Origin of the sequence: Pseudomonas viridiflava (assembly GCF_001642795.1) — a bacterium.
In the GTDB taxonomy this organism is placed as follows: Bacteria; Pseudomonadota; Gammaproteobacteria; order Pseudomonadales; family Pseudomonadaceae; genus Aquipseudomonas; species Aquipseudomonas viridiflava.
Window position 1 is genome coordinate 440,251 of record NZ_LKEH01000025.1, and the last position, 55,826, is coordinate 496,076.

Sequence of the window (55,826 nt, forward strand, 5' to 3'; positions counted from 1 at the left end):
AAACGCTGGAGTTTGGGCACACATCTGCGCCACATTCGAGAGCGGACGCAGAGCGTCCTGGGAGGCGTTCCCACGCGGAGCGTAGGAACGATCAGCGTGATCTCAAGCACGCCGATCATGCCCATGCTTGTGCTCAGCGTTATACCCGAGTCTTGCAGCGACCACGGACTGTGGGAGGCGGCTTGCCGGCGATGCTTTTTCTGAAGCGACCTAGTCAGTGACTGAACTGACGCCATCGCCGGCAAGCCGCCTCCCACGGGGTATGCATTCAGTCAGTCACTTTCNACCGTTTTGCGCGTCTTCCGGACTTTTGTATAACGATGAGCGCGGAGCATGGGGATGATCGTGTGCTTAAGGTCTACGATCGTTCCTACGCCCTGCGTGGGAATGCCTCTCAGGACGCTCCGCGTCCGCTCTCGATCAGTGTCGAGAGATCACTCACGCCGACTCAATACTCCGACAAGTCCGCCAGCGGATGCCGTCCTTCCCAGACCTTCTCGAAGTGCGCCTCGATCACCGCAGGCGGTACTTTGCTGACATCCGGCCAGTGCCAGTGCGGCGCGTGGTCCTTGTCGATCAGTCTGGCGCGCACGCCTTCGCTGAATTCCGGATGACGACAGCAATTGAGGCTCATGGCGTATTCCATCTGAAACACCTGCGCCAATGACAGGTGACGCGCACGCTTGATCTGTTCCCAGACCAGATGCGCAGTGACCGGGCAACCCTCCACCAGATTCTTCGCACCTTTGGCCAGCAACGCGTCATCCTGCTGCTGCAAATGGCTGATGGCCTGCCAGGCACAGACCAGATTGCCCACGTCCAGCAGCGCATCAATCTGTGCCCGGCGCGGCAGCCACTGCGCTTCGGGCAACTGGCTGTTGGCCTCGTGTTGCAGCGCCTTCAGCAGGCTGTTCAGCTGCACATCGGTCTGTTCCTGCCAGTTGAGTTGCAGCAGACCTTCGATCAGATCCGGCTGCTGTTCATCGAGCAGGCAGCGATCCGCCAGATCGAGATCCAGCGCGTCACGCCCGTTGATGTGCGAACCGGTCAGCCCCAGAAACAACCCCAGTTTTCCCGGCAAGCGGGACAGGAACCAGCTTGCGCCAACATCGGGGTAAAGCCCGATGCTGATCTCAGGCATGGCCAGTCGACTGCTCTGAGTAACGATTCGAATATTCGCGCCCTGTAGCAGACCCATGCCGCCGCCCAGCACGTAGCCGTGCGCCCAGCAGATCAACGGCTTGGGGTACGTATGCAGGCTGTAATCCAGACGGTATTCAGCGCCAAAGAAGTGCGCTGCCAAAGGTGGTACGGTGCCGGGATTATTGAGGCAGGTTTCGACCAGCGTGCGCACATCGCCCCCGGCACAAAAGGCTTTCGCGCCATTGCCGCGCAGCAGTACACAAACAATCTGCGGATTGCCCGCCCAGGCGTCGAGCTGATCCTGAAGCGCCAGAATCATCGGCAGCGACAGTGCGTTCAGCGACTTCTCGGCGTCCAGCGTAGCGACTCCGATACGTGCGCCGCCCTGGGCGTGAAGTTCTTCGAATTGCAGGTTCATCGTGACCCTCTCTAAAAAGACGCCGACCTCATTGTTGGTCTTCGTGCAGCGTCATTAAGTTGCAGGGGGAAATTTGCAGTGTAGGAAACCGACGGAATCGATGGGGGACATTTGACATTGGCAGTCAGCTTTCCTAGTGTCCGCGCAATGTTTTTACCGGATGTGACCATGACTAGCGACGACCGCATCAAGCTTGAACCCAGCTGGAAAGAAGCGCTGCGTGACGAGTTCGAAAAACCCTACATGCAACAGTTGCGCGAGTTTCTGCGTCAGGAGCACGCCGCAAACAAGGAAATCTATCCGCCGGGGCCGCTGATCTTCAACGCGCTGAACTCCACGCCACTGGATAACGTGAAAGTCGTGATCCTCGGTCAGGACCCTTACCACGGCCCCAATCAGGCCCACGGCTTGTGCTTCTCGGTGCAGCCCGGCGTGCCGACACCGCCTTCGCTGGTCAATATTTATAAAGAATTGAAACGCGACCTGAACATTGATATCCCCAACCATGGCTGCCTGCAAAGCTGGGCGGATCAGGGCGTGCTGCTGCTTAATACCACCCTCACTGTAGAGCGGGCGAATGCGGCCTCCCACGCAGGCAAGGGTTGGCAGCATTTCACGGACAGGATCATTCAGGTGGTCAGCGAGCATCAGCCTCATCTGGTGTTTCTGCTGTGGGGCGCTCACGCGCAGAGCAAGCAGAAGCTGGTCGACGCGACCAAACATCTGGTGCTGACCTCGGTCCACCCGTCACCGCTGTCAGCCTACAAAGGCTTTCTCGGCAACGGACATTTCGGACGGGCCAACAAGTATCTGAAGCAGAACGGCCTCACGCCGATTGACTGGCGCTTGCCGAATATCTGAGGCGTCAGTCAGTGAGTCGTCTGTTCCAGCGCCGGAACAGCGGCTCGGCCAGAAACAGCACGAACAACAGACGCATCACCTGCATCGCCGTGACCAGCGGCACGGACAATTGCAGCACCTCGGCGGTCAGGCTCATCTCGGCAATGCCGCCCGGCATCATGCCCAGTGTCAACGAACGCAGATCCAGATGCGTCAGCGCACTGAGGCCGAAGGCGGCGAGGGCGGCGATCAGCATGGTCAGCGCCGTTCCCAACAGCGTGCGCCCCAGAAACGACGGTGCACGACGAAAGAACGCCCGATTGAAGTGACAACCCAGCCCGCTGCCAATCAGCAGCTGGCCCAGTTGGCTGGCACCATTGGGCAGGCCGATTTTCAGATCCCAGACCACGCTGACCACTGCGCTCAAAAGCAGCGGACCGAACAGCCACGGATTCGGCTGCTTGAGGTGTTGCCAGAGCCAGGCCAGCAGCGCGCCGAACGGTAGAAGAAACGCCAGCCAGCGCCAGTCGACACTGGTGGCGTGCAGAACGGGCGCACCCTCGCCCAGCAAGTACTTGAAGATGGCCGGGACGCACAGCACCACCGCCAGCACGCGCAGGCTCTGTGCGGCGGCGACGCTGCTCAGGGTCGCGCCATTGCGTGCGCCGAGGTTGACCATTTCACCCGAACCGCCCGGCATGCTGGAGAAGAAAGCAGTAGGCCGGTCCTCGCCGGTGCGCAGCATCAGCCACACACCGACCAGACAGGACAGGCTGGTGATCAGCGCACCAAAGAAAATCAACCCGAAGTGCGCCAGCACCTGTTCGATCACTACTGGAGTGAAGTGCAGGCCGATACCGATGCCGATGACCAGTTGGCCGCATTTGCGGCCGCCGGGAATCTGGGTGATCTGCCAGGGTGTCAGGCAGCGCACCAGGATGATCGCCAGCAACGAGCCGACCATCCAGGGTAGAGGCCAGCCGACCTGGCTGGCGAGGTAGCCGCCCAGCAGGCCGACCAGCGGGGTCGGCCACCAGTTACGCAGTGACGAATCAGACATTGGTCATCGCGGCACGCTGACTGGCGCGCCTGCGCCAGATACGGATCAGCGGGAACAGCAGCATGAACACCGTCAGTACCCAGACGCCGAGGGTGATCGGGCTGGCCCAAAGAATCCCCAGTTCGCCGTTGGAAATCGACAGCGCACGACGCAGGTTCTGCTCCATCAGGCCGCCCAGAATGAACCCGAGCAGGATCGGCGACAGCGGGAAATCCAGCTTGCGCAGGATGTAACCGAAGATGCCGATGCCGACCATCAGAAACAGGTCGAAGGTGGTGGCGTGTACGGCGTAGACACCGATCCCGGTGATGATCGCGATGACCGGTACCAGCGCCCAGTTCGGTACGGACAGAACGCGGGTGAAAATGCGGATCATCGGGATGTTCAGGATCACCAGCATGACGTTGGCGATGAACAGCGACGCAATCAGACCCCAGACCAGATCCGGTTGCTGTTGGAACAGCATCGGGCCGGGCGTGATGTTGTACAGCGAAAGCGCACCGATCATCACCGCCGTGGTGCCCGACCCCGGAACGCCCAGCGTCAACATCGGCACCAGCGCACCGCAGGCGGTTGCGCCGATGGCGGTTTCCGGCGCAGCCAGGCCGCGCATGTCACCTTTGCCGAAATTGCCCGTAGGTCCGGCAATACGCTTTTCAGTCATGTAGGCAACCGCGCTGGCCAGCGTTGCACCCGCGCCCGGCAATACGCCCAGAATGAACCCCATGAAGCCGCAACGAATATTCACCATGAATACGGCCGCCGCTTCCTTGAGATTGAACATCATGCGCCCGGTAGCCTTGACCGCTTCCTGGCCACGGTGGGTTTTTTCCAGCAGCAACAGGATCTCGCTGATGGAAAACAGGCCCAGCACCAGCACGACGAACTGGATGCCGTCAGCCAGGTGGATGTTGTCGCCGGTAAACCGATACACGCCGCTGTTGGCGTCGATCCCGATGGCAGACAGGAACAGGCCGATCAGCGCTGCGATGAAGGTCTTGAGCGGTTTGTCTCCGGCCATTCCGCCCAGACAGACGATGGCGAACACCATCAGCACGAAGTACTCCGCGGGGCCAAAGGCAATCGCCCATTTGGCCAGCAGTGGCGCGAAAAGCACCATGCCGCAGGTGGCAATAAAGGCGCCGATGAACGAGCTCCAGGCCGACAGCGACAGTGCGACGCCCGCCATGCCATTACGGGCCATCGGGTAACCGTCCAGAGTGGTCATCACGGTGGACGCTTCGCCCGGAATGTTCAGCAGGATCGAACTGATACGGCCGCCGTATTCACAGCCCAGATACACGGCCGCCAGCAGAATCAAGGCCGATTCAGGCGGCAGGCCCAGCGCGAAGGCGATGGGAATCAGCAACGCCACGCCGTTGATCGGACCCAGCCCCGGCAGCAGGCCGACAATGGTGCCGATCAACGTGCCCGATAACGCGGTAATAAGGTTGTAAGGCGTCAGGGCAACGCCGAAGCCCTGGCCCAGATAGCTGAAAGTATCCATCTTTAATTCTCCAGAACGCTGAGCAGGCCCAAAGGCAGGGGAACGTCCATGGCTTTATCGAACAGCAGGTAAAGGCCGACGCTCATCAGAATCACTACCACTATGCTCGGCACCCAGCGACCGCCATACAGGCGCGCCATCGGTATGCCGATCAGGATGCTGCTGAGAATGAAACCCAGCGGTTCGAACAGACCGGCGAACACCAGCAGCAGGGCGATGCAGATGCCGATCTTGACCAGCGTCTCACGGTCCAGCGGCGGTTCGTCTTCGCTGTGCACGATGGGCGTCGGACGAATCAGCATGTACAGCAGGGCGGCGCCCATCAGGCCGAGCATCAGCAGGGGAAAGGCCCGAGGGCCGACCGGTTCATAGGAAAAGGGCGCCTGGTACGGCCAGGCCATGAGGGCCAGTCCGATGCAGACCAGCAGCAGGACACCTGCAAAAACGCGTTGTATGACCATGAAAAGCTCCTGAGTCGCGCCCGTCAGACAGGCGCAACCGAACGTCAGTCAATTGGGTGCAATTACTGAATCAGGCCGAATTCCTTGGCCATCAGCTTGTAGTCGGCCACCTGTTTCTTCACGTAGGTGTCCAGCTCCTGGCCGGTCATGGCGAACGGGAACAGCTCGCGCTGGTCACGCAGTTTGGCGAAGTCTTCCGAGGCCAGCACCTTGTCGAACGAGGCTTTCCACCAGTTGTAATCTTCGTCGCTCACCTTTGGCCCGAGGTAGAAGCCACGCACCACCGGCCAGACGATGTCGTAACCCTGTTCCTTGGCGGTCGGGATGTCTTTCATTTCCGGCTCGTCGATACGCTTGTCGGCAAACACCGCCAGCAGGCGCATGTTGCCGCTGAGGATGTGCGGCATGGAGTCGGAGATGTCGGTACTGCCGACCTGAATGTGACCGCCGAGCAAGGCGGTGGCGATTTCGCCGCCACCTTCGAGCGCCACATAGCGCAGCTCGCGCGGATTGATACCGGCCGCCTTGGCGATCAGTGCGGTTTGCATCCAGTCCTGGCTGCCGACAGTGCCGCCGGAACCGATGACGACTTTGCTCGGGTCGGCCTTGAGTGCCTTGACCAGATCGTCGAGGTTTTTGTAAGGCGAATCGCTCTTCACCGCGATGGCGCCGTAGCTGGTGCCGACTGCCGCCAGCCAGCGCACGGCGTTCTCGTCGAAGCGCCCGAACTTGCCCTGCGCCAGATTGAGCAGCGAGCCGCTGGACCAGGCCACCAGTGTTCCGGCATCGGCCGGACGTTGAGCGACCACCGCGTTGTAGGCCACCGCGCCGACACCGCCGGGCATGTAGGTCACGCGCATCGGGGTGCTGAGGATTTTTTCATTGATCAGCGCGCTCTGGACCAGTTTGCAGGTCAGGTCGAAGCCACCGCCCGGCGAGGCCGGTGCGATGCATTCAGGACGCTTGGGCTCGGCAAGCAGTTGGGTGGCAACCAGCATGCAACTGGCGGTCATGGCTAGCTGACGCAAGGAAAATTTCATGTTCAGTCTCCTGAGATGTTTTTGTTTTTGGATGTGGAAAGCTGTTCAGTGCGTTCGATTGCCGGATACTTCCCGTAACGGCAGATTTGGACGGGCAGATTCAGGGCTGCAGATAACTGCATCGAAGTGCTGGATAAACACTGGAAGAGCGCCGGGTGTCAGCGTAGTGCCGTGACAGGGCGAGCATGAAGCGGGCCGACCGGGAGCGGCCGAAAGTTGAATGTGGTGCATTGACTGTCGAGCCGGGGAAGGCGTTGACATGATGTGACTCCATTTACCGTTTTATTGTTTTTATTTTCAGACGCATCCGGGCGCCTTGTTCACGTACCCTTTGGCGGGTCGTATCGCGATGCTAAATCACGAACCTTTCAGTTACCTTTCATTGCGTCGCCAAATGCCTTCGAGTTGTTTCTGTGCTTCACAGGGTGTGAAGCGCCTGTAAACTCCGCAACCACCCTTCCCAATAACAACACCCATAACAGGAGACGGCGATGCGTGTTCTTCTCGTTGAAGATCATCTGCAACTGGCTGAGAGTGTCGCGCAGGCTCTCAAGAGCGCGGGTTTGACCGTCGATGTCCTGCACGATGGCGTGGCGGCCGACCTGGCCCTGACCAGTGAGGAATACGCCGTCGCGATTCTCGACGTGGGTCTGCCGCGTATGGATGGCTTCGAAGTGCTGGCCCGTCTGCGGGCGCGCAGCAAGAATCTGCCGGTGTTGATGTTGACCGCGCGCAGTGACGTGAAAGATCGGGTGCATGGCCTCAATCTGGGCGCGGATGACTACCTCGCCAAGCCTTTTGAGCTGTCCGAACTGGAAGCCAGGGTCAAGGCACTGCTGCGGCGTAGCGTGCTGGGTGGTGAGCGTCAGCAGCGGTGCGGCGTGCTGGCCTACGACCTGGACACGCGTCGCTTCACGCTGGGCGACGAGCTCCTGACCCTGACCTCTCGCGAGCAGGCGGTGCTTGAAGCCCTGATCGCGAGGCCCGGCCGGGTGATGAGCAAGGAACAGCTTGCTGCTCAGGTGTTCGGTCTCGACGAAGAAGCCAGTCCCGACGCCATCGAAATCTACGTGCATCGCCTGCGTAAGAAACTCGACGGGCATTCGGTGGCCATCGTGACGTTCCGTGGCCTGGGTTACCTGTTGGAAAGCCGCGATGATTAACGACAGTCTGCGCTGGCGACTGCTGTGGAATCTGGCGTTGCTGTTGGTCGTTCTGATGCTGGCCAGCGGCATGAGCGCCTACTGGAACGGACGCGAAGTGGCCGACACGGCCTACGACCGCACGTTGCTGGCGTCGGCGCGCACCATCGCCGCCGGTCTGACCCAGCGCGACGGAACGCTGAGTGCCGACATTCCCTATGTGGCACTGGATACCTTCGCCTACGACAGCGAGGGTCGTATCTACTATCAGGTCAACGACATCAACCAGAAGCTGATTTCCGGTTACGAAAACCTGCCGTCACCGCCGCCGGGAACGTTGCGAACCGATGATTATCCAGCACTCGCCAAGTTCTATAACGGGATGTATCAGGGCCAGGATGTCCGCGTGGTCAGTCTGCTCAAGCCGGTGACCGATCCGGGCATGAACGGCACGGCGGAAATCCGCGTGGCTGAAACTCAGGAGGCGCGCAAGGGCATGGCTCGCAGTCTGATGGCCGATACCTTGCTGCGGCTGGGCATGCTGGGCGGCGGTGCGTTGTTGCTGGTGTGGTTCACCGTCAGTGCTGCGCTGCGTCCACTGGAGCGCCTGCGCACGGCGGTCGAGGAACGCCAGCCTGACGATTTGCGCTCGCTGCCCATGGTTGAGGTGCAGCATGAACTTCGACCGCTGGTCGGCGCGTTGAACCACTTCACCGAGCGTTTGCGCCTGCAGTTCGAACGTCAGGCGCAATTCATCGCCGATGCCGCCCACGAATTGCGTACGCCATTGGCTGCGCTCAAGGCGCGTGTGGAACTGGGATTGCGTGAGCGTGACCCGCAGCAATGGCGCGCGACGCTGGAGTCTGCTGCGCTGGGCACTGATCGCCTGACCCATCTGGCCAATCAGTTGTTGTCGCTGGCGCGTATCGAAAACGGCGCCCGTGCGATTGCCGAAGGCGGCGCGCAGCAACTTGACCTCAGCCAGCTGGCGCGCGAGCTGGGCATGGCCATGGCGCCGCTGGCGCATTCGCACGGCGTCGCGCTGGCGCTGGAAGCTGACGAGCCTGTCTGGCTGCGTGGCGAGCCGACCCTGCTCAACGAATTGCTGAGCAACCTGATCGACAATGCGCTGGCCCATACACCGTCGGGCGGCAACGTTGTCCTGAGGGTCTATGCGCCGGGCATTCTGGAGGTCGAAGATGATGGTCCGGGGATTCCGCACGCGGAACGCGAGCGGGTGTTCGAACGATTCTATCGTCGCAGCCAGCAAGGCAGCGGCGCCGGACTGGGACTGGCCATCGTCGGGGAAATCTGCCGCGCCCATCTGGCCCGCATTTCCTTACATGACGGGGCCGAGCGCGGTCTGAAAGTCAGGGTCAGCTTCAACGCGACTCAGGCTCAGTAGAGCATGTCCTTGGCGTCGTCCATTTCCGCGCCGAGCATGTCGTTGGCTCGGTTCAGGCGCAGTTGGCTGTAGGCGGGCAGGTCTGGGATCTCGATCAGGCTGAAAGGATGGTCGGTGTTCTTGTGAATGTGTACCGTCGCGACCTGTACCAGATCGATGTAGTCCGGGCTTTTCGAAACGCGGGTAAAGTCCTGGAACTTGCCGGGCACCGAAGCCAGCGGCTCGGGAAAGTCCCACGAGCGCAGCAGGCGTTCGCCGATGACCGGGTGAATATTGTCGATCACATGATTGAGACTGACCGGATCGGCCAGCAGATCGAAATGGTCTTCGGCGTAGGTCAGGATCGGCAGAATCCCTATCAGGTGAATCAGCCCGGCCAGCGTGGCCTGATCCGGCTTAAGACTGGTGTACTGATGACACAGGTAATAGCTGATCCCGGCCACCTGCAGGCTCTGCTTCCAGATGTCGCGCATCTTCTGCTCGATGACTTCCGACTTGGCGTGGAACATCTGCTCCACGACCAGGCCGATGGCCAGGTTACAGGTGTAGTTGACGCCGAGGCGGCGAATCGCCGTGTTCACGTCGCTGACCTCGAAATTGGGTCGCAGCAACGGGCTGTTCGCCACCTTGATCAGGCGAGCGGACAGGGCGGTATCGCTGCCGATGACCTTGCTCAGCGCGGCGATGCTGATTTCGGTGTCTTCGGCGGCAAGGCGAATCTTCAGTGCTACTTCCGGCAGGGTAGGGAGAAACAAGGCATCTCTGTCGATGGCCTTGATCAAGTTTCTCTGCACCTCGTCAGCCATCTTGCTCATGTTGCGTCTCGCAGCCTTTAGGGGTGTCCAGAGTGTTCCGGGCGCCCTGTGGGCGCCGGAATGCCGGGTGCTGTACTGACCATGGAAAAGCGGGAGCGTTCGCTCGCGCTATCGCTGCGTTTCGAGCTTGCTGTCCAGCGTGTAGGGCAGCTCACACAATCGCAGGGAAGGACCGTCTGTGGCGCCGAGGTGCACGTCGCCACTTTCTGCGGCATCGGCCTGAAGCACTGCCAGCAACTCGATCCCCTGCTCTGACCGCGCGGCGATCACAACGTTGCCTGACGAGCTGGTGTGCACCGATGAAAACAGCGCGGCACCGGGGGCAGGCATCTCGTCGCCCTGCATCGACAGTCGATAAAGCCTGCGCTTGAGCTTGCCCAGGTACTGCATGCGCGCCACGATTTCCTGTCCGGTGTAGCAGCCCTTCTTGAAGCTGACGCCACCCACTGCCTGCAGGTTGATCATCTGCGGGATGAACTCTTCGCGGGTCTCGATGAACACCTGACCGATACCGGCCTGGATCTGACCCAGCAGCCAGTCATTGAGCGAGCCTGCGTCGAGCTGCGAAGCAAGTCGCGACTGAATGCTGTCGGCCTGTTCGGCACGCACCCAGAGCTCGGCTCGTGCGGGCGACACACGAATCGCGATCAGATCGTTGGCGCGGGATACCGAATCGGTTTCCTGCGCGAGATCGAGGCCCAGGCTGACCAGTGCGCCGTCGCCATCCTGAAGGCCGAAGCGTACCCAGGCTGCGCTTTCGTCAGTCAGTTTGGACTTCGAAAACACGGCATATTTGCGCAGGTCCAGCAGTTGCGGCTCGATCAGTTCACGGGCCATCGCCAGCAGGCAGCCGTCACCTTCGAACACCACGCGGAAACTGGACTGCATCCGGCCTTTCTGGGTGCAGCGCGCACCGAGGCTCGAGCGGTCTTCGCTCAGATAATTGAAGTTGCAGGTCAATTGTCCCTGCAGAAACTTGCTGGCATCCACGCCGCGAACGGCAAGAACGCCCTCATGGGATAGCGTGCAGAAGAAAGCTGAGTGGGCCATGGTCATCGCAAATGGGAAAAAGTCTGGGGCACATCATAGTGCCCAGTCGTGAATCTGAATACGGGTACATGAAAACTGCTGCGACCATTGCGCGATTCGCGCTGCCGCCTCACGGCTGTATACTCGCCGCCTACTTTGAGGAGCGCTCCATGGTCGAAGACGTTGAACTCAACCGCCTTTACTGGCACAGCCGCCGCGGCATGCTCGAACTGGACGTGCTGCTGGTGCCGTTTGTCCGTGAGGTCTATCCGCATTTGAATGACGTGGACCGCGATCTGTATCGCCGCCTGCTGACCTGCGAGGATCAGGACATGTTCGGCTGGTTCATGCAGCGTGCCGAGTCCGAAGATCCTGAATTGCAGCGCATGGTTCGCATGATTCTGGACCGTGTTCAGCCCAAATGATCGCTTCGAGTGTCACTGGCAGGCGTCGCGCCTGCTGCTGACGGCTTATGGTCTTGTTCAGGTGCTGGCATTGTCTGCGCTATGCTGGCTGGACGTTCCGGCCCAGATGGCGTTGGTCGGCGCTGCGTTGTGTATCGCTCACGCGGCCTGGGTCTTGCCGGGGTCGATACTGCTGAAACGCCCGGGCTCGTTCACCGGATTGCAGCGTGATTCACAGGGGTGGCGTGTCTGGAGCGAGCAGGGCGGCTGGCAGCCTGTGCAGTTGTGCAAGGACAGTCTTGCATTACCGCTGGTCGTGATTCTGCGCTTTCGTCTGGTGAATGGCGGGCGGCCCGGGCGGCAAGTCCACAGCTGCTGCATTCCCTTTGATGCGCAGACGCCGGATCTTCACCGGCGCTTGCGCGTACGGCTGAAGTTCAGCCGACGTAGGTGGGCGGTATCAGAATAGTGTCCAGTGCTTCAGGCAGCAGGTCCGGATAATCCAGCGTGTAATGCAGCCCGCGGCTTTCCTTGCGCTCCATGGCCGAGCGGATCATCAGCTCAGCTACTTGCGCCAGGTTGCGCAACTCGATCAGGTCACGGCTGACCTTGTAGTTACTGTAAAACTCGTCGATCTCATCCAGTAACAGTCGCACACGGTGCTGGGCGCGTTGCAGTCGCTTGTTGGTGCGCACGATGCCGACGTAGTCCCACATGAATCTGCGTAATTCATCCCAGTTGTGCGCAATGATCACGTCTTCGTCCGAATCGGTCACCTGACTGGCGTCCCACGCCGGAAGATCGGCTGGCATCTGAATGTCGCCCAGTTGTTTCTCGATGTCCTGCGCCGCAGAGCGTGCATAGACAAAGCATTCCAGCAACGAATTGCTGGCCATCCGGTTGGCGCCGTGCAGGCCGGTGAAACTGGTTTCGCCAATCGCATAAAGCCCCGGCACGTCTGTGTGTCCCCGGCTGTCGACCATCACGCCGCCGCAGGTGTAGTGCGCTGCAGGGACGACCGGGATCGGCTGACGGGTGATGTCGATTGAAAACTCCAGGCAGCGCTCGTACACCGTCGGAAAGTGCGTCTTGATGAACGCCTCGGGTTTATGGCTGATGTCCAGATAGACGCAGTCGATACCCAGGCGCTTCATCTCGTGGTCAATGGCGCGGGCCACAATATCGCGGGGCGCCAGTTCTGCCCGTTCGTCGAAACGTGGCATGAAACGCTCGCCGTTCGGCAGTTTCAGATAAGCGCCTTCGCCACGCAGTGCTTCAGTGATCAAAAAGCTTTTGGCTTGCGGGTGATACAGGCAGGTTGGATGGAATTGGTTGAACTCCAGATTCGCGACCCGACAGCCGGCACGCCAGGCCATTGCGATGCCATCACCGCACGCACCGTCAGGGTTGCTGGTGTAGAGATAGACTTTCGCCGCGCCACCGGACGCGAGGATCGTGAAGCGTGCGCCATAAGTGTCGACCTCGCCGCTTTTACGGTTCAGCACGTAGGCGCCCAGGCAGCGCTGGCCTTCCAGACCCAGTCGGCGTTCGGTGATCAGGTCGATGGCGGCGCGCTGTTCGAGCAGCTCGATGTTGGGGCGTTTGCTGGCCTGTTCGAGCAATGTTCGGAAAATCGCAGCGCCGGTGGCATCGGCTGCGTGGATGATTCGGCGATGGCTGTGGCCGCCTTCTCGCGTCAGGTGAAACTGGAAGCCGCTTTCCTCAGTGTCCGCATGGTCGCCACGGGTAAACGGCACGCCCTGGTCGATCAGCCACTGTATGGCTTCGCGGCTGTGTTCGACCGTGAAGCGCACGGCCTCTTCGTCGCAAAGACCGCCGCCAGCGTTGAGCGTGTCTTCGACGTGCGACTGCACTGTATCGGTGTCGTCAAGCACGGCCGCGACACCGCCCTGGGCCCAGAAAGTGGAGCCGTTGGACAGGTCGCCCTTGCTCAGAACCGCGATGCGCAGATGGGCTGGAAGCGTCAGTGCAAGGCTCAAGCCTGCCGCTCCGCTGCCGATGATCAGTACGTCGTGCTGAAAATGTTGGCTCATCTGTGAATTCTGCTCTCGGCGGCCACTAGTATAAGTAAAGGGGGATCGGCACAATAGCCGCGCCTCATGGCAATGTGAAACCACGGCGGGTGACGATTGTGCTCCAGTCCCCCGCGTGTTGCACTCCGTTTTGCGCTGCTTCAATCCTTGAAATACATTCAATGATCAAGAGCAGCGAGGCAGTTTGCGTTCACACCTGTCTTTGTGTCGATGGAACTTTTCACCGGGATCCAGGCTCAATAGCAGGTTGCCTATAAAGGAACAGCGTCGGCATGTGCAGGTTTAGATAAGTGATCATCGACTGTGCATCTGACGACAAGACTATTCACGCAGCCGATCCGGTCGAGCTGCGTTTTTCTTGCAGGCTTTATGATTACCTGCAGGAAACTTGCTTGAAGGGGGAGAACTTTTGCGAAAAGCCCGAGTCTATGTTTGCGAGCCTGAACAATATCAGTTGCAACGCTCCTTTAAGCTCAATGAGGAGTGTTCATGCTAACCCAGGAAGAGGATCAGCAGCTTGTCGAGCGCGTACAGCGCGGTGACACGCGGGCATTTGATCTGTTGGTGCTGAAGTATCAGCACAAGATTCTAGGGTTGATCGTGCGTTTCGTGCACGACACCCATGAGGCTCAGGATGTTGCGCAGGAAGCTTTTATCAAGGCTTACCGCGCACTCGGAAATTTCCGCGGTGACAGTGCGTTTTACACGTGGCTGTACCGCATCGCCATCAACACGGCGAAAAACTATCTGGTGTCGCGAGGTCGGCGACCGCCTGATAGCGATGTAAGGTCTGAGGACGCGGAGTTCTACGATGGCGATCATGGCCTCAAGGACATCGAGTCGCCGGAGCGTGCATTGTTGAGGGATGAGATCGAGGGCACTGTCCATCGGACCATCCAGCTTCTCCCGGAGGATTTGCGTACTGCACTAACTTTACGTGAATTCGATGGTCTGAGTTACGAAGACATTGCGAGCGTCATGCAATGTCCTGTTGGTACCGTGCGCTCTCGCATCTTTCGCGCTCGGGAAGCCATCGATAAAGCCCTGCAGCCGTTGTTGCAGGAATCCTGAGACAGCGGCGATAGCCCAAGAGAGGAACCCGCCATGAGTCGTGAAGCCCTGCAGGAATCGCTGTCCGCAGTGATGGATAATGAAGCGGACGAATTGGAATTGCGTCGGGTATTGAATGCCATTGACGATGCAGATACACGTGCCACATGGTCGCGTTATCAGATTGCCCGTGCAGCGATGCACAAGGAACTGTTGATGCCTCATCTGGATATCTCGGCGGCTGTGTCCGCTGCGATTGCCGATGAAGTCAGCCCCCTGAAAGCAGCCCGCGGTCCGTGGCGCTCGCTGGGTCGTCTGGCCGTGGCCGCTTCGGTAACCGTCGCTGTTCTGGCTGGTGTTCGCCTGTACAACCAGGACGAAATCACCGGTACGCAGCTGGCACAGCAGACCCAGCAGCCTGCCAACCTGACCGTTCCACAGGTCAAGGGCCCGGCGGTACTGGCGGGTTATACCGAGAGCGCCGAACAGGCACCAGGCCCGATGGCCAACGGTGTGTTGCAAGGTCAGGCCGGTGAAGGCGACAAGCGTCTGCCAGGCTACCTGCGCCAGCACGCTCAGGAAGCTGCACTGAAGGGTACTGAAAGCGCGCTGCCTTACGCTCGTGCCGCCAGCCTGGAAAACCGTTAAGGAGGAACATGCGAGTCGTCCCTCTACTGCCGTTGTTGCTTGGTGGATGGCTTGCCCTCCCAGTGCATGCCGATGACGCCCAAGACATGCTCAAGCGTCTTGGGCAGGTTGATCAGCAGCAAAGCTATCAAGGTACTTTTGTTTACGAGCGCAACGGTAGTTTCTCTACCCACCGGATCTGGCACCGCGTAGCGGACGGCAAGGTCAGTGAGCGCTTGTTGCAGCTTGATGGCTCTGCTCTTGAAGTGTCACGTATTGACGGGCTTACCCAGTGCGTCAGTGGCACTCTGGAAGCAGGCGTCACCAGCGCCGGCTCCTCCTCTCGAAATTTCGACGTCAAGAAACTCTCCGACTGGTACGACATGAAAGTCGTCGGCAAGTCGCGAGTGGCTGGGCGTGCGACTACTATTGTGGCAGTGACGCCGAAGGATCAGCATCGTTACGGTATGGAGTTGCATATCGATAACGAGACGGGCCTTGCGTTGAAGTCGCTGTTGTTGAGCGACAAAGGGCAGCTGCTCGAGCGTTTCCAGTTCACCGACCTGGAAACCGCCACCGCACCGACTGATCAGATGCTTCAGGTCAGTGCCGATTGCAAGCCGGTAGTGGCTGCGAAGGCCAAGTCCAAGGCGCAGGTCACTCCGGTCGCCTGGCGTTCGGACTGGTTGCCGCCTGGCTTTGAGCTCAGCAGCAGTGGCGTGCGCAAGGAGCACGATTCGCATTCGCCAGTGACCAGCCTGATGTATGGCGATGGTCTGGCACGGTTTTCGGTGTTTATCGAGCCCGTGAGCGGTAATGCATCGTCCGACATTCGTACTCAGCTGGGTCCTACCGTTGCAGTATCCCGACGCCTGACCACGCCTCAGGGCGACACCATGGTCACCGTAGTCGGAGAGATACCGTTGGGCACTGCAGAGCGCATTGCGCTGTCCATTCGTGGTACCGAAACCCAAGCGAAAAAGTAGTTCGAAACTGTGGCGAGCGCCCAAGATGTAAATTATTTCATCTTGGGTCCAACGAACTGCCAGACTGCAGTCAACCTGGCCCTGTGCTGAGACGCTGAAATGTTTGGTGAGGTTTGCAGGTTGCAAAACATCTCGTTTTTTTCTATAGGTCACAGCCTCGCAGCTCTGGCCTTTGTCGTTTGTGGGCCTTAAAAAAGCGTCAGGGGAGGGCACCGCACGGTGCCGGGTCTCTGAGTCAGCTGACCTTGTACTGCTTAACTTTGCTCGTTGTGAATGGGAGCCGTATGTCGATACCACGCATGAAATCTTATCTATCCCTCATTGCCGCCGTGCTGATGCTCGGGCAGGTCGCTGCCGTACAGGCCGAGAACCTGCCGGACTTCACCGGGCTGGTGGAGCAGGCATCGCCGGCGGTGGTGAACATCAGTACCCGGCAGAAGCTGCCTGACCGGGCCATCGCCAATCAGCAAGTGCCAGACCTCGAAGGTCTGCCACCGATGCTGCGCGAGTTTCTCGAGCGCAGCATGCCGCCGGGAACCCGTCCGCCAGGCAAGGGTGATCGCCAGCGCGAGGCCCAGTCGCTGGGCTCGGGCTTCATCATCTCGCCCGATGGCTATGTGCTGACCAACAATCACGTGATCGACGGCGCCGACGAAATTCTCGTGCGCCTCTCCGACCGCAGCGAGCTGAAAGCCAAGCTGGTCGGTACCGATCCGCGCACTGACGTGGCTGTTCTGAAAATCGAAGGTAAGGACCTGCCAACTGCCAAGCTGGGTAACTCCAACAAGCTCAAGGTCGGTGAGTGGGTACTGGCGATCGGTTCGCCGTTCGGCTTCGACCATTCGGTGACCAAGGGTATTGTCAGCGCCAAGGGCCGCAGCCTGCCGAATGACACCTACGTGCCGTTCATCCAGACGGACGTGGCGATCAACCCTGGCAACTCCGGTGGTCCGCTGTTCAACATGGCCGGTGAAGTCGTGGGTATCAACTCGCAGATTTTCACCCGCTCGGGCGGCTTCATGGGCCTGTCGTTCGCGATTCCGATCGACGTCGCCATGGACGTAGCCAATCAGCTGAAGGCCAGCGGCAAGGTCAGCCGCGGCTGGCTGGGCGTCGTGATTCAGGAAGTGAACAAGGATCTGGCTGAGTCCTTCGGCTTGGACAAGCCTGCCGGTGCACTGGTTGCGCAGGTGCTTGAAGACGGTCCGGCTGCCAAGGGCGGTCTGCAGGTGGGTGACGTGATTCTGAGCGCCAACGGCCAGCCGATCATCATGTCGGCCGACCTGCCGCACCTGATCGGCAACCTCAAGGACGGCAGCAAGGCCGAGCTTGAAGTGATTCGCGACGGCAAGCGTCAGAATGTCACGGTCACCGTCGGCGCACTGCCGGACGAAGGCCAGGAGATGGGCGGCGTACCGGGTGCCGGTGCCGAGCGCAGCAGCAATCGTCTGGGTGTTTCGGTGATCGAACTGACCGCCGAGCAGAAGAAAAGCCTGGACCTGAAAGGCGGCGTGGCGATCAAGGAAGTGACCGGTGGTCCGGCTTCGCTGATCGGTCTGCAGGCCGGTGATGTGATCACCCACCTGAACAATCAGGCGATCACCTCGGCCAAGCAGTTCACCGACGTGGCGAAAAGCCTGCCGAAGGATCGATCGGTCTCGATGCGTGTTCTGCGTCAGGGCCGCGCGACGTTCATTACGTTCAAACTGGACGAATAACAGTCAGGTCTGATGAGGAAGGGCGGCCACGGTCGCCCTTTTTCATGTCTGGGATCAGGCCTGAAACCGATCGGTCTACCTGCAAGCGTGACGCCTCGGGCATCCATCAGGTACAATTCCCGGCTATTTTTCGGCGGGCAATCTGCCTGCAACCTTTTTGAGTGTTGATCCGTGAGTGATTTGAGTCATATCCGCAATTTCTCCATCATCGCCCACATTGACCATGGCAAGTCGACGCTGGCCGACCGCTTCATTCAAATGTGCGGTGGCCTGTCCGAGCGCGAAATGGAAGCGCAGGTGCTCGACTCCATGGATCTTGAGCGCGAGCGCGGGATCACCATCAAGGCCCACAGCGTAACCCTGTACTACAAGGCCAAAGACGGTATTACCTACCAGCTGAACTTCATTGACACGCCCGGTCACGTGGACTTCACCTATGAGGTCAGCCGTTCGCTGGCGGCCTGTGAAGGCGCTTTGCTGGTCGTCGATGCGGGTCAGGGCGTCGAGGCACAGTCGGTTGCCAACTGCTACACCGCTATCGAGCAGGGCCTCGAGGTCATGCCGGTACTGAACAAGATGGACTTGCCGCAGGCCGATCCGGACCGCGTCAAGGAAGAAATCGAGAAGATCATCGGCATCGATGCCACCGACGCCGTGGCCTGCAGTGCCAAGAGCGGCATGGGCGTTGATGAAGTGCTCGAGCGCCTGGTCACGACCATTCCGGCACCGACCGGCAATATCGAAGACCCGCTGCAAGCGTTGATCATCGACTCCTGGTTCGACAACTACCTGGGCGTCGTGTCCCTGGTGCGTGTACGCCATGGCCGGGTCAGGAAAGGCGACAAGATTCTCGTCAAGTCCACCGGCAAGATGCACCTGGTCGACAGCGTCGGAGTATTCAACCCCAAGCACACCGCAACGGTCGATCTGAAAGCGGGCGAAGTGGGCTTCATCATCGCCGGCATCAAGGATATTCATGGTGCGCCGGTCGGTGACACCCTGACACTCAGCACCACGCCCGATGTGGACGTATTGCCGGGCTTCAAACGTATCCAGCCGCAGGTGTACGCCGGTCTGTTCCCGGTCAGCTCCGATGATTTCGAAGACTTCCGCGAAGCGTTGCAGAAACTGACGCTCAACGATTCTTCGCTGCAATACCTGCCGGAAAGCTCGGACGCGCTGGGCTTCGGCTTCCGCTGCGGCTTCCTGGGCATGCTCCACATGGAGATCATCCAGGAACGTCTGGAACGCGAATACAACCTGGACCTGATCACCACGGCGCCAACCGTTATCTTCGAGCTGCTGCTTAAGACCGGTGAAACGATTTACGTCGACAACCCGTCCAAATTACCAGACCTTTCAGCCATCGAAGACATGCGCGAACCTATCGTTCGGGCAAATATTCTTGTGCCTCAGGAGCACCTGGGCAACGTCATCACGCTGTGTATCGAAAAACGTGGCGTGCAGCACGACATGCTGTTCCTCGGAACGCAGGTTCAGGTCAGCTACGATCTGCCGATGAACGAAGTGGTTCTGGACTTCTTCGATCGTTTGAAGTCAGTCAGCCGCGGTTATGCTTCGCTGGATTATCATTTCGACCGTTATCAGTCGGCCAATCTGGTCAAGCTCGATGTACTGATCAACGGCGAGAAGGTCGATGCCCTGGCGCTGATCGTTCACCGTGACAACGCGCACTACAAAGGGCGCGCGTTGACCGAGAAGATGAAAGAACTGATCCCGCGGCAGATGTTCGACGTGGCAATTCAGGCCGCCATTGGCGGTCAGATCGTGGCCCGGACAACCGTCAAGGCGCTCAGAAAGAACGTACTGGCCAAGTGTTATGGCGGCGACGTGAGCCGTAAACGCAAATTGCTCGAGAAGCAGAAGGCCGGTAAGAAACGCATGAAGCAGGTCGGCAACGTGGAGATTCCACAGGAAGCTTTCCTTGCAGTGCTCAGGTTGGAATAGTCAGGTCCTATGTCACTAAATTTCCCGCTGTTGTTGGTCATCGCTGTCTTCGTCTGTGGCGTGCTTGCACTGATTGACCTGGTGTTCCTGGCGCCTCGTCGCCGGGTGGCCATCGCCAATTATCAGGGCAGCGTCGCAGAACCTGACATTGCTGTCGTCGAGCGACTGGACAAGGAACCCTTGCTGGTTGAATACGGCAAGTCGTTCTTCCCGGTCCTGTTCATCGTCCTGGTCCTGCGCTCGTTTCTAGTCGAACCCTTCCAGATTCCGTCGGGCTCCATGAAGCCGACACTGGACGTGGGTGATTTCATTCTGGTCAACAAGTTCTCCTACGGCATTCGTTTGCCCGTGCTGGACCAGAAGGTGATTCAGATCGGTGATCCGCAGCGTGGCGATGTGATGGTCTTTCGCTATCCGAGCGACCCGAGCGTCAACTACATCAAGCGTGTCATCGGCTTGCCGGGCGACCGCATTCGTTACACCAGTGACAAGCGTTTGTTCGTGAACGGCGAACTGGTTGCCAAGAAACTGATCGGCACCGAGCCCGGAACACTGGGCAGTGCCGAACTGTACGAAGAGCAACTGGGCACCGTCGAGCACCAGATCCGTCAGGAGATGAGCCGCTACCGTGCGCCGCCTGACACCGAGTGGACCGTGCCTGCCGCGCATTACTTCATGATGGGCGACAACCGGGACAACTCCAACGACAGCCGTTACTGGGATGACCCCAACATTCCCAAGGACGAGCTGGGCATGGTTCCGGACAAGAACATCGTCGGCAAGGCGTTTGCTGTCTGGATGAGCTGGCCCGAGCCGAAACTGAGTCACTTCCCCAATTTTTCACGGGTAGGTCTGATCAAATAATCCATGCGGCGCTGCCTGAGCAGCGCCGTATGTCATTTGGGAACGTTTTGGCCTGCCGCTGGCAGCGCACCCAGGAGGGTCAACAGTGAACATGACGTTCCCTGCTTCTCAAAAAGGTATGTCGTGGGTCGGATGGTTGCTGGCGCTGGCGCTCGTCGCATTTGCGGTGAGCACGGCGATGAAGATCGTTCCCCATTATCTCGACTACATGTCGATGACGAAAATCATCGAAGCGGTCGAGACCAACAAAGGCCTGGATATCACCACGGTCAGCGAATTTTACAGTTATGTCGAAAAGAGCATGCAGCTCAACAGCATCCGGGATATAGATTTGAACAAGGCTTTAAAAGTAACGGTGGAGAACAATACGTTCAACGCCCATTTGAACTATGAACAGCGTGAGCCATTGATCCAGAACATCGACGTGGTCATCAAGTTCGACAAGCAACTGAGCGTGGGCAGACCGTGAGCGTATCCTTGAGCCGCCTTGAGCGTCAGCTCGGCTACACCTTCAAGGATCAGGAACTGATGGTCCTGGCCCTGACCCACCGCAGTTTTGCCGGTCGCAACAACGAGCGTCTGGAATTCCTCGGTGACGCCATTCTCAACTTCGTGGCCGGTGAGGCGCTGTTCGAGCGTTTTCCGCAGGCCCGCGAAGGTCAGCTGTCGCGTCTGCGTGCACGGCTGGTGAAAGGCGAGACGCTGGCGTTGCTGGCACGCGGTTTTGATCTGGGTGAGTACCTGCGTCTGGGATCCGGTGAATTGAAGAGCGGCGGATTCCGTCGTGAATCGATTCTGGCCGATGCTCTCGAAGCGCTGATCGGTGCTATCTATCTCGATGCAGGCATGGACGCTGCGCGTGAGCGCGTACTGGCGTGGTTGACGACCGAGTTCGACAGCCTGACGCTGGTAGACACCAACAAGGACCCGAAAACCCGTCTGCAGGAATTTCTGCAGTCACGGGCCTGTGATCTGCCACGTTACGAAGTGGTGGACATCCAGGGTGAGCCGCATTGCCGGACGTTCTTCGTCGAATGCGAAATCACCTTATTGAATGAAAAGAGTCGAGGTCAGGGTGTAAGCCGCCGGATTGCCGAACAGGTAGCCGCAGCTGCAGCACTCATTGCCCTTGGCGTGGAGAACGGTCATGACTGATACAACTGCAACACGCTGTGGCTATGTTGCCATCGTCGGCCGCCCTAACGTAGGCAAGTCCACGCTGCTCAATCATATTCTGGGTCAGAAGCTGGCGATCACTTCGCGCAAGCCGCAGACCACCCGTCACAACATGCTGGGCATCAAGACCGAGGGCGCCGTGCAGGCGATCTACGTCGATACCCCGGGCATGCACAAGAACGGCGAGAAAGCACTGAACCGCTACATGAACAAGACCGCTTCGGCTGCGTTGAAAGACGTCGATGTGGTGATCTTCGTTGTCGACCGTACGCGCTGGACCGACGAAGACCAGATGGTGCTGGAGCGTGTTCAATACGTTCAGGGTCCGGTCATTCTGGCGATCAACAAGACCGACCGCATCGAAGACAAGAGCGATCTGATGCCGCATCTGGAATGGCTGCAAGGCCAGTTGCCGAATGCGTCCATTGTGCCTATCTCTGCGCAGCACGGTCACAACCTTGAAGCACTGGAAGGCCTGATTGCCTCCCACCTGCCGGAAAATGATCACTTCTTCCCGGAAGACCAGATCACCGACCGCAGCAGCCGCTTCCTGGCCGCTGAACTGGTTCGCGAGAAGATCATGCGCCAGCTGGGTGCCGAGCTTCCGTACCAGATCACCGTCGAGATCGAAGAGTTCAAGCAGCAGGGTCGCACCCTGCACATCCATGCGCTGATCCTCGTCGAACGCGACGGTCAGAAGAAGATCATCATTGGCGACAAGGGCGAGCGTATCAAGCGCATCGGCAGCGATGCCCGTCGCGACATGGAGCTACTGTTCGACTCCAAGGTGATGCTCAACCTCTGGGTCAAGGTCAAGGGTGGCTGGTCCGACGACGAGCGCGCACTGCGCTCGCTGGGCTACGGCGACCTCTAGGTTGTCTTTTCACCCGGCCACCGGCCGGGTGAACATTTTCCTTTTCGAGCCCGCCCGATGAGCACGCCAACCGGCCAACCTGCTTTTGTGCTGCACAGCCGTGCGTACCGTGAAAACAGCGCGTTGGTCGATTTCCTCACGCCTCAGGGCCGCTTGCGTGCCGTACTGCGCAGCGCCAAGGGCAAGGCCGGTTCGCTGGCACGCCCCTTCGTGCCGCTTGAAGTCGAGTTTCGCGGGCGCGGCGAGCTGAAGAACGTGGGTCGTATGGAAAGCGCCGGTGTCGCGACCTGGATGACGGGCGAGGCGCTGTTCAGTGGCATGTACCTCAATGAATTGCTGATTCGTCTGCTGCCTGCCGAAGATCCGCATCCTGCCGTGTTCGAACATTATGCCGCCACGCTGATCGCCCTTGCCGAGGGACGGTCGCTCGAGCCCTTGCTTCGCTCATTCGAATGGCGTCTGCTGGACGATCTCGGCTACGGTTTTGCGCTGGATACCGATATCAACGGTGAACCTCTGGCCGCAGACGGCATGTACCGCCTGCAGGTCGACGCCGGGCTGGAACGGGTCTGGCTGTTGCAGCCCGGTCTGTTTCAAGGCGTCGAGCTGCTGGCCATGGCCGAAGCCGACTGGAGCGCGCCGGGTGCGTTGTCTGCCGCCAAGCGTCTGATGCGTCAGGCACTGGCCGTTCACCTGGGCGGTCGTCCATTAGTCAGCCGTGAACTGTTTCGCAAGCCGTAATCAGGCTTTATGCTCTGCGGCCTGCTTCGATCAACTTTCAGGAGACCTCCCGTGACTCAAAGCACCCGCATCCTTCTCGGCGTGAACATCGATCACGTGGCTACTTTGCGCCAGGCACGCGGCACCCGTTACCCGGATCCGGTCAAGGCCGCGCTGGACGCGGAAGAGGCGGGTGCCGATGGCATCACGGTTCACCTGCGCGAAGACCGTCGCCACATCCAGGAGCGCGACGTGCTGCTGCTCAAGGACGTGTTGCAGACTCGCATGAACTTTGAAATGGGCGTGACCGAAGAGATGCTCGCGTTTGCCGAGCGCATTCGTCCGGCGCATGTGTGTCTGGTGCCGGAAACGCGTCAGGAATTGACCACCGAGGGTGGTCTGGACGTGGCGGGTCAGGAAGCGCGCATCAAGGCAGCGGTCGAGCGGCTGTCGAAGATCGGCTGTGAAGTATCGTTGTTCATTGATGCTGACGAGCGCCAGATTGCGGCTTCAGCGCGTGTCGGTGCGCCCGCCATCGAGCTGCACACCGGTCGCTACGCCGACGCGCAAACTCCTGCCGAAGTAGCGGAAGAGCTGCAACGGGTCGCTGATGGCGTGACCTTTGGTCTGGCTCAGGGTTTGATCGTCAACGCCGGTCACGGCCTGCACTATCACAACGTCGAACCGATTGCCGCGATCAAGGGCATCAACGAACTGAACATCGGCCATGCACTGGTAGCGCATGCGCTGTTCGTGGGCTTCAAGGCGGCGGTGGCCGAAATGAAAGCACTGATCGTCGCGGCTGCGCGATAGGCAGCGCCAATCTCCATGCGTGCTGAGGGAGGCCCCACCAGGTCTTCGATGTAGCGCTGTCGCGCAGCAAGCCGCCTCTTATCAAACAACACGTAATCTGCTGAATGGAAACGTTTTTTTGTGGGAGGCGGCTTGCCNNNTGTGGCGCCACCCACAAGGGTATTTCTTCAGCAGCCGCAGGTTACAGATGTCTGATCCGGCGCTGAAGCCTAAGGCTTGCGCCCCACGATCACGGCCCGCATCGGCGCGGGCAGACCTTCGACGGTTCTGGTCGGGTCGTTCGGGTCGAGGAAATCGCCCAGCGACTGAAAACGCATCCATTCAGTGCTGCGTTGTTCCTCGACCGTTGTATGGCTCACGTCGACGCAGCGAACGTCGGTAAAGCCTGCGCGGCGCATCCACAGTTCCAGTGCGGGCACGGAGGGCAGGAACCAGACGTTGCGCATCTGTGCGTAGCGATCCTCGGGCACCAGCACCTGATGCACGTCGCCCGGTATCACCAGCGTCTCCATGACCAGTTCGCCGCCTTTCACCAGACAGTCTTTCAACGCCAGCAGGTGATCAATGGGCGATTTGCGGTGGTACAGCACGCCCATGGAAAACACCGTATCGAACCCTTCCAGATTGGCCGGCAGGTCTTCCAGCGCGAAAGGCAGGTGCCAGGCAGGCAGGTCGGGCAGGTAGCGTTGCATGGCCTGGAACTGGCAAAAGAACAGCCAGTTCGGATCAACGCCAATCACGCAGTCAGCCCCGGCACCGAGCATGCGCCACTGGTAATAGCCGTTGCCGCAGCCGACATCCAGCACGCGTTTGCCTTTCAGGTCCAGATGCGGCGATACCCGCGACCACTTCCAGTCGGAGCGCCATTCGGTATCGATGTGCACGCCGAACACGTTGAACGGCCCCTTGCGCCACGGCGAAAGCCCCATCAAGGCTTTGCGCAGCACAGTGCGTGTCTCGCCGTCGCATTCGGTTTCCAGCGTGAAGCTGTCGGTCAGTTCGACACGGCTCGGCGTCAGTGCAGGCAGGGCGTCCAGCGCACTCTGCCAGCGCTGCAGGTCGCCATGCCCTTTGGTCATCTTGGTATCGAGCTGGGCCTGCAGGCCGTTGGCCCATTCGGCCAGTGGAGTACGTGCCAGACGGCGGACAAGTGGAGCGAGATCAATCATGGCAGGGCAATCAACGAGGCAAAGTTAAGGCATTGGAACCACGGCACCACCTTGGAGAAACCGGCGGCGAGCAGACGTTGGCGATGTTCTTCGAGGCTGTCGGGTTTCATGACGTTCTCGATGGCGCTGCGCTTCTGGGCAATCTCCAGATCGCTGTAGCCGTTGGCGCGCTTGAAGGCGATGTGCAGATCGGTCAGCAGCGCGTGCTCCTGATCATCATCGAAGCGCAGCTTTTCCGAGAGGATCAAGGCACCGCCCGGCACCAGCGAATGGCGGATACGGCTCAACAACTCCAGACGCTGTTCGGGCGCGATGAATTGCAGCGTGAAGTTAAGGGCCACCACGGAGGCGGGCTGGAACGTCAGGGCCAGAATGTCACCCTCGATGACCTCAACCGGCAACAGCTCCTGAAACATCGAATTCTGGGCATTCAGGTATTCGCGGCAGCGTTCGACCATGGCGGCCGAGTTGTCGATGGCGATGACGCGGCACCCTTCGTTGCGCACATGGCGGCGCAGGGCCTGAGTGACGGCTCCCAGCGAACTGCCCAGGTCGTAAAGAACGGTATCAGGCTGGGCGAACTGCGCCGCAAGCACGCCAAGGTTCTCGACAATGGTCGGGTAACCGGGCACCGAGCGCTTGATCATGTCCGGGAACACCCGCACCACGTCTTCGTTGAAGGCGAAGTCAGGCACCTGGGCCAGGGGCTGGGCGAATAGGCGGTCGGGTTCTTTGCTCACGGCGATTCCGGCGAAGGCTTTGAAAGGCGGGCATTCTAGCCAAGTTGTCGCCGGGATGCATGGTCTGGCGCAGCTTCCCGGATGAGCCGCCGCGCGGACTGTTGAAAAGGCCTCAGTTCACCTTGATCGAGCAATCGAAGGTCTGCTCGGCTGGTACTTCCGGTGCCCAGGGTTGCTGATAGACCATCAGCAGGCGTCCGCTGCCAGCCTGCGTGGCTTTGAACCGCCAGACCGATTCGCCGCCGCTGCCGATCATCTCCTTGTTACCGCCGTTGGCATACACCTCAGGCCCCAGGCTGCGCAGGATGTCCTGTGCCGGGTTCTGGGTCAGCCAGCGAAAGCCGGTCGTGGGGTTGCTGGGCAGGGTCAGAATCAGCGTCTGTCCGGCCTTGAGGCTCAATGGACAGTCACTCTGGCTGTCGATGGAGACGATGTTTTTCGGGGTTTGTGCGCAGGCACTCAACAGGGCGAGGCTCAAGGGCACAGCGAGACGGGCAGGGGTCATGGCAAGGTCCGGTTTTGCAAGACGATGCTGGAGGATAACCGATCAGGGTTTTGGAGGGGAGCCGGAGGTGTCGATGCGCGCAAGAGCCATGCGCCATGTCATATACAGTCCGATTGTTCCCACTCCGCGCTCATCGTTATACACAGGTCCGCCTCAACACTGATCGTGCCCATCGCTCCGCGTGGGCATGCCTCCCGTGACGCTCCGCGTCACAGATGGCACAGGCTGTGGATTCAGTGAGCCGAACGCTTGGCTCCAGTCACCTTTTCGCCCCTCGGCGACCTACTTTGACGGGGCAAAGTAGGCAAACCCCCATGCTCCGGTTCCGGCCCCGGCTTCGCCGGGGTTCCTTCGTCCTGACACTGATTCGGGGGTCGCTGCAAATGGGCCATCCATGGCCCAGTGCAGCTCAATCGGCATCCATGCCGATTGCCTCCCCGAATCAGCGCCAGGACTCAGCCTTCACCCACGTCGCGATCTGCGGTGTTTATGACATCGCGGTACAAAAGCGCATCAGTGCCGCTGTCTCTCCGGATAGCCAGATGACTTGGGTATAACGATGAGCGCAGAGCGTGGTAACACAGCTCAGGACGCTCCGCGTCCGCCTGGAGGCATGACGCGGAGCGAAGGCTGTACGCCTTAGAACAACACTTTCGCCACGTCGGCAAAGCGTTTGGCGAAGTGCACGGTCAGGCCTTCCTTCAGGTAGTCAGGCAATTCCTCGAAGTTGCCACGGTTGGGCTCCGGCAGGATCAGTTCGTTGATCTTCTGACGGCGCGCCGCGATGACTTTCTCCCGAACTCCACCGATCGGCAGCACATGCCCGGTCAGGGTCAGTTCACCCGTCATGGCCACGCCCTTTTTCGGCGGCTGGTTGCGAGCCAGGGACAGCAGGGCGCTGGCCATGGTCACGCCCGCGCTCGGCCCGTCTTTCGGCGTTGCACCTTCCGGCACGTGCAAGTGCACGAAGGCTTCATCGAAGAACTTCGCGTCGCCGCCAAACTTCGACAGATTGGAACTGACGTAGCTGTAAGCAATTTCCGCCGACTCTTTCATCACGTCACCCAACTGACCGGTCAGCTTGAAGCCGCGGTTCAGTGTGTGGATACGCGTTGCTTCGATCGGCAGCGTAGCGCCGCCCATGCTGGTCCAGGCCAGGCCGGTGATGACACCTGTGCCTGACAAGACCTGCTCGCTGCGGAACACCGGCATGCCCAGCGACGCTTCCAGATCCTTCGGCCCGATCTTGATGATCGAATCGGGCGCGTCCAGCAGTTTGACGACCGCCTTGCGCACCAGCTTGCCGAGCTGTTTCTCCAGATGGCGTACACCGGCCTCACGTGCATAGCCTTCGATCACGGCGCGCAATGCGCTGTCGCTGATGGTCAGCTTGTTCTTGGCAACGCCGGCCTTGGCCAGTTGCTTGGGCCACAGATGGCGTTTGGCGATGGCGAGTTTTTCTTCGGTGATGTAGCCGGACAGGCGAATCACTTCCATCCGGTCCAGCAACGGGCCGGGGATCGAATCCAGGGTGTTGGCGGTGCAGACGAACAGCACCTTGGACAGGTCCAGACGCAGGTCCAGATAATGATCGAGGAATTCGACGTTCTGTTCCGGGTCCAGGGTTTCCAGCAAGGCAGACGCCGGGTCGCCCTGATAGCTCTGACCCATCTTGTCGATTTCATCGAGCATGATGACCGGGTTCATCACCTCTACATCCTTGAGCGCCTGCACCAGCTTGCCGGGCTGGGCGCCGATGTAGGTGCGACGATGACCCTTGATCTCCGCTTCGTCGCGCATGCCGCCGACGCTCAGGCGATAGAACGGACGCCCCAGCGACTCGGCAATCGAGCGTCCGACGCTGGTCTTGCCCACACCGGGCGGGCCGACCAGCAGAACGATCGAACCACTGATTTCGCCTTTGTAAGCACCAACAGCAAGGAATTCGAGAATCCGGGCCTTGATGTCATCCAGTCCGGCGTGGTGCTGATCGAGCACCTTGCGCGCATGCTTGAGGTCCAGTTTATCTGCGCCATACACGCCCCACGGCAGAGAACTGGCCCAGTCCAGGTAGTTGCGGGTCACGGCGTATTCCGGCGAGCCGGTTTCCAGCACCTTGAGCTTGCCGATTTCCTCGTCGATCTTCTTGCGTGCCTGAGGCGTCAGGGTCTTGCCTTCCAGACGCTGCTCGAACTGCTCGATATCGGCGCTGCGGTCGTCCTTGCTCAGGCCCAGTTCCTGCTGGATGACCTTGAGCTGTTCCTTGAGAAAGAACTGACGCTGGTGTTCGCCAATCTTGCGATTGACCTCGGCGGAGATTTCTTTCTGCAACCGCGCAACTTCAACTTCCTTGCGCAGCATCGGCAGGACTTTTTCCATGCGCTTGAGCATCGGCACGCAGTCGAGTACCTGTTGCAGCTCAACGCCTGTCGCCGAGGTCAGCGCCGCAGCAAAGTCGGTGAGCGGCGAAGGATCGTTCGGACTGAAGCGGTTCAGATAATTTTTCAGCTCTTCGCTGTACAGCGGGTTGAGCGGCAGCAGTTCCTTGATCGCGTTGATCAGGGCCATGCCGTAGGCCTTGACCTCATCGGTCGGCTCGTTCGGCTGCTGCGGGTACTCGACCTCCACCAGATACGGCGGGCGATGATGTTTGAGCCAGGTGCGGATCCGCACGCGGCTCAGGCCCTGCGCCACAAACTGTAAACGTCCATTTTCACGGCTGGCGTGGTGAACTTTTACCAAAGTGCCATACTCGGGCAGCGCATTGGTATCGAAGTGGCGCGGATCTTCCTGCGGCGTGTCCATGAAAAACAGCGCCAGGGAGTGATGCTCGGACTTGCTGACCAGCTCGAGAGTCTCGGCCCACGGCTCTTCATTGACGATGACCGGCAGGACCTGAGCCGGGAAGAACGGGCGGTTATGGATCGGGATGATGTAAACCTTGTCCGGCAGGTTCTGGCCGGGAAGGGCAAGCGAGGTGCTGTCGGAACTCAGCGACACGTCGTGCTCGGCTGCATCATTCGGCAAATCTGGCGAGTCTGTCTGCTGGTCGCTCATGGGGCACCTGAGAAGTTGAACATGGCTCTTAGATGGGGCGGGCATCCTCAGGTTTCAATGGCTTTGGTCGATAGTCTGAATAGTGGCGATAAAACCTTTGGTTTCGGGCATCGCCGGGACCTTTCAGTTGTCGCCAGGGCTGGTTTATTTTTTACGGCGCTGCCGTTGCGGGTTGACTCGGTTATGACCAACGTATTTATCTCAGCATTGCTGGCGGGCCTGTGGATGATGTCTGCTGCCAATGCTTCGGCCGCGACCTTCACGGCGCAAATGCTCGACAAGCAGGGCAAGCCTCTGGCCGATGCCGTCGTGACGCTCAAGGGGCCGCCGAGTGCAACGCCAGCAGTGCTCAAGGCGTCCATGGACCAGCGCGATCAGGAATTCGCGCCCCACGTTCTGGCCGTTCACACCAGCACGCAGGTGAAGTTTCCCAACAGCGACAACATCCGCCATCAGGTGTATTCCTTTTCTCCGGCCAAGCGCTTCGAACTGCGTCTTTACGAAGGCACGCCATCAGAGCCGCTGCTGTTCGACAAGCCGGGTGTAGTGGTTTTGGGTTGCAACATTCATGACTGGATGGTCGGCTACATCTATGTCACTGACGACCCCTGGTTCGGGGTAACCGACAGCAATGGTCAGCTCAAACTCGATCAGATGCCGGCTGGTCACTATCAGGCCACGCTCTGGCATCCGCAGACCGAAGACATGCAACCGGTGTCAGGTGACGAATTCGACATTCCCGCCGCAGGCCTCACCCAGCGCTTTACGCTGCCCGTCGTGCCAACCGTTGCCGACGACAAGCCCAGCAAACCGGCGACAGGTGGCTTTGGCGACGCTTTCCACAAGGCAGCCCATGAATGAATCTTAAAGTCAGCTTCCAGGCGCGCATCGCCGGGGTCTTGATCGCCCTGTTGCTGATCGTGGTCTGCGCGGTGTATTTCGCGGTCAAGGTGGCGACTGGCGACGCAGTGCGCACTCAGGCTCAGGCCCAACTGGAAGTGGGTAGCCGGGTTTTCGAACGCCTGATCGATTTGCGTGGCAAGCGCCTGCGCGATGCGGTGCAACTGTTGTCTGCCGACTTCGGGTTTCGCGATGCGGTCGCCAGTTCCGACTCCTCGACCATCCGTTCGGTACTGCTCAACCACGGCAAGCGCATCAACGCGAGCGATATGTTCCTGCTGGGCATGGACGGCGTGGTAATCGCCAGTACCGTTCCCGATGTGCCCGAGGGTTCCAAATTCGTCTACGACCAGGCATTGCGTACCGCCAAACGCAGCGGCCAGTCGGTGCTGATCGTACCCGGAGGTGGCACGCCGCATCTGCTGGTCGAAAGTACCGTGCTGGCGCCGTTACCGATCGGTCGAGTGGTCATGGGTTTCACCATTGACAGCGACATCGCCGAAGAACTGCACTCGCTCAGCGGTCTGGAAGTGTCGTTTCTGACCATTGAGGACGGCAAGGCTGGCAGTCTGATCAGCACTCAGCCCGACGCCTTGCATGCCGGTCTGATCGAGCTGATGCGCAGTTCATCCGGCGGACAGATGCGTGTCACCGAGCAGTCCAATCTGAATTTTCTCAGCCAGACATTGATGCTCGCCAACACGGGTAATGGCGGCGACGGGCAGGTCCTGGCACTGCTGCAAAGCCCGCTGGACAAGGCCCTGCAGGCCTTCGCGCCGCTGGACGAGAAGATTTTCTGGATATCCATGGCGGCACTGCTGGCCTCGCTGTTGGGCACCCTGGCACTGGCGCGCAGCGTTTCGCTCCCGGTGCGTGAGCTGGCCATCGCAGCCAAGCGTATCGGAGATGGCGATTACGAGACGCCGGTCAACATGGCCCGCACCGATGAACTCGGCATGCTGGCCAATGCCATCAACGCGATGCAGCACGGTATTGCGGTGCGTGAAGGGCAACTGGCGCACAACGCGCTGCACGACAACGTGACCGGACTGCCCAACCGCGCCCTGGTCATGGAGCGACTGGGCAGCGCGATTGCCGCCGAACGACCGGTGGCGCTCTTGTACCTGAGCATCGAAAACCTGAGCGCGATCAACGAAAGCTCGGGTGCCGAAGGCGTCGAGCAACTGTTGCTTCAAGTGGGCCAGCGTCTGCAAAGTACTCTGCGTGCCGGAGACACCGTTGCACGATTGTCGGCCAACGAATTTCTGTTGTTGCTCGACCAGACCACCAGCGACGGTGCGGTGGCAACAGGCGACGCCCTGCAACGACTGCTCAGCGAGCCGCAGCGGATCGACAACCACGACATCGCGCTCGAGTGCTGCATCGGCATCACCGTCTACCCGGAAAACGGCAATTCGGCTCAGGAGCTGGTCAACCGCGCGGCCATTGCCCGCAAGGACGCCGCGTTCCTGCCAGGCCGACTGCAAATCTATCAGGACGGTCGCGACCTGGCGCACCAGCGGCAGATCAGCCTGATTCGTGATCTGCGTAAGGCGCCGCAAAACGGTGAGCTGATGCTGCATTATCAGCCCAAACTGGATATTCGTCAGGGCACGGTGCGTCAGGCCGAAGCCCTGTTGCGCTGGGCTCATCCGCAGTTCGGTAATGTCTCGCCCGCCGAATTCATCGTGCTGGCCGAGCGGACCGGCAGTATTCATCTGCTGACCAACTGGGTCATCGAAGAAGCCATGCGCCAACTTGCCGAGTGGCGCAAGCGGGGCCTGGTGCTGCAAGTGTCGGTGAACATTTCTGCCGATGACCTCTTGGGCGATGACCTGGCCGGATTTGTGGTCGGTCTGCTCAAACAGTACGGCGTGCCTGCCGAGCAACTGGTGTTCGAAATCACTGAAAGCGCAATCATGAGCCAGCCGGAAAAAGCACTGGTGGTGCTGCATAAGCTGCGTGATTGCGGCATCAGCCTGTCGATCGATGATTTCGGCACGGGCTATTCGTCGCTGGCGCACCTCAAGCGTCTGCCGGTGCAGGAATTGAAAATCGACCAGTCGTTCGTGCGCGATCTGGACGAGACCAGTGAAGACGCAGTGATCGTGCGTTCAACCATCGAAATGAGCCACAACCTGGGGCTCAAGGTGGTGGCCGAGGGCGTGGAATACCAGCACAGCCTCGACCTGCTGCGTCGCTGGCACTGCGATACTGCGCAGGGTTACCTGATCAGCAGACCTCTGACCGCCGCCGCGTTCGAGACCTGGATCGTCAAAACCCATGAATTACCAGGTCTGATGGTGAACTGAACCATGTCCTACAAAGCATCGCTGTTGTTGGGTTGCCTGCTCGGCGCGGCCACGCCGCTTGTCCTGGCCGACAACGGTCGTCTGATTGCCACGGGTGGCGCCAGCAACATCGAAGGCAGCGCGGGCGGGGGCATTACGCCGTGGGCGGTGATCACCGGCTACAGTGAGCAGGGCGAGTGGGGCGCGACGGCGTTTGCCACGCACATCAACCTCCCGGATTACAACCTGGATGTGGCGGGCCTTGCTGTCGCCTACGGCAACCGTGTCGAGCTGTCCTACGCGCACCAGCGCTTCGATATCAGCCCGTTGCAGCACAAGCTGAGCCTGCCGGACGACAACCTCAGTCAGGACGTGTTCGGCGTCAAGGTGCGACTGTTCGGTGACCTGATCTACGACAGCCTGCCGCAGGTGTCGCTGGGCGTGCAGTACAAGCACCAGAACGATTTTCTGATTCCGAGCCTGGTCGGCGCGCAGCGTGATTCCGATGTCGAGGGGTATCTGACCGCCAGCCGTCTGTTCATGGGGGCAGCGTTCGGCTACAACGTGGTGGTCAACGGCGGTGTGCGCTACAGCCGCGCCAACGAAACCGGTCTGCTGGGTTTCGGCGGTGATCGGCGTGACAGCCGCAGCCTGCTCAAGGAAGGCTCGGTGGCGGTGTTGTTCAACCCGCGTTGGGCCATGGGCGTGGAGTACCGCGAGAAACCCGATAATCTTTCGTTCGCGGGCGAAAGCGACTGGGCGGACGTGTTCCTCGGTTACTTCCCCAACAAGCATCTGTCCTTTGTGCTGGCCTACGCCCGCCTGGGTGAAATCGCCACGCTGGACAACCAGAACGGCACTTATCTGTCCGTTCAGGGGAGTTTCTGATGAGGCGTTTGGTGATGTGCCTGATGCTGGCCTTGATGGTCGGTTGTGCTCAACAGCAGGTCAAGGATGACAGCCTTTATCAGGATCTTGGCCAACGTGCCGGCATTCAGCGCATCGTTGAAGGCATGCTGCTCAATGCCGCCAAGGACGACCGGATCGTCGAGCGCTTCAAACGGGTCAACATCGTCCTGCTGCGTGATCGGCTGGTCGACAAGTTCTGCGTGATAGTCGATGGCCCATGCACCTACAACGGCGACAGCCTCGCCGAATCCCACAAGGGTCAGAACCTCAGCCCGAGCGATTTCAACGCACTGGTCGAAAACCTGATCGCCGCCATGGACACCGAAAAAGTCCCGGTCCCCGTGCAAAACCGCTTCATCGCACGTCTTGCTGCATTGCGCGGGGAAGTGATCCGCAAGTAGCGTCACATTCGAGAGCGGACGCGGAGCGTCCTGGGAGGCGTTACCACGCAGAGCGTGGGAACGATCAGGGTCTCAAACACACCGTCGTGCCTATGCTCCGCGCTCAGCGTAATACCCAAGTCTGCCTCAACACTGATCGTGCCCATCGCTCCGCGTGGACATGCATCCCGTGACGCTCCGCGTCACACATGGCACAGACTGCGGACTCAGTGAGCCGAGCGCACGGCTCAAGTCACCTTTCGGAATGGCCGCTGATCAGCTCAACCGCGTCAGATACCCCGGCACTTCCTGTTCCGGCAGCACCGACAACACCTTCAAGCGCTGCAGCATGCGTTGTCTGGCGCGTTGCAGGTGTTCCTTGAGGTTCAGCGCGGCGGCGTCGAAGGCGCCGTGCAGCAGCAGTTCGAGAATCATTCGGTGTTCGGCGAGCATGGCTTCATCGGCGTCTATGTCCAGCAGTCGATAGAAGATCCGGTTGATGATCATCGGGCTCTGCGCCTGGCTGATCAGGGTGGCGATCTTGCGATTCTGCAGTCCCGCCAGACACTGCTGATGCAGGTCCTCTTCCAGTTGCTCGATCTGTTCCAGACTGCAACTTTCAGCGTTCTGAGCTGCGATGACCCTGGCCAGCATGCTCTCCAGATGTTCGCGACTCAGATGCGGCCCGGTCTGGCGCAAGGCTTCGGGTTCCAGGCAGGCACGCAGCTCATAATCGTCGGTCACTTCACGCGCCGTCAGCGGCCCGGCCAGCCATTGGGAGTAGGGTTCCTTTTCCACCAGCCCGCGATCACGCAGCCTCATCAGCGCCTCACGCACCACAGCCCGGCTGACCCCGAAATGCTCGGCCGCGCTTTGTTCATCCAGGCGGTAATGACCGAAAGCGATGCACGCCGACAGTGCCGCGCCGATCTCGTCATGGATGCGCTCACCCAGCGGCCGGGTGTCGACTAGTTCTTCGCTGCTGTCCAGCCCGAACTGCTTGTGGCTCAGGCTCAGACGCAGGGGTTCGACTGTGCCGCCCTCGGGGTTGACCAGATAACCGCGTCCATCGAACCGGCTGATCAGCCCTTCGTCGTGCAGCAGGTTGAGCGCCTTGCGCACTGGCACGCGGCTGGTGCCGAACAATTCTGCCAACGGTGCTTCAAGCAGTACCAGTCCATTGGCGACCGCACCCGTGAGGATGGCGTTGCGTAACACTTCACGGATGGTGGCGTAGCGCGAGGCGGTGCGCGGGTCCTCATCTGACATCGTTTTCTTACACTTCTGACGGCTGACGAACAATTCTCGCACAGATGCGTGACTGTCACCTTGAGGTACATTCGGACGCTCACTCATGGGGCCACCGTTACCTATCTGCACTAAAATGTATCTTTTATAAAAGATACATTATTTCATTGTGACAGCCGACCAAACGTCCTGCGTCCCGCCCATTCGACGTTCGTCCCGCCCATGAAAGGTTTCTAATCCAGCTGTCTCGGGGCATTCAGGCATCAGACGCCGTTGCTCCAAAGAGCCACGAGCATGAGATTGGCATGGATTCTGCCTTTGTTAAATGTACATTTTATTAATAAGTACATTTTTAAAGGTCTGTTATGTCGATGATGGACACCGCGGCTTCCGCAATCACCTTCGATGCCTGCGCACTGGCCGATGATTTCGCTCAGGGTCGTACCGATCCCGTTCAGGCTCTGGAGCAGGCGCTGCATCGAGCCGATCAGGTTGATCACGTTTTCATTTCCATGAGCGACGAGCGTGCCCGTCGCGAGGCCGAAGCGTCGGCCGCTCGCTGGAAGCAGGGTCAGGCGCTCGGCCCGTTCGATGGTGTTCCGCTGGCCTGGAAGGATCTTTTCGATGTGGCGGGTTCCGTGACCACGGCCGGTTCCGCGACCCGTCGGCAGGTCAGCGCTGCATGCCTGGATGCGCCAAGCGTAGGGCTGCTGGCCCGCTCCGGCATGGTCAGTGTGGGCAAGACCAACCTCAGTGAGTTCGCCTATTCCGGGCTCGGTCTCAATCCGCATTTCGGCACGCCGGTCAATCCGCTCAGCAATGATTCGCCCCGGATTCCCGGTGGTTCGTCTTCAGGCTCGGGTGTTGCTGTCGCAGCGGGCATCGTGCCGATTGCAATGGGCACCGACACTGCAGGCTCGATCCGTATTCCTGCAGCATTGAACGGTCTGGTGGGTTTTCGCAGCACCAGCCGCCGCTACAGTCGCGATGGCGTGTTTCCGCTGGNGCGCACGCAGCAAACCGACATCGCACGTGCCTCGCAGTCTGGCTGGTCAGCGATTCATCGTTGATCAGGCGGTACTGGATGACACGCGCGTCGAGGCTGCAGTACGCGACAATCTGTTGCGCGCTGTCGAGGCGCTGCGTAGTGCCGGTGCGCTGGTCGAGATGCGTCCCTGCGAAGCCTTTCAAGCCACCCTGCACCTGATTCAGCACAGCGGCTGGCTGGGCGCGGCCGAAGCGTTTGCCCTGCATCAGCCGTTGCTCGACAGCAATGCGGCCAGCCAGCTCGACCCACGCGTGCGCAAGCGCCTTGAAGCGGCCCGGCACATGCCTGCCAGTCTACTGATCAACCTGTACGCCGCCCGCGAGCGCTTGCAGGAGCGGCTGACCCTTGAACTGGATGGCGCGTTACTCATCACCCCGAGTGTCGCCCACGTCGCGCCGCCGCTGGCACCTTTGCTGGCCGACGAAGAGCTGTTTATCCAGACCAACCTTGCGACGCTGCGCCTGACCATGCCGGGCAGTCTGCTCAACATGCCCGGCGTTTCGCTGCCCAGCGGCTTCGATGCCTGCGGCCTGCCCACCGGTCTGTTGCTCAGCGCGCCAGCGGGTGAGGACGCCCGGCTGTTGCGCGCGGCACTGGCGGTGGAAGCGCTCTTGCAACTCTCATGAACACCCCTTGAACACCCTATCAACGACTGACCGGCGCCCTTGCTCGATGCGGTGAACCGGTCCGATCAACCAGCAGGAGAAACAACAATGGCTAAAGAAATTCTGTGTGCGTTTGGTGTCGATGTGGATGCAGTCGCGGGCTGGCTGGGCTCTTATGGCGGTGAAGATTCGCCGGATGATATCTCGCGAGGTCTGTTCGCGGGCGAAGTCGGCGCGCCACGCCTGCTCAAGCTGTTCGAGCGTTACGGGCTGCGCACGACCTGGTTCATTCCCGGTCACTCCATGGAAACCTTCCCCGAGCAGATGAAGGCCGTGGCCGATGCGGGGCATGAAATCGGCGTGCACGGCTACAGCCATGAAAACCCGATTGCAATGACGCCGGAGCAGGAAGAAATCGTCCTCGACAAGTCCATCGACCTGATCATGCAAGTCACCGGCAAGCGCCCGACCGGCTATGTCGCGCCGTGGTGGGAATTCAGCAACGTCACCAACGAGCTGCTGCTCAAGAAAGGCATCAAGTACGACCACAGCCTGATGCACAACGACTTCCACCCGTACTACGTTCGCGTGGGCGACAAGTGGACCAAGATCGATTACAGCCAGCACCCCGATACCTGGATGAAACCCCTGGTGCGTGGTGAAGAAACCGATCTGGTGGAGATCCCGGCCAACTGGTACCTGGATGACCTGCCGCCGATGATGTTCATCAAGAAAGCGCCGAACAGCCATGGCTTCGTCAACCCGCGCCACCTGGAAGAAATGTGGCGCGACCAGTTCGACTGGGTGTACCGCGAGCACGAGCACGCGGTGTTCACCATGACCATCCACCCCGATGTTTCCGGACGCCCCCAGGTGCTGCTGATGCTTGAGCGCCTGATCGAGCACATCCAGAGCCACGCGGGCGTCAAATTCGTCACCTTCGACGAGATCGCCGACGACTTCGTGCGTCGCAACCCACGTAACCGTTGATCCATAGCCCTGTCCGAGGCATCACTCATGTCCATATACAACAAGCTTGACCTGACCGGCTGGAAGCCAGAGCAGTTGACGCCGGAGCAAGTTCGCTTCGCCACATGGATAGCCTTTTTTGCGTGGGTGTTTGCGGTATACGACTTCATTCTGTTCGGAACCCTGCTGCCCGAGATCGGGCGGCACTTTTCCTGGAGTGAAGTGGAGCAGGCCGAAATCGCGACCTGGGTCGCGGTCGGTACGGCGGTGGTGGCACTGGCCATCGGGCCGCTGGTGGATCGCCTGGGACGGCGGGTTGGCATCATGTTTACCGTAAGCGGATCGGCCATCTGTTCGGCGCTTACGGCCATTGGTGGATCGTGGGGCAAGTCGCCGCTGATCCTGATCCGTTCGCTGGGCGGTCTGGGTTATGCGGAAGAGACGGTCAACGCGACCTACCTGAGTGAAATCTATGCGGCGTCGGATGACCCGCGTCTGGCCAAGCGCCGCGGCTTCATCTACAGCCTGGTGCAGGGCGGCTGGCCGGTCGGCGCGTTGATCGCAGCGGGCCTGACGGCGGTGCTGCTGCCAATCATCGGCTGGCAGGGCTGCTTCGTGTTTGCGGCGATTCCAGCCATCATCATTGCGATCATGGCGCGCAAGCTCAAGGAGAGCCCGCAGTTCCAGATCCACCAGCGCATCACACAACTGCGCAAAAAGGGTGACGTCAGCCAGGCACAGGCCGTGGCGCACACCTATGGCGTCGACTACGACGAACACAGCAAGGCGGGCCTCGGCGCTGCGTTTCGTGGCACGTCGCTGCGCGCAACGTTGGTGATCGGCGCAGCCATCCTGCTCAACTGGGCGGCGATTCAGGTGTTCAGCGTGCTGGGCACCACGGTGATCGTCAGCGTGCACCACATCTCGTTCGAGAACTCGCTGATCATTCTGGTGCTGTCCAACCTGGTCGGTTACTGCGGCTACCTGAGCCACGGCTGGATGGGTGACAAGATCGGCCGTCGCAACGTGATCGGCCTGGGCTGGATGCTCGGTGGTCTGGCGTTTGCGGGCATGCTCTATGGGCCAAGCAACATGCCGATGGTCGTCGGGCTGTACAGCCTGGGCCTGTTCTTCCTGATCGGCCCGTACTCGGCGGCGCTGTTCTTCATCAGTGAAAGTTTCCCTACGAGCATCCGCGCCACAGGCGGCGCGATCATTCATGCCATGGGACCTCTCGGTGCCGTCGTGGCGGGTTTCGGCGCGACGTCCGTGCTGAGCGCAGGCGGCGACTGGCAGACCTCGGCGCTGTACTTCGGCGCGCTGCCTTGCTTCCTGTCCGGTGCGTTGATGTTCGCGGCCCGTCACGTGCGCCCTGAAACCGTTAAGTGAGGAATTGCCCATGACTCGTAAAGTTGCATTGGTCACTGGCGCCGCCAGCGGCATCGGTCAGGCCTTGGCGGTGGCGTTTGCCCGGCAGGGTGTGGCGGTGGCGGGCGGGTTTTACCCGGCCGACCCGCACGACCCGGATGAAACCCGTCGTCTGGTGGAAGAGGCGGGCGGCGAATGCCTGATGCTGCCACTGGATGTTGCCAGTACCGAATCGGTGGACAATCTGGCCCATCAGGCTTTGCAAGCCTTTGGCCGGATCGATTACGCAGTCGCCAACGCAGGCTTGTTGCGCCGCGCGCCGCTGCTGGAAATGACCGACGAGCGCTGGAATGAAATGCTCGACGTGGACCTGACCGGCGTGATGCGCACCTTTCGCGCCGCTGCCCGGCATATGGGCGAGGGCGGAGCGCTGGTGGCGATCTCGTCGATTGCCGGTGGCGTGTATGGCTGGCAGGACCACTCACATTACGCTGCGGCCAAAGCGGGTGTGCCGGGGCTGTGTCGTTCGCTGGCGGTGGAGCTTGCGCCGAAAGGCATTCGCTGCAACGCGGTGATTCCGGGCCTGATCGAAACGCCGCAGTCGCTGGACAGCAAGAACTCGCTGGGCCCGGAAGGGCTGAAACAGGCCGCCAAAGCGATTCCGCTGGGGCGTGTCGGGCGAGCGGATGAAGTGGCGTCGCTGGTGCGTTTTCTGTGCAGTGACGAAGCCAGCTATCTGACCGGGCAGAGCATCGTGATCGACGGCGGCCTGACCGTGCGCTGGCCGGAGTGAGATGACGCAGGTCATGACCGTGCCTGAACGAGCGACGGGCACGATCAAAGTGTGGGAGGCGGCTTGCCGGCGATGCGTTTTGCGAAGCGACATCTCAGTGACTGAAATGACGCCATCGCCGGCAAGCCGCCTCCCACAGGGTATGTATTCATTCAGATACTTTGATGATTGTTCCCACGCTCTGCGTGGTAACGCCGCTCTGGACGCTCCGCGTCCACTCGCGCTGTGACGCAGAGCGTCACGGGGTGCATGCCCACGCGGGGCATGAGCACGATCAGCTTACGTAATCAGGCGCTATGGATTTTCCCGGCTATCCGTAACAAGGAATTCACCATGCAACAACTCAAAGACAAACGTGCCGTGATCACCGGCGCAGGCAGCGGCATCGGCGCTGCCATCGCACGGGCCTACGCCGCCGAAGGCGCACGGCTGGTGCTGGGCGACCGTGATCCGACTAACCTGACCAAGGTCGCCGAAGAGTGCCGCCAGCTCGGCGCGCAGGTGTACGCCTGCGTGGCTGACGTCGGCTCGGTCGAAGGCGCGCAGGCCGGTGTCGATGCCTGCGTCGAACAGTTCGGCGGCATCGACATTCTGGTCAATAACGCAGGCATGCTGACCCAGGCGCGCTGCGTCGATCTGAGCATTGAGATGTGGAACGACATGCTGCGCGTCGACCTCACCAGCGTGTTCGTTGCCAGCCAGCGCGCCTTGCCGCATATGCTGGCGCAACGCTGGGGACGGATCATCAACGTCGCCTCGCAGCTCGGCATCAAGGGCGGCGCCGAGCTGACCCACTACTCCGCTGCCAAGGCTGGCGTGATCGGCTTCACCAAATCCCTGGCGCTGGAAGTGGCCAAAGACAACGTGCTGGTCAACGCCATCGCGCCCGGCCCCATCGAAACGCCATTGGTTGCAGGCATCAGCAGCGCCTGGAAAACCGCCAAGGCGGCCGAGCTGCCATTGGGCCGTTTCGGGTTGGCAGAGGAAGTCGCGCCGGTCGCTGTGCTGCTCGGCAGTGAGCCGGGCGGCAATCTGTTCGTCGGCCAGACACTGGGGCCGAACTCCGGTGATGTGATGCCGTGATGCACTTGAGCGAGGACTGATCATGTGTGGACTGTGCGGGCTGTTGGGCGAAGACGTGCACTGGAGCGATCCGCTGAGTGGCGAACTGCCGAGGCGTCGTGAGCGCTTGCGGCGTATTGCAGCCATCAACAAGGTAGTGGCGCCGTTTCGCTTGAAGGTCGAGGACTTTCAGGGCGTTTCCTATCTGCTGCTGGGCGCTACCGGCAAACAGGAACTGGCGAGCGGCCTTGATCAGTTGTGGCAGAAGGCCGAACTGTTGATCGGCCGACCGCTGGATCCCCTCGATTCCCGCTTGATTGAACATTTGCAGAGGTCGTCATGAGCATTGCGCTGAACGTGATCACCGGCTTTCTGGGCAGCGGCAAAACCACGTTGCTCAAGCGCCTGCTGGCGGATGAGGACATGGGGGACACCGCGCTGCTGATTAACGAGTTCGGCGATGTGGGCATCGATCACCTGCTGGTCGAAGAAGTGGCGCCAGACACCGTGTTGCTGCCCAGCGGCTGTGTCTGCTGCTCGATTCGCGGCGAGCTGAAAGACGCGTTGCTCGGTCTGTTGGAGCGCCGCGGTCGCGGCGAAATCCCGGCGTTTCGTCGGGTGATTCTGGAAACCACCGGTCTTGCCGACCCTGCGCCTATCCTCGCCACGCTGAGTCATGACCCGCAACTGCGCGGGCGCTTTCATGTAGGGCTGATCGTCACGCTGGTCGATGCCTGCCATGCCACGCTGCAGGAGCGTCTGCACCCCGAGTGGCTGGCGCAGGTCGCCGCCGCTGACAGGCTGCTGCTGAGCAAGACCGATCTGGTCGATGAGCCTGCTCTCGATGCACTGCGTCTGCATCTGCAGGCGCTCAATTTCTCCGCACCCTTGCTGGACACCGCAGAGGTTCATAGCGGCGATCAGTTGCTGCTGGGGCAGGGCGTACGCAGTGCAGAACCCGCTCAGGAAGTGACCCGCTGGCAACTGCATCGCCCGCAATCCACATTGCCCCGGCATGGCGATGCACAGGTCTGTTGCCTGACCTTCGAGCGGCCGCTGGACTGGGTCGGATTCGGGGTGTGGTTGTCGATGCTGTTAAGATGCCACGGCGAACGAATCCTGCGTGTCAAAGGACTGCTCAACGTGAATGCCAATCAGGCCCCTGTCGTGATCCATGGTGTGCAGCATTGCCTGCATGCGCCCGTCCACCTTGCAGCCTGGCCGGGTGATGATCGCACCTCGCGTTTGGTGTTCATCCTGCGCGGCCTCGACCCTGAATTGCTGCGACGCTCGTTCGACGTGTTCGCTGCCAGCTTCGCGCCGCCTGCGACCTCGGCTCAAAGCGAGACCGCTGCATGACCATCACGTTGCGTGTGCTGGGCACCTCGGTCACTCTGCTTGAATCCCTACGGGAGCGCGCCGAGCAGGACCTGGGCATCAGGCTGGTCTATCAGATCCACGACGTGCAGACCGCGCAGCGGATTGCGGTCATGCAGCCGGACAGTTACGACCTTTATGACCAATGGTTTCACAACGTCGATTTCGTCTGGCCGGCGCGGGCGATTCAGCCTATCGATACGCGGCGCATTGCGCTGTGGCACGAGATCAACGACCTGCCCAAGCGCGGGCGCCTGAGACCCACTGACCAACCCGGCAGCGGCAGTGTGCCGAGCGAGCGTCTGTTCGTGCAGCACGACGGCAGCCTGGGCAGTGCGGTCACCGAGCGCATCAGCATGCTGCCGCTGACTCACAACGCCGACAGTTTTGCCTATCGCCCGGAACGCCTGCCGGACAGCCTGAGCCCGTCCGATGAAAGCTGGGGCTGGCTGCTCGACCCGGTCTGGAGTGGACGCATCGCTTTGCAGAGCGATGCCGCCATCGGTGCCCTCGACGCCGCGCTGGCAGTGCAGGGCGCGGGACTGGCGCAGTTCAAGGACATCGGCAACATGTGCATCGAGGAAATCGACCTGCTCGCCGACGTGCTGGTGCGTAAACAGCAACAGGGGCATTTCGGTGCGTTCTGGTCGGACGACGAGGAAGCGGCCGAATTGATGCTCAGCCCAACCATCGATATTCAGAGCTTGTGGTCGCCCACGTTGGTGAGGCTGCATCGAGCAGGTGTGAAATATCGCGTCGCCGTGCCCAAGGAAGGCTATCGCGGCTGGTTCGGCGGGCTGTCTCTATCGCGCCATGCCAAGGGCCCGGTGCTAGATGCGGCTTATGCGTATCTGAACTGGTGGCTGTCCGGCTGGCCGGGCGCGGTGATGGCGCGGCAGGGTTACTACATCGGCAACCCGGCGCGCAGCCGTGATCATTTGAGCGCTGCGGAATGGGACTACTGGTACGCCGGTCTGCCTGCACGCGAGCAACTGCTGGGCAGCGACGGTCTGCCGCTGATCGATGCCGGGGAAGTGCGCGACGGCGGCTCGTACGAAGAACGCATGGGCCACATCGCCGTGTGGAATTCGGTCATGAACGAGCATAACTACCTCGTTCGGCGCTGGAGCGACATCCTGCGCGCGGGTGGCAAAGCGGGTGGGAAAGTACGTTAGACACGGGCAGTGCCCATTACTCTGCGTCACACTCAAGAGCGCACGCGGAGCGTCCTGAGCGGCGTTACCACGCGGAGCGTGAGAACGATCAGCACAAGTCTGCCCTTACGCTGATCGTGCCCATGCTCCGGGCTCATTGTTATACACAAATCTGAAAGACGCGCAAAACGGGTGCCAAAAAACGTAAGTATCTGACTGAATGCATAACCCGTGGGAGGCGGCTTGCCGGCGATGGCGTCAGTTCAGTCACTGACATGTCGCTTCAGAAAAAAGCATCGCCGGCAAGCCGCCTCCCACAGTCCGTGGTTGCAGCAAGACTTGTGTATAACGCCAAGCGCAGAGCATGGGAACGATCATCGAGTCCACAAAAAAGGCGGCTATCTCTCGATAGCCGCCTTTCGTTTACCTCAGCAGAACATCACTTCGGCAGTTTGAACGCCATTACGTAGTCACCCTGCTTGGTGCCCAGCGAGCCGTGACCGCCAGCCACGACCAGCACGTATTGCTGACCGTCCTTGCCGGTGTAGGTCATGGGTGTGGTCTGAGCGCCTGCTGGCAGGCGGCCTTCCCACAGTTGCTTGCCGTTACGAACGTCGTAGGCACGCAGGTACTGGTCAAGCGTACCGCTCAGGAACGCCAGGCCGCTTGCAGTGGTGAACGTACCACCCAGGCTTGGAACGCCCATGGTCAATGGGATCGGAACCGGCGAGCTGTCACGCACGGTGCCGTTCTTGTGCATCCAGATGGTCTTGTGGGTGGTCAGATCGACCGCAGCCACGTAGCCCCACGCCGGTGCCTGGCAAGGCAGGCCCATTGGCGACAGCAGTGCTTCCAGGATCACGCCATACGGGGCGCCCTTGTTCGGCTGCACGCCTTCGGTCTCGCTCTTGCGACCCGGACCGCCTTCCACTTCAGCCGACGGCACCAGCTTGGAGCGGAAGGCCATGTAGCTCGGGTTCACGAACGCAATCTGGCGAACCGGGTCGATGGAGATACCGCCCCAGTCGAACACACCGAAGTTGCCTGGATAAACAATCGAGCCCTGCAGCGATGGCGGAGTGAACGGGCCGTCGTAACGCAGGGACTTGAAGTCGATCCGGCACAGCATCTGGTCGAACGGGGTCACGCCCCACATGTCACGCTCTTTCAACGGAGGCGGCATGAAGTTCAGGTCAGACTTGGGCTGGGTCGGCGAGGTGTGATCGCCTTCGACCGCGCCTTGTGGAACGGGCACTTCATTGATCGGCACGATCGGCTGACCAGTGCTGCGGTCCAGCACGTAGATGCTGCCCTGCTTGGTCGAAGCCAGCACAGCCGGTTTCACGCCGTCAGCGGTTTTCATGTCCATCAGAGTCGGCTGACCGCCCACGTCCATGTCCCACAGGTCGTGGTGAGTGAACTGGTAATCCCAACGCACTTTGCCGGTGGCGATGTCCAGTGCAACCAGGCCCGCGCTGTACTTCTCGGACTCAGGCGTACGGTCGCCGCCCCACTGGTCAGGCGTCTGGTTGCCCATCGGCAGGTAGATCATGCCCAGCTTTTCATCGACGCTGAACATGGACCACATGTTCGGCGAGTTGCGGGTGTAGACCTGACCTTCAGCGATAGGCGCTGTGGCTTCAGGATTGCCGCTGTCCCAGTTCCAGACCAGACGACCGGTGTGTACGTCGTACGCACGGATCACGCCGGACGGCTCATCCATCGAGACGTTATCGGTGACGTGGCCACCGATGATCACCAGGTCCCTGGTCACGGCCGGAGGCGAGGTGGAGTAGTAACCACCTGGCGCGAAGGTGCCCATGTTGGCCGTCAGATCGACCGAGCCCTTGTTGCCGAAGTCTTCGCACATCTTGCCGGTGTCGGCATTCAGGGCGATCAGACGGGTGTCGGCAGTCGGCAGGAAGATCCTGCGCGGGCAGGAAGCACTTGCAGTCGAAGCGTCAGTCGCAGCAGGGGCTGCCGGGCTTTGGGCCGGAGCGCCAGCAGCGGCGTAGGCTGCGTCATCGTGATACGTGACGCCACGGCAGGTCATGTGCGCCCAGCCTTTGAAGTTCTCGGCGTTCTGGGTGCTGATCTTCGGATCGAAGCGCCAGATTTCCTTGCCCGTATCCGGGTCAAGTGCGATCACCTGGCTGTGCGGCGTGCACACGTACAGCATGCCGTTGACCTTGAGCGGAGTGTTCTCGGCGGTCGTTTCGCCCGGATCGTTAGGACCTGGGATGTCGCCAGTGCGATAGGTCCACGCCGGCTCCAGCTTGCTCACGTTCTCTGGCGTGATCTGCGCCAGCGGAGAGTAGCGGTCACCGAAGGCGGTACGGCCGTAGGACTGCCAGTCACCGTCAGGCATCGCCGGTGCGGTGTTGGTCGTGCCCGCAGTCTCGCGATCCAGCTGACCTTCGATGCGGCCAGGATTAGTGAACTGGCTGGCCAGCGCGGTCAGACCGGCAAGCACCACGGCGATGCTCAACGCACCGGTGCCCATGCGGGCCGGGCCGTTACGCAGCAGCGGACGGCGGAACCATGGCAGCAGCAGCACCAGACCCAGCGCGAACCACAGTGCCAGACGTGGCACCAATTGCCACCAGTCCAGACCGACTTCCCACAGAGACCAGACCGTGCTGGCGAACAGCAGCAATGCGTACAGACCCAGCGCAGCGCTGCGCCCGGTCATCAGCAACACGCCGGTTACCGCAAAGCCAATACCGGCCAGCAGGTAATACAGCGAGCCGTCCAGTTGCAGCAACCTGATGCCACCGACCACCAAGGCCAGCCCCATCAACAGAATCACCAGCCCGAGCAGTGTCGGTAACAGACGATTTCTACCCGAAGCACCATCAGTGCTCATAATGCGAATCTCCGCGAGAATTGAATGATTGACCCCTGGCGCTGCAACCTCTGCAAAACCCTGGACCACTCTTGAAACCGAACTAACTGTTGAGACGATTTACCAGCGGTTGAATTCAACCGTTGGTCAGAACGAGAGTTGCACTTTCAATCCAGCCACCAGCGCGTCGTCGACTTCGTCCAGCCCACCCGGATGACGCACGTATTGCAGGTTCGGGCGCACGGTCAGCCAGTCGGCCACATGCACGCCGTAATACAGCTCGGCGTTGTATTCCGTGTCCTGCAAAGGCGTGAAGGATGGGTCGTTGTAGTCGTAGACCGCTGCTGCCTGATTTCGTGCATCAGCGTTTTTGCGGTACGCCGGATTGACATGAATGCGCGACAGACCCAGGCCGATATCATCCTGGGTACGGGCATCGAACGGGCCTTTGTAGACCATGCCGACCGAAACATAGTTATCCACCATGTTGGTTTTCTTGTCGTGCAGCGTGCCGTTGGCGAACAGACTCAGGCCGCGACTGGCATCGCCATCTTGCCGCGTGACCTGCTGGCGCAGATTCAGCCATACGCCATGTTTGCTCGAGGCACCACGATACGCCGTCCCGGTGAGGGCAGCAGGCTGACCGTCGGTGTTCTTGTAGACATCTTCGCTATCAGCGGTGCTGTAGTAATAACCGGCGCGGTATTCACCCGGCAGGCCGTTGACCCTGGGCGACCAGACCAGTTCGACCGGCAACACCGCACCTTCGGTGCCACTGCCGCTGAGTTTGAAGGCGTTGTCGTTTTCCAGGTTGGACGGGTTCTGTTCGAACGCTCCTACCTGCACGAAGACTTCAGGCGTGAGCTGGTACTTGATGCGCATCGCCCATTGGCTGATCGGCCAGTTGTACCAGGTGTTGACGTAATTGCCGACCTGCGAGCCGCACAGTGACAGGTTCTGAAAGTCGCAGGGAATGCTGTTGAAATCCTCACCTTCGTTGAAGCGGCCGAGCTTGATGCTCAAGGCCTGGTCGAAGAATTTCTGCTGATACCACATCTGCGTCAGTCGGGTAACGCTGCCGCGTCCCCAGACTTCCTGCGAGGAAGAGATCGTTCCGGTGCGTGGGTCGCCGATCCGGTCGTTGCTGATGTTGTCGCCGTTGCGGTTGTTCAGGGTCAGCTGAAACTCGGCGTCATGCCAGCCGAGGATTTTCTGCAGGTCCAGATGAGCGCCGACGGCGATCTGGTCGCTGTAGCGGGTCGCCTTGTCGTGGTTGTAACCGCCGTGCAGATTGGCGCCGGTCTCGCTGGTGTAATCGAGTTTGAAATCGATCCCACGCGTCGAGAGATCGGTGCGCTTGCCGCCCCAGTCACCCAGCATCCAGGGCGAGTCGGGAGACAGTGCGGGCGCGGCATGGACTGTGCCTGCCAGGCCCAGCAGTGTCAGGCCGCACAGACTGACAGCGCGTTGAACCGTGGCGAAGCGGTAATGCTTTGATGAATTGGGCATGAAAAGGGGCATTCTTTTTTGGTTTTTTTCAGGAACGACGCGGCTCTCCGTGACCGTCTTGGCGGCCATCGGTGAAGCTCCGGAAGCAGAGAATCGATTCAGCTATGAAGGCGACAATGATAGGACGCTAACGAGTTTACGAAAAGGGCTTTCCTTGACATGGATCATTGCAGGTTTGGTAACAGTGCTTTAAAGGACTATCTTTAAAGGGGGATTCAGCCCTGACGCACACTTGAACCTTTCCGATGTCCGATGGCTCGGCTAAGGTGCGCACCTTCCTGTATTGCACCCGCTCACGGGCTTCAAGGTTTGACATGACGACACCCAATACCGACCCGCTGCACGGCGTCACGCTGGAGCAGATTCTTACCGCCCTGGTCGAGCACTACGAGTGGTCGGGCCTGGCCGAACGCATCGACATTCGCTGCTTCAAGAGCGACCCGAGCATCAAGTCCAGCCTGACGTTTCTGCGCAAGACGCCGTGGGCGCGGGAAAAGGTGGAAGGGCTGTACAAGAAGCTGCACCGCAGTAAAGGCTGGTAATCAACGCATGGCAGGGAGGCTGATATCCAAGGAAGCACACCGATGCACAGTCACCACCTGCCTCGTTCCCAACGGCAGCGTTACATCCTCCTGCTGGCCGCCTGTCTGGGCTGGTCGGGGCTTGCGATTCAGCTGTATCTGATTCTGATCGGCCGCTGGATGGATCACGCCAGCCTGCTGGGAGGACTGGTCCGGTTTTTCAGCTTCTTTACCGTGCTCACCAATACGCTGGTGGCGGTCGCGCTGAGCTGTGCGCTCAGCCAGCGACAGTCGGCGGGGCACAGGTTCTTTCGCGATCCTGTGGTGTGCAGCGGCATCGCGGTGAGCATCGCCGTGGTCGGCATTGCCTACAACATCCTGTTGCGCCATTTATGGCACCCGCAAGGCTGGCAGTTCATCGCCGACGAATTGCTGCATGACGTGATGCCGCTGACCTTTCTGGCGTACTGGTGGCTGTGCGTGCCCAAGGGGCTGTTGCGCCTGAAGCATGTGTTGTTCTGGGCGCTGTACCCGATTGTGTACTTCGCCTACATCCTGCTGCGCGGCGATGTGATCGGCGATTACATGTACCCGTTCATCGATATCGGCACGATAGGTTTCACCAAAGCCTTCATCAACGCACTGGGTGTGTTGCTGGGGTTTGTGGTGATCGCGCTGATACTGGTGGGTATGGATCGCTGGGCGTCGCGTCGTCAGAAATAAAGATGCCCGCTGCGTGGTCTGGCGCAGCCGAGCGCGCCAGACCATTTCGATTTACGCGTCTTCGCCGTCCAGCTTCCAGTAACCGGCGGCCTTGACGAACGCTTCGTCGAGCCCGAATTCCTCCAGCAATACCCGACGCAGCTTGCGCGAAAGACCGGATTCCGTGGCCACCCAGGCGTAGAGCCTGCCTTCGGGCATTTCCAGGCGACGTGTCACGTCGATCAGGTTCTGCTCGCCGCGCACGATCCAGATCACATCGACCTGGGCCGCGCTCCGGAATACCTGCTGTTCCTGTTCGTTCGCCACCTCGACCACCACCAGCGCAGCGCGGTTGGCCGGCAGCGACTCCAGACGACGGGCGATGGCCGGAATGGCGGTTTCATCGCCGATCAACAGGTAACTGTCGAACATGTCCGGCACCACCATCGAACCCTTGGGGCCGGCAATGTGCAGGAACTGTCCCGGTTCAGCCTGCGCTGCCCAGGTGGCGGCCGGGCCTTCGCCATGCAGCACGAAATCGATATCGAGTTCGCCCGTGGCTTCGTCATAGCGACGCGGCGTGTAGTCACGCATCGGTGGGCGTGGCGCGTCCTTGTCGCTGCCAGGCGTCAGGGTTTCCAGCGCCTCCTGCTCCTGGGGCGTGCGTGGAAAGAACAGTTTGACGTGGTCGTCGGTGCCCAGGCTGATGAAGCCGCTCAGCTCCGGGCCTTGCAAGGTGATGCGGCGCATCAGCGGCGTCAGTTGAGTCACGCGCAGCACCTTTAGCTTGCGACGTTTGATTTCATGCATGACGCGGTGGATCGATTGTTCCTGAGTTGTGTGGTCTGAAGTCATTGCGACGGCTCCGAGGCTGATTGCGGCCCATCGACGATGGCCTTGGCGGTGTTGTTGAGCAGGTCGCGGACCCGAATGATTTCTTCCGGGCTCCAGCGGCCATCGTGCATGTGCATGGCGTGGCGCAGGTTGTGCACCGCTTCGTGGATTTCCGGCGGTCGGTCGTGGCCCCGCAGCGAGCGCTTGCTGACCTCGATGCGGGTGCGCACGCCGTCCAGTGCCACGGTCTGTTCCAGCAGGGACGCGCGACCGGCCTCGGTCACGGTGTACAGCTTTTTGCCCGCCTGAGCGTCGCCGGTGACCAGTTCGCTTTCTTCCAGAAAGGTCAGGGTCGGATAGATCACGCCGGGGCTAGGGCAGTAGGCGCCATCGAACAGACCTTCGATCTTGCGGATCAGGTCATAGCCGTGGGCAGGCTGCTCGGCGATCAGCGCCAGCAGCAGTAATTTCAGATCGCCCGGAGCAAATACACGCGGGCCGCGTCCACCGCGTTCACGGCCGGGACGTTTTTCAAAACCGTCTCGGTCTTCGCGAGCGTGTGGGGGGCGAGGGTGGGGGTGATGAGCGTCATCACGCATGGTCTTCATCTCTCTCTCTGTGCAAGTTAGATATACCTTAAGATATATCTAAATGGTTCTGCAAAAGAGGATGACGAACGGTAGCCAACTCACGTCCTTGTGGTTTCTTCGGTAGACGGCGAACTGCACATCGCCTTGCCGTGGTCTTCCAGATAGGGCGTCAATATCGGCGCCATGCCCTTGAGGACTTGCACTGGCAGTGCCGAGGTGAAGCGAAAGCCTTCGGCAGCACGGCCTGGAACGAAAGCCGTCAGCGTGCCGAAATGGTTGTCGCCGATGTAGAACACGAACGTCGCCGTGCGGTTGACGGCCCGCGAGCTGAGGATGCGTCCGCCTGCGCCGATGCTCTCTATCCGGTTATCCCCGGTGCCGGTCTTGCCGCCCATCGCCAGCACGCTGCCGTCCTGCATTTTGAACGTGCCCTGCACGCGTTTCGCGGTACCGCCGTCCACCACCTGAGACAGCGCTTCGCGCATGGCTGCGGCCACTTCGGACGGCAGCACCCGTTCGCCCAGTTCCGGGTTGATGGTCAGTTCGGTTTCATAAGGCGTGTCGGCAGCAAAATGCAGGCTGTCGATGCGTACCGCGGGCAGGCGGATGCCATCGTTCTGGATGATGCCGATCAACTCGGCGAGTGCGGCCGGACGATCGCCGGAGCTGCCGATGGCGGTTGCCAGCGAAGGCACCAGATGGTCGAACGGATAACCCACGCGCTGCCACCGCTGCTCGATATCCAGAAACGCCTCGACCTCCATCATCGTGCGGATGCGGCTGTCGCGCGCACCCTTGTGCCGACTCTTGAACAACCAGCCATAGACTTCCTGGCGCTCGAAACGGCTGGCGGCCACGGCGTCCTTGAACTGCGCATCGGGGTGCTTGAGCAGATAGCCCACCAGCCACAGGTCCAGCGGATGTACCCGCGCGACGTAGCCTTGATCGGGCAGGTCATAGGCGCCGGGGCCGTAGCTGTCATACAGATCCGCCAGACGCTTTTCGGTCAGTTTCGACGTCGCTCTCGCGTCTTCAAGGTGCGCACGAACGAAGGCATTGAAGGTCGTACGGTCGGCGCCCGGCAGCAGGTAACGATGCACGGCAGCCAGGCGAATGGCGGTGGGATGAATACCATCCAGAAAGGTGTCGAGGCGTTCCTGCGTGGTCTTGTCCTTGTAGCGTTTCCAGAAACGCAGCAGGAACACGGTGCCTTCGCGGTCGGCGAACTGGCTCAGGTATTCCTGACGACGCGGGTTGTCGTCGTCCTTGAGCAACGCCGCGCTATTGCTGGGCGCCTGATAGGTGCTGTAGCGCACCACATCGCGCATCAGGCGAATGAACGGCAGGTTGATCGACTCGCGCAGCGATTCGCGCAAGGTCGGGATGCGTCCGTCGTCTTCATGTCTGAAGTTGTTGAAGCGATGCATACCGCCGCCGGTGAAAAAGGCTTCTCCAGGGCTGGCCGAGTACGTACGGTCCAGCGCCGCCGCAAGCATCTTCGACAGGTCGCGGTCCTTGTTCTGCAGCAGATAATCCACCGACCAGCGGGTGAGGCGATCCGGTTCTTCGATCGGGACTTTTCGCAATTGCGCAACGCTCATGTCGGCGTAGCGCCCATGCAACTCGGCAATGATTTCCAGATAGGTCGTCAGCACCCGCATCTTGGCGGTCGAACCCAGCTCCAGCTTGCTGCCCTCGTTGATGTCGAAGGGCTGGTCGGTGCTGTCGGTCTGCACCCTGACCCGCGAGCCGTCGGCGCCGCGCTCGAAAAGCGTAAAGCTATAACGCACTTGCGCGCTGCTGGCCGGCGACAACAGCCGCTCGCCCATCAGCCCCATGCTGCGGGCGAACTCCGGGTCAGCCAGATCACGCAGGTACTGGCTGACCTGAGTCTGCAACTGGCCGTGCAGGGTGCTGGTGGCCGACAGGTCGAGACGGTCGAGATCGTAAAGGGGCCGATTCAGCAGGTTCGACAGACGGGTACGCGCAACGCTGATGCCCTTGTTGGTTTCGATCGGTTGAATCGTCGGCTGCTGCACCCAGTCGCGGTAGGTGACCGTCGCCGCCAGCGCTGCGTCGGCGAGGGGTTGATCGATGACGTTGGCCTGCGCCAGCAAACGGATGTGGCTGTCGGTAAGCTCTGCCAGTTCAAGTCGACCCTTGGCCAGATAGTGAGAAGGGCGGCGCTGGGCAATCACCAGTGACAGCACTTCGCGCAGCGCCAGCGCCTTCTCGGCCAGGCCTTTGCTGTCGGCAGGACTGGACGCGAGAATTTCGTTGGTTCTGGCAAAGTCCGCACCGAACCAGACCCGCAGCCCCTCGGCCAGACCGTGTACCTCGCCATGCCCGGGCACGGCCGACAACGGCACGCTGTTGAGGTAATCCCGAACCACATGCTGACGCGCCTCCAGCGTCTGCGCGCCCGGCTGGTAAGCCCGGACACTGGCAGAGATCATCTGCCGGATCTTCTCCGAGCCCGATTGCGTCAGCCCGTCCGGCGAGTGACGGTACTTTTCCAACTGCGTGGCCAGCGTACTGCCGCCTGCCGACTGGCCGGGCAGTGACAGCATTCTCGCGACCTGCGACCACGCCGCCTTGGCAAAGCGCGGCCAGTCCACTGCCGGGTTGGCCAGCGGCTGCTGCGGGTCGAGCAGGTCGCGGTTTTCGATGAACAGCAGGCTGTGCACCACCACTGACGGAATGTCGGCGAAGGCTGGGTAAAACTGCTGTGGATAGCGGAACTCATACAGTGGCGCGCCCCGACAGTCGGTGATCGACAGCCCCGCCTGAATCTTTTCCTGATAGGGCACAAAGAAACCGCGCTGGCTGTAACGCATCAACTCGGGTGAAAAGCGCGCCTGTCGGGTGATCACGTAATCGCGTTTCAGCAGACGTGGCAGGAAGTCGTCCAGCGAGGAGTATCCCAGACGTTTGTCGAAAGGCCCGTCACCCGGGTACACGACATCCGTGCTCGGTCCAGGCTGCACCGAATAACTGAGGTTGGCGGCAAAACGGCTGAACTCCCGGGCCTGAAGCCTGGAACTGCGGCTCTCGACCGCCACCGCTGCACCCAGTGCTACACCCCCCAATGCCACGACCACCCAGAACACCCGCCATCCGTAACGTTTACGAGGGGGATGCTTCGGCGCGCGTGGGTCATCCTGACGGTCAGCGGAAATCACATCTTGCCTGCTATCGGAATGCCTGAATACGCCCATAGTCGATGGCCCGTCACCCTGTTAACGCACCTGAGACAAGCTTAGACGCTGGGCGGGATTGCAGGAGAAATTGTCAGGAGGAATTTAGAGGGCGTTGCAGGCGTTAAGGGGCAGTCAGCCAGATTCGAGTCATTGGAAACCAGAAACGGTCGATGTGCGGTATATATTTAAAATTTGCGAGTTATTAATGTGTAGGATGTTTCCGTAAAGTTGTTTTTGGTATTGATCTTCAGCGACTCAACTGATTACGTCCAGGCAGTCAGTGGCAATGATGCCTGACATAAATTAACGGATTGAAGTTGAGGATTTAAGATGGATAACAATAAAAGCGCTACAGGCCGCCTGCTCTTGTCTGGACTGTTTCTGGCGATGTCCTGCCATGCATTTGCACAGGGCGAAAGCGGTGTTGCAGGTGCTGTGCCGGATGCTCCACAGGAAACATCGACGTCGCGTGCGGAAACTCCAGGCGTGGTCGTGCTCTCCGACAAGATTCACGATATCACTCAGACGCTTGAGAATGCCTCGGCGGTCCATCAGTACAGCTTTACTGCGATTCGCGGTCAGAATGTTTTGTTGGCAACGCCCGGCAGTCAATACGACAAACTCTGGAAAGTTGAATATCAAGTTGATGGCGGCGAATGGAAGCGTAAGCCCTATGCAGGCGCTTATAAGATATCTGACTTGAACCCCGGTTCTCAGGTCAACGTCCGCGTCTCCGCCGTTGATGGGGCCAGTTTTGAGAGCACTAAGTACAGAATCGTGTTCGGATCGTTTCCTCACATGAATTACGACCTGCTCAACGAGAAAGGCATTTTGCCGATTTCGGCTTTTCAGCCGTACCTAGAAGGATTTCTTGCGACTCAGGCGTTCAAAGAGGCGACGCTGGAGGCAACTTTTACGGACAGTAAGGCGTATCCGTTGGAGGGTGGTCAGCTAAAATTTTCACTGACTACGGGCACTAAAGAAGAGATTCATGAAATCTTTACATCCGATAAAGAAGGGAAGATATCACGGCTGATTGAATTCAACCGTTGTGAAGGAGGTTGGCCAGCAAACGATATTTATGAATTCACCGACAAGACCAGATTTACATGGAGTACGCTTTACGGGAGGGGGGATTACAGCGCTAGCAATATTTTAACGGGTCGTCTGGAAGACAAAGTTTACACGTTTAAGCTAGGGCATTTGTGTAAGCGCTGGCTAACCAATTTGCATGCAAGGCCGTAAATTTTAAAAAGGGCGCTCCGCTTGGCTGCAGAGCGTCTTTTTTTGGAACTCCTACGCGTAGGTATCGATCAGGGAGTCCCGGTTTTTCTCGTCATGCTCCTTTACTTGCTTNAGTCATGTCGATTGGGTCTGAAATCACCTTCCCAAGGTCGATAATATCCTGAAAATTTAAAAGGGTGAGGTTCGTTTTCCCTGAAAAGTTTTTGGGGTCGTGGTCAACAAGGCTCATGATAAGCTTCGCACCTTGTCTGACCGAGCTTTTGAAGTCGACGTCGGAGTTGATGGCTCTGGTNTTTTTCTCTGCCAGGTCAGGCCGCGCATCTAAAATCTGTTCTTTGAAGTAGCAAAAAAATGAATATTGGTTGCTGAGTTCAATGCTAGCCTCCATGCTCGCAAAAGTTAAATACTGCTCTTTCGTCATCTCGCGCATTTCGTTTTTTACGGTGTCATCGCTATATCTGACGAGCCTTCCTTTCCAAGGTTCTTCCTCCCTCGTGTAAAACTCTTTTGCAAAAGCTTCTTTCTTTTGCTGATCCGTCATTACGTCGGATGGCACCTGTTCGGTCGTCTGAGGTGCACGGTCAGGCGCTAGCATGTAAGGTTTCATGGTCATTGAAGTGGCGCTGTTGATATTCATGTCTCGCTCCTTGTTGAATGGATGACGCTTCCTTGATAACGGCAGTGAATTAAA

48 protein-coding genes and 1 pseudogene are annotated in these 55,826 nt (G+C 60.0%); 31 read left to right on the forward strand and 18 right to left on the reverse strand.

Annotation, left to right across the window (positions count from 1 at the left end; genetic code table 11):
• Positions 1 to 448: 448 nt before the first annotated feature.
• Positions 449 to 1,561 (reverse strand): enoyl-CoA hydratase/isomerase family protein, encoded by a 1,113-nt coding sequence (locus AO065_RS12665; RefSeq protein WP_004881740.1) that lies wholly within the window; start codon positions 1,559 to 1,561, stop codon positions 449 to 451.
• Positions 1,562 to 1,729: 168 nt separating this feature from the next.
• Between AO065_RS12665 and ung the strand changes: the two genes are divergently transcribed.
• Positions 1,730 to 2,422 carry a uracil-DNA glycosylase gene (ung, locus tag AO065_RS12670; protein WP_004881742.1) on the forward strand — a complete coding sequence of 231 codons (693 nt, stop codon included), beginning with the start codon at positions 1,730 to 1,732 and terminating at the stop codon, positions 2,420 to 2,422.
• Positions 2,423 to 2,426: 4 nt separating this feature from the next.
• On the opposite strand, the gene AO065_RS12675 is transcribed toward ung, so the two are convergent.
• The 4 genes from AO065_RS12675 to AO065_RS12690 form a co-directional block, all read right to left on the reverse strand.
• Positions 2,427 to 3,461 (reverse strand): AbrB family transcriptional regulator, encoded by a 1,035-nt coding sequence (locus AO065_RS12675; RefSeq protein ID WP_004881743.1) that lies wholly within the window; start codon positions 3,459 to 3,461, stop codon positions 2,427 to 2,429.
• On the reverse strand, positions 3,454 to 4,968 hold the full coding sequence (locus tag AO065_RS12680; RefSeq protein ID WP_004881746.1) for a tripartite tricarboxylate transporter permease: 1,515 nt from the start codon (positions 4,966 to 4,968) through the stop codon (positions 3,454 to 3,456). The genes AO065_RS12675 and AO065_RS12680 overlap by 8 nt, the downstream gene beginning before the upstream one ends.
• Before the next feature lie 2 nt (positions 4,969 to 4,970).
• Positions 4,971 to 5,429, reverse strand: coding sequence for a tripartite tricarboxylate transporter TctB family protein (locus AO065_RS12685; RefSeq protein ID WP_004881748.1), 459 nt, complete (start codon positions 5,427 to 5,429; stop codon positions 4,971 to 4,973).
• A gap of 62 nt (positions 5,430 to 5,491) precedes the next feature.
• Positions 5,492 to 6,475: a Bug family tripartite tricarboxylate transporter substrate binding protein gene (locus AO065_RS12690; protein WP_174518528.1), complete on the reverse strand. Its 984-nt coding sequence runs from the start codon at positions 6,473 to 6,475 to the stop codon at positions 5,492 to 5,494.
• A gap of 485 nt (positions 6,476 to 6,960) precedes the next feature.
• On the opposite strand from AO065_RS12690, the gene AO065_RS12695 reads away from it, so the two are divergent.
• Positions 6,961 to 7,632: a response regulator gene (locus AO065_RS12695; RefSeq protein WP_004881751.1), complete on the forward strand. Its 672-nt coding sequence runs from the start codon at positions 6,961 to 6,963 to the stop codon at positions 7,630 to 7,632.
• The gene (locus AO065_RS12700) at positions 7,625 to 9,016 is read left to right on the forward strand and encodes a sensor histidine kinase (RefSeq protein ID WP_004881752.1); all 1,392 of its coding nucleotides are present in this window, start codon (positions 7,625 to 7,627) and stop codon (positions 9,014 to 9,016) included. Before AO065_RS12695 ends, AO065_RS12700 begins: the two co-directional genes overlap by 8 nt.
• On the opposite strand, the gene AO065_RS12705 is transcribed toward AO065_RS12700, so the two are convergent.
• Both AO065_RS12705 and ygfZ read right to left on the reverse strand, forming a co-directional pair.
• Positions 9,010 to 9,831: an HDOD domain-containing protein gene (locus tag AO065_RS12705; protein ID WP_004881754.1), complete on the reverse strand. Its 822-nt coding sequence runs from the start codon at positions 9,829 to 9,831 to the stop codon at positions 9,010 to 9,012. The genes AO065_RS12700 and AO065_RS12705 overlap by 7 nt on opposite strands.
• 108 nt (positions 9,832 to 9,939) lie before the next feature.
• A complete protein-coding gene (ygfZ, locus tag AO065_RS12710) occupies positions 9,940 to 10,881 on the reverse strand; it encodes a CAF17-like 4Fe-4S cluster assembly/insertion protein YgfZ (protein ID WP_004881757.1) in 942 nt (313 codons plus the stop codon).
• A gap of 149 nt (positions 10,882 to 11,030) precedes the next feature.
• Between ygfZ and AO065_RS12715 the strand changes: the two genes are divergently transcribed.
• On the forward strand, positions 11,031 to 11,285 hold the full coding sequence (locus AO065_RS12715) for an FAD assembly factor SdhE (protein ID WP_004881759.1): 255 nt from the start codon (positions 11,031 to 11,033) through the stop codon (positions 11,283 to 11,285).
• Positions 11,269 to 11,733: a protein YgfX gene (locus AO065_RS12720; RefSeq protein WP_004881761.1), complete on the forward strand. Its 465-nt coding sequence runs from the start codon at positions 11,269 to 11,271 to the stop codon at positions 11,731 to 11,733. The genes AO065_RS12715 and AO065_RS12720 overlap by 17 nt, the downstream gene beginning before the upstream one ends.
• On the opposite strand, the gene nadB is transcribed toward AO065_RS12720, so the two are convergent.
• A complete protein-coding gene (gene nadB, locus AO065_RS12725; RefSeq protein ID WP_004881763.1) occupies positions 11,702 to 13,318 on the reverse strand; it encodes an L-aspartate oxidase in 1,617 nt (538 codons plus the stop codon). The genes AO065_RS12720 and nadB overlap by 32 nt on opposite strands.
• A 489-nt stretch (positions 13,319 to 13,807) precedes the next feature.
• Between nadB and rpoE the strand changes: the two genes are divergently transcribed.
• The 11 genes from rpoE (at position 13,808) to pdxJ (ending at position 24,114) form a co-directional block, all read left to right on the forward strand.
• Positions 13,808 to 14,389, forward strand: coding sequence for an RNA polymerase sigma factor RpoE/AlgU (rpoE, locus tag AO065_RS12730; RefSeq protein ID WP_002554912.1), 582 nt, complete (start codon positions 13,808 to 13,810; stop codon positions 14,387 to 14,389).
• A 33-nt stretch (positions 14,390 to 14,422) separates the two neighbouring features.
• Positions 14,423 to 15,016, forward strand: a complete 594-nt coding sequence (locus tag AO065_RS12735; RefSeq protein WP_004881766.1) for an anti sigma-E factor RseA C-terminal domain-containing protein — start codon at positions 14,423 to 14,425, stop codon at positions 15,014 to 15,016.
• 8 nt (positions 15,017 to 15,024) lie between these two features.
• Positions 15,025 to 15,981 carry a MucB/RseB C-terminal domain-containing protein gene (locus tag AO065_RS12740; RefSeq protein ID WP_032650820.1) on the forward strand — a complete coding sequence of 319 codons (957 nt, stop codon included), beginning with the start codon at positions 15,025 to 15,027 and terminating at the stop codon, positions 15,979 to 15,981.
• Positions 15,982 to 16,316: 335 nt separating this feature from the next.
• A complete protein-coding gene (locus AO065_RS12745) occupies positions 16,317 to 17,699 on the forward strand; it encodes a DegQ family serine endoprotease (protein ID WP_370454419.1) in 1,383 nt (460 codons plus the stop codon).
• Between the two features lie 171 nt (positions 17,700 to 17,870).
• Entirely contained in the window at positions 17,871 to 19,667 is a 1,797-nt protein-coding gene (gene lepA, locus AO065_RS12750) for a translation elongation factor 4 (protein ID WP_025996854.1), read from the forward strand.
• A gap of 9 nt (positions 19,668 to 19,676) precedes the next feature.
• Positions 19,677 to 20,531, forward strand: a complete 855-nt coding sequence (gene lepB / locus AO065_RS12755; protein WP_004881773.1) for a signal peptidase I — start codon at positions 19,677 to 19,679, stop codon at positions 20,529 to 20,531.
• A gap of 91 nt (positions 20,532 to 20,622) precedes the next feature.
• Complete coding sequence (locus tag AO065_RS12760; protein ID WP_004881774.1) at positions 20,623 to 21,000, forward strand: DUF4845 domain-containing protein; 378 nt, start codon at positions 20,623 to 20,625, stop codon at positions 20,998 to 21,000.
• Positions 20,997 to 21,686, forward strand: coding sequence for a ribonuclease III (gene rnc, locus AO065_RS12765; RefSeq protein WP_004881776.1), 690 nt, complete (start codon positions 20,997 to 20,999; stop codon positions 21,684 to 21,686). The genes AO065_RS12760 and rnc overlap by 4 nt, the downstream gene beginning before the upstream one ends.
• Positions 21,679 to 22,581: a GTPase Era gene (gene era, locus AO065_RS12770; RefSeq protein WP_004881778.1), complete on the forward strand. Its 903-nt coding sequence runs from the start codon at positions 21,679 to 21,681 to the stop codon at positions 22,579 to 22,581. Before rnc ends, era begins: the two co-directional genes overlap by 8 nt.
• A gap of 57 nt (positions 22,582 to 22,638) precedes the next feature.
• A complete protein-coding gene (recO, locus tag AO065_RS12775; RefSeq protein ID WP_004881779.1) occupies positions 22,639 to 23,322 on the forward strand; it encodes a DNA repair protein RecO in 684 nt (227 codons plus the stop codon).
• 51 nt (positions 23,323 to 23,373) lie between these two features.
• Positions 23,374 to 24,114 (forward strand): pyridoxine 5'-phosphate synthase, encoded by a 741-nt coding sequence (pdxJ, locus tag AO065_RS12780; protein ID WP_004881781.1) that lies wholly within the window; start codon positions 23,374 to 23,376, stop codon positions 24,112 to 24,114.
• A gap of 209 nt (positions 24,115 to 24,323) precedes the next feature.
• Here the strand turns inward: pdxJ and cmoB are convergent, their stop codons facing one another.
• The 4 genes from cmoB to lon all read right to left on the reverse strand — a co-directional run bounded on the left by cmoB (position 24,324) and on the right by lon (position 29,585).
• Positions 24,324 to 25,283: a tRNA 5-methoxyuridine(34)/uridine 5-oxyacetic acid(34) synthase CmoB gene (cmoB, locus tag AO065_RS12785; protein ID WP_004881794.1), complete on the reverse strand. Its 960-nt coding sequence runs from the start codon at positions 25,281 to 25,283 to the stop codon at positions 24,324 to 24,326.
• Positions 25,280 to 26,023 carry a carboxy-S-adenosyl-L-methionine synthase CmoA gene (cmoA, locus tag AO065_RS12790; RefSeq protein ID WP_004881795.1) on the reverse strand — a complete coding sequence of 248 codons (744 nt, stop codon included), beginning with the start codon at positions 26,021 to 26,023 and terminating at the stop codon, positions 25,280 to 25,282. Before cmoA ends, cmoB begins: the two co-directional genes overlap by 4 nt.
• A 112-nt stretch (positions 26,024 to 26,135) precedes the next feature.
• A complete protein-coding gene (locus AO065_RS12795; protein WP_004881798.1) occupies positions 26,136 to 26,528 on the reverse strand; it encodes a protease inhibitor I42 family protein in 393 nt (130 codons plus the stop codon).
• A gap of 639 nt (positions 26,529 to 27,167) precedes the next feature.
• Positions 27,168 to 29,585 carry an endopeptidase La gene (lon, locus tag AO065_RS12800; protein ID WP_004881807.1) on the reverse strand — a complete coding sequence of 806 codons (2,418 nt, stop codon included), beginning with the start codon at positions 29,583 to 29,585 and terminating at the stop codon, positions 27,168 to 27,170.
• A 183-nt stretch (positions 29,586 to 29,768) separates the two neighbouring features.
• On the opposite strand from lon, the gene AO065_RS12805 reads away from it, so the two are divergent.
• From AO065_RS12805 to AO065_RS12820, 4 genes are read left to right on the forward strand one after another with little or no spacing between them, the layout of a single operon-like run.
• Positions 29,769 to 30,446 (forward strand): methylamine utilization protein, encoded by a 678-nt coding sequence (locus tag AO065_RS12805; RefSeq protein WP_004881809.1) that lies wholly within the window; start codon positions 29,769 to 29,771, stop codon positions 30,444 to 30,446.
• The gene (locus AO065_RS12810; protein ID WP_004881812.1) at positions 30,443 to 32,797 is read left to right on the forward strand and encodes a bifunctional diguanylate cyclase/phosphodiesterase; all 2,355 of its coding nucleotides are present in this window, start codon (positions 30,443 to 30,445) and stop codon (positions 32,795 to 32,797) included. Before AO065_RS12805 ends, AO065_RS12810 begins: the two co-directional genes overlap by 4 nt.
• 3 nt (positions 32,798 to 32,800) lie before the next feature.
• On the forward strand, positions 32,801 to 33,664 hold the full coding sequence (locus tag AO065_RS12815; protein ID WP_004881813.1) for a DUF3034 family protein: 864 nt from the start codon (positions 32,801 to 32,803) through the stop codon (positions 33,662 to 33,664).
• Positions 33,664 to 34,086, forward strand: a complete 423-nt coding sequence (locus AO065_RS12820; protein WP_004881815.1) for a group I truncated hemoglobin — start codon at positions 33,664 to 33,666, stop codon at positions 34,084 to 34,086. The genes AO065_RS12815 and AO065_RS12820 overlap by 1 nt, the downstream gene beginning before the upstream one ends.
• Positions 34,087 to 34,341: 255 nt before the next feature.
• Here the strand turns inward: AO065_RS12820 and AO065_RS12825 are convergent, their stop codons facing one another.
• Positions 34,342 to 35,334, reverse strand: a complete 993-nt coding sequence (locus tag AO065_RS12825) for a GntR family transcriptional regulator (RefSeq protein WP_004881818.1) — start codon at positions 35,332 to 35,334, stop codon at positions 34,342 to 34,344.
• 344 nt (positions 35,335 to 35,678) lie between these two features.
• Between AO065_RS12825 and AO065_RS12830 the strand changes: the two are divergent.
• The 8 genes and pseudogenes from AO065_RS12830 (at position 35,679) to AO065_RS12865 (ending at position 43,710) form a co-directional block, all read left to right on the forward strand.
• Positions 35,679 to 36,987, forward strand: a pseudogene (locus tag AO065_RS12830) (amidase family protein).
• A gap of 87 nt (positions 36,988 to 37,074) precedes the next feature.
• Complete coding sequence (locus AO065_RS12835) at positions 37,075 to 37,956, forward strand: polysaccharide deacetylase family protein (protein ID WP_004881821.1); 882 nt, start codon at positions 37,075 to 37,077, stop codon at positions 37,954 to 37,956.
• Positions 37,957 to 37,983: 27 nt separating this feature from the next.
• Positions 37,984 to 39,324, forward strand: a complete 1,341-nt coding sequence (locus tag AO065_RS12840; protein WP_004881824.1) for an MFS transporter — start codon at positions 37,984 to 37,986, stop codon at positions 39,322 to 39,324.
• A 10-nt stretch (positions 39,325 to 39,334) separates the two neighbouring features.
• Positions 39,335 to 40,096, forward strand: coding sequence for an SDR family NAD(P)-dependent oxidoreductase (locus AO065_RS12845; protein WP_004881825.1), 762 nt, complete (start codon positions 39,335 to 39,337; stop codon positions 40,094 to 40,096).
• Positions 40,097 to 40,429: 333 nt separating this feature from the next.
• Entirely contained in the window at positions 40,430 to 41,179 is a 750-nt protein-coding gene (locus AO065_RS12850; RefSeq protein WP_004881826.1) for an SDR family NAD(P)-dependent oxidoreductase, read from the forward strand.
• Positions 41,180 to 41,201: 22 nt separating this feature from the next.
• Positions 41,202 to 41,501 (forward strand): hypothetical protein, encoded by a 300-nt coding sequence (locus tag AO065_RS12855; RefSeq protein WP_004881827.1) that lies wholly within the window; start codon positions 41,202 to 41,204, stop codon positions 41,499 to 41,501.
• Entirely contained in the window at positions 41,498 to 42,517 is a 1,020-nt protein-coding gene (locus AO065_RS12860) for a CobW family GTP-binding protein (RefSeq protein WP_004881828.1), read from the forward strand. The genes AO065_RS12855 and AO065_RS12860 overlap by 4 nt, the downstream gene beginning before the upstream one ends.
• Positions 42,514 to 43,710 (forward strand): ABC transporter substrate-binding protein, encoded by a 1,197-nt coding sequence (locus AO065_RS12865; protein WP_004881829.1) that lies wholly within the window; start codon positions 42,514 to 42,516, stop codon positions 43,708 to 43,710. The genes AO065_RS12860 and AO065_RS12865 overlap by 4 nt, the downstream gene beginning before the upstream one ends.
• Positions 43,711 to 44,128: 418 nt before the next feature.
• Here AO065_RS12865 and AO065_RS12870 read toward each other — a convergent pair whose 3' ends face one another.
• On the reverse strand, positions 44,129 to 46,555 hold the full coding sequence (locus AO065_RS12870; protein WP_004881830.1) for a glucose/quinate/shikimate family membrane-bound PQQ-dependent dehydrogenase: 2,427 nt from the start codon (positions 46,553 to 46,555) through the stop codon (positions 44,129 to 44,131).
• Between the two features lie 126 nt (positions 46,556 to 46,681).
• Positions 46,682 to 48,043: a carbohydrate porin gene (locus AO065_RS12875; protein WP_100225908.1), complete on the reverse strand. Its 1,362-nt coding sequence runs from the start codon at positions 48,041 to 48,043 to the stop codon at positions 46,682 to 46,684.
• 314 nt (positions 48,044 to 48,357) lie between these two features.
• On the opposite strand from AO065_RS12875, the gene AO065_RS12880 reads away from it, so the two are divergent.
• Positions 48,358 to 48,585, forward strand: coding sequence for a VF530 family protein (locus AO065_RS12880; protein ID WP_004881832.1), 228 nt, complete (start codon positions 48,358 to 48,360; stop codon positions 48,583 to 48,585).
• 42 nt (positions 48,586 to 48,627) lie between these two features.
• Positions 48,628 to 49,287: a Pr6Pr family membrane protein gene (locus tag AO065_RS12885; protein WP_004881833.1), complete on the forward strand. Its 660-nt coding sequence runs from the start codon at positions 48,628 to 48,630 to the stop codon at positions 49,285 to 49,287.
• 51 nt (positions 49,288 to 49,338) lie between these two features.
• Here AO065_RS12885 and AO065_RS12890 read toward each other — a convergent pair whose 3' ends face one another.
• The 3 genes from AO065_RS12890 to AO065_RS12900 all read right to left on the reverse strand — a co-directional run bounded on the left by AO065_RS12890 (position 49,339) and on the right by AO065_RS12900 (position 53,908).
• Positions 49,339 to 50,121, reverse strand: coding sequence for a siderophore-interacting protein (locus tag AO065_RS12890; RefSeq protein ID WP_032650830.1), 783 nt, complete (start codon positions 50,119 to 50,121; stop codon positions 49,339 to 49,341).
• Positions 50,118 to 50,708: a PadR family transcriptional regulator gene (locus AO065_RS12895; RefSeq protein WP_004881835.1), complete on the reverse strand. Its 591-nt coding sequence runs from the start codon at positions 50,706 to 50,708 to the stop codon at positions 50,118 to 50,120. The genes AO065_RS12890 and AO065_RS12895 overlap by 4 nt, the downstream gene beginning before the upstream one ends.
• A gap of 80 nt (positions 50,709 to 50,788) precedes the next feature.
• Complete coding sequence (locus tag AO065_RS12900; RefSeq protein WP_032650833.1) at positions 50,789 to 53,908, reverse strand: transglycosylase domain-containing protein; 3,120 nt, start codon at positions 53,906 to 53,908, stop codon at positions 50,789 to 50,791.
• A 312-nt stretch (positions 53,909 to 54,220) separates the two neighbouring features.
• Here AO065_RS12900 and AO065_RS12905 point away from each other — a divergent pair, with 312 nt between their 5' ends.
• Positions 54,221 to 55,135 carry a fibronectin type III domain-containing protein gene (locus AO065_RS12905; protein WP_004881837.1) on the forward strand — a complete coding sequence of 305 codons (915 nt, stop codon included), beginning with the start codon at positions 54,221 to 54,223 and terminating at the stop codon, positions 55,133 to 55,135.
• Positions 55,136 to 55,826: the final 691 nt, after the last annotated feature.

What these genes read in the sequence shown, in the direction of transcription:
- AO065_RS12665 (WP_004881740.1), bottom strand. Translation starts at nt 1,561, where the DNA reads ATGAACCTGCAATTCGAAGAACTTCACGCCCAGGGCGGCGCACGTATC.
- ung (WP_004881742.1), top strand. Translation starts at nt 1,730, where the DNA reads ATGACTAGCGACGACCGCATCAAGCTTGAACCCAGCTGGAAAGAAGCG.
- AO065_RS12675 (WP_004881743.1), bottom strand. Translation starts at nt 3,461, where the DNA reads ATGTCTGATTCGTCACTGCGTAACTGGTGGCCGACCCCGCTGGTCGGC.
- AO065_RS12680 (WP_004881746.1), bottom strand. Translation starts at nt 4,968, where the DNA reads ATGGATACTTTCAGCTATCTGGGCCAGGGCTTCGGCGTTGCCCTGACG.
- AO065_RS12685 (WP_004881748.1), bottom strand. Translation starts at nt 5,429, where the DNA reads ATGGTCATACAACGCGTTTTTGCAGGTGTCCTGCTGCTGGTCTGCATC.
- AO065_RS12695 (WP_004881751.1), top strand. Translation starts at nt 6,961, where the DNA reads ATGCGTGTTCTTCTCGTTGAAGATCATCTGCAACTGGCTGAGAGTGTC.
- AO065_RS12700 (WP_004881752.1), top strand. Translation starts at nt 7,625, where the DNA reads ATGATTAACGACAGTCTGCGCTGGCGACTGCTGTGGAATCTGGCGTTG.
- AO065_RS12705 (WP_004881754.1), bottom strand. Translation starts at nt 9,831, where the DNA reads ATGAGCAAGATGGCTGACGAGGTGCAGAGAAACTTGATCAAGGCCATC.
- ygfZ (WP_004881757.1), bottom strand. Translation starts at nt 10,881, where the DNA reads ATGGCCCACTCAGCTTTCTTCTGCACGCTATCCCATGAGGGCGTTCTT.
- AO065_RS12715 (WP_004881759.1), top strand. Translation starts at nt 11,031, where the DNA reads ATGGTCGAAGACGTTGAACTCAACCGCCTTTACTGGCACAGCCGCCGC.
- nadB (WP_004881763.1), bottom strand. Translation starts at nt 13,318, where the DNA reads ATGAGCCAACATTTTCAGCACGACGTACTGATCATCGGCAGCGGAGCG.
- rpoE (WP_002554912.1), top strand. Translation starts at nt 13,808, where the DNA reads ATGCTAACCCAGGAAGAGGATCAGCAGCTTGTCGAGCGCGTACAGCGC.
- AO065_RS12735 (WP_004881766.1), top strand. Translation starts at nt 14,423, where the DNA reads ATGAGTCGTGAAGCCCTGCAGGAATCGCTGTCCGCAGTGATGGATAAT.
- AO065_RS12740 (WP_032650820.1), top strand. Translation starts at nt 15,025, where the DNA reads ATGCGAGTCGTCCCTCTACTGCCGTTGTTGCTTGGTGGATGGCTTGCC.
- AO065_RS12745 (WP_370454419.1), top strand. Translation starts at nt 16,317, where the DNA reads ATGCTCGGGCAGGTCGCTGCCGTACAGGCCGAGAACCTGCCGGACTTC.
- lepB (WP_004881773.1), top strand. Translation starts at nt 19,677, where the DNA reads ATGTCACTAAATTTCCCGCTGTTGTTGGTCATCGCTGTCTTCGTCTGT.
- AO065_RS12760 (WP_004881774.1), top strand. Translation starts at nt 20,623, where the DNA reads ATGACGTTCCCTGCTTCTCAAAAAGGTATGTCGTGGGTCGGATGGTTG.
- era (WP_004881778.1), top strand. Translation starts at nt 21,679, where the DNA reads ATGACTGATACAACTGCAACACGCTGTGGCTATGTTGCCATCGTCGGC.
- recO (WP_004881779.1), top strand. Translation starts at nt 22,639, where the DNA reads ATGAGCACGCCAACCGGCCAACCTGCTTTTGTGCTGCACAGCCGTGCG.
- cmoB (WP_004881794.1), bottom strand. Translation starts at nt 25,283, where the DNA reads ATGATTGATCTCGCTCCACTTGTCCGCCGTCTGGCACGTACTCCACTG.
- AO065_RS12795 (WP_004881798.1), bottom strand. Translation starts at nt 26,528, where the DNA reads ATGACCCCTGCCCGTCTCGCTGTGCCCTTGAGCCTCGCCCTGTTGAGT.
- lon (WP_004881807.1), bottom strand. Translation starts at nt 29,585, where the DNA reads ATGAGCGACCAGCAGACAGACTCGCCAGATTTGCCGAATGATGCAGCC.
- AO065_RS12805 (WP_004881809.1), top strand. Translation starts at nt 29,769, where the DNA reads ATGACCAACGTATTTATCTCAGCATTGCTGGCGGGCCTGTGGATGATG.
- AO065_RS12810 (WP_004881812.1), top strand. Translation starts at nt 30,443, where the DNA reads ATGAATCTTAAAGTCAGCTTCCAGGCGCGCATCGCCGGGGTCTTGATC.
- AO065_RS12815 (WP_004881813.1), top strand. Translation starts at nt 32,801, where the DNA reads ATGTCCTACAAAGCATCGCTGTTGTTGGGTTGCCTGCTCGGCGCGGCC.
- AO065_RS12820 (WP_004881815.1), top strand. Translation starts at nt 33,664, where the DNA reads ATGAGGCGTTTGGTGATGTGCCTGATGCTGGCCTTGATGGTCGGTTGT.
- AO065_RS12825 (WP_004881818.1), bottom strand. Translation starts at nt 35,334, where the DNA reads ATGTCAGATGAGGACCCGCGCACCGCCTCGCGCTACGCCACCATCCGT.
- AO065_RS12835 (WP_004881821.1), top strand. Translation starts at nt 37,075, where the DNA reads ATGGCTAAAGAAATTCTGTGTGCGTTTGGTGTCGATGTGGATGCAGTC.
- AO065_RS12840 (WP_004881824.1), top strand. Translation starts at nt 37,984, where the DNA reads ATGTCCATATACAACAAGCTTGACCTGACCGGCTGGAAGCCAGAGCAG.
- AO065_RS12845 (WP_004881825.1), top strand. Translation starts at nt 39,335, where the DNA reads ATGACTCGTAAAGTTGCATTGGTCACTGGCGCCGCCAGCGGCATCGGT.
- AO065_RS12850 (WP_004881826.1), top strand. Translation starts at nt 40,430, where the DNA reads ATGCAACAACTCAAAGACAAACGTGCCGTGATCACCGGCGCAGGCAGC.
- AO065_RS12855 (WP_004881827.1), top strand. Translation starts at nt 41,202, where the DNA reads ATGTGTGGACTGTGCGGGCTGTTGGGCGAAGACGTGCACTGGAGCGAT.
- AO065_RS12860 (WP_004881828.1), top strand. Translation starts at nt 41,498, where the DNA reads ATGAGCATTGCGCTGAACGTGATCACCGGCTTTCTGGGCAGCGGCAAA.
- AO065_RS12865 (WP_004881829.1), top strand. Translation starts at nt 42,514, where the DNA reads ATGACCATCACGTTGCGTGTGCTGGGCACCTCGGTCACTCTGCTTGAA.
- AO065_RS12870 (WP_004881830.1), bottom strand. Translation starts at nt 46,555, where the DNA reads ATGAGCACTGATGGTGCTTCGGGTAGAAATCGTCTGTTACCGACACTG.
- AO065_RS12875 (WP_100225908.1), bottom strand. Translation starts at nt 48,043, where the DNA reads ATGCCCAATTCATCAAAGCATTACCGCTTCGCCACGGTTCAACGCGCT.
- AO065_RS12880 (WP_004881832.1), top strand. Translation starts at nt 48,358, where the DNA reads ATGACGACACCCAATACCGACCCGCTGCACGGCGTCACGCTGGAGCAG.
- AO065_RS12885 (WP_004881833.1), top strand. Translation starts at nt 48,628, where the DNA reads ATGCACAGTCACCACCTGCCTCGTTCCCAACGGCAGCGTTACATCCTC.
- AO065_RS12890 (WP_032650830.1), bottom strand. Translation starts at nt 50,121, where the DNA reads ATGACTTCAGACCACACAACTCAGGAACAATCGATCCACCGCGTCATG.
- AO065_RS12895 (WP_004881835.1), bottom strand. Translation starts at nt 50,708, where the DNA reads ATGAAGACCATGCGTGATGACGCTCATCACCCCCACCCTCGCCCCCCA.
- AO065_RS12900 (WP_032650833.1), bottom strand. Translation starts at nt 53,908, where the DNA reads ATGGGCGTATTCAGGCATTCCGATAGCAGGCAAGATGTGATTTCCGCT.
- AO065_RS12905 (WP_004881837.1), top strand. Translation starts at nt 54,221, where the DNA reads ATGGATAACAATAAAAGCGCTACAGGCCGCCTGCTCTTGTCTGGACTG.